Here is a 57671-nt window from a genome sequence, read left to right as displayed (position 1 = left end):
GGCATGGGATATCGATTGGTGCTATTTGCGTCATCCTCATCAGGAGAATTATACGCTTGGTGAAGATCGAATCACGCTCACAGGAACCAAGGTTACGCTTGATGAAGCAGATTCCCCTACGTTCATCGGGCTTCGGCAGAAGGACTTTAACGCCAACCTTTCCTGTGAAGTAGAGCTGACGCGCCGCGGTGAGGCTGGGATCACACTATATATGGACGAGCAGCAGCATTACGACTTGGCCATTCGCCAAGCGGAGGAACGATTCGAGGCCGTTCTGCGGCTGAACATTGGCGATATCAAGCATGAGCAGCAGGTTGTTCCGCTCGGAGCGAACCGGCAAGTGCAGCTACTTGTCGAAGCAAGCCATGAGCGCTACAGCTTCTCTCTTCAACTGGATGAACAAACCATTCCACTGGGTACGGCACAAACCAAATACCTCTCATCAGAGGTTGCCGGAGGATTTACGGGCGTTATCATCGGCTTGTACGCCGTTGGCGAAGGCGCTTCCGCACAGTTTTCGAAATTTGCTTGTGAATACGAATAGAAATGTTGATCGGCCTTGGGTCTTAGACTTGAGGCCGTTACTTTTGGGGCTGTCAAGGTTTCAACTCGATGCTATTCGTGAATACTAATAGCATAGTCGATAAAGCTTGGAGGGTGAGATTATAGACTACATCCATAACGGGGTATTTAAGGAAGCGTGGGCCAACCCTAAACTAAGGCAAAATATAAAAAACAAAGGTACGATGTTTCTATATTGTGATTATGCTGGGTTTGCCTCGCAAAATTTGTATGGGGCAGCATGTACTCTCGTGTATCATCACAACATTAAAGTAACCGCCAAGAAACTACCGATTGAGTGTGATCGAGGCTCGAACTACGGAGAGATGATGGCAATAATCCATAGTCTAGAAACACTCTCGGCCGCCTTAATGGAGCATCGACCGAAGTCCGTTGTCATTTATACGGACTGCAGCCGCATTACACATCTGTTGGTCCAAGAGCGCTTCTCCCATTCGCATGACGAGCAAGGAAGAAACCAATTAATAGACGTATTAGCCGTTCTCCGCCGCCGTTTCTCCGAGGTGAACATCCGAATTCAATATATGAGAAAACATAAGGACAACAATACGTTTCATCGGCTGGCTCACAATGCGGCTAGAGAAGCAGCTTTAAATGAAGCTATGGGCTTTATCACTCGCCTGCAATAGTCTGTATGGATAATCGTTAAACGTGTACGGGTTGAAGCATGGAGCTGATCCGTCATGCTCAACCCCTTGTAAAATATAATTCTGCAGCCAGAAGTATTTTGTTCTTATTCATATTGGAATTCGTTTTTCCTTAAACTGATTGTTTCTCTTATCGCTGCCAAATCCAACAGATGCTCTTTTTTAAGACGGATTTCTTAATAAGGGGATGTAATCTTCAACGCTCATAATGTGTATTGGCATCACTTTCAATCCAAACGAATACAATTCCGGAACATCAACTATCTTAAATAACCTACGACCTGATTTAGCTTCTCCACATCTAAGGGGCTTATTTTCAACGTCGTCTTCGGTACTCCTGTGCCGCCATAAATGTAAGGAAATCGATACAGCCCTCTATCCATTATGGACGGTAGATTCGGATTGATTAACGAGACGTCTCCAATCTTACAGCCCGTTACTTGCTCGACCTCCTGCGGTTTAGCCAATTTGATCTCTTTATGCTGCAGCAACTCTCTTAGTTCATCCAAATCAACCCGTCCATAATCACCCGAAAGAATGAGCGAATAATATCGATTGTTATCTGCTTTCAAGATCAATACCGGGGCTGTTTGTCCAAGTGCAATGCCGAGAAAGTCTGCCCCTTCCTGAGCGCTATGGATTTTATTCGTATGCTGAATAATTTCGTATTCTACCTGCTGCTGATTTAATAATGATCTTAACTGCTCCATGATCATCCTCCCGATTTAAAACGTCCTATGATGAACCAGATAAAGAGGCGGCCCAGAGAGTTAGTGATAACTAACAGACGGACCGGCCCCTTTATCATGTCTGCTCTTTGTGCAGCATTTCTTTGACTTATCTTTCACATTTGACTCTAGAGTGCACAAATTTGGCTTCGTTGCCGTTCGGCACGAGCTATTTACGCGAGAAGGCTGCACGACGTGCAGGCATACTTCAACTCACCCTTTACTGCTCTGCTTCTCCGCAATCGCATTGCCAGCTTTCGAAATTTCATTATAGGCTGCCTCAATCGATTTCTGGCCAAACATAACAGCATCGATCGTTTTCTTGTAATTATCTACCCACTCCGTCCAGCCTGCCGCAGCCGGGTAGAACGGCAGCGCTTTATCCTTCGCCGTATCGTACAATTTATTGCCGAGCTTATCCTTCGGTGCCAAGGTAGGCTCAAGCGCTTCATAAATATCATCGTAGATTGGAATCCCGAAGTTCATGCCATACGTTAATCCGGCTTCCTTCTCCGTAACGAACCATTTAATGAAAGCTTTCGCTTCTTCCTTATGCTTGGAATCGGTGCTGACGCTCAGGAAGATCGTCGGCTGTGCCCATCCGCCTCCTTCCGGTCCGACCGGAATGTTGACGACGTCCACTTTCCCCGGCATTAACTGCTCCAGCGCCCCTACCGAACCGACCGTTGCGCTTCGCGTCATCACTTTGCCGCTTGCCATTGGGTCCGCTTGCGGATCGTTCTCCTTGAAGGAACTGACCATGTCAGCAGGAGGTACGATTTTGGACTTGCGGAATTCATCGAAGATTCCATAAAACTTCATGAACAGCTCTTTGTCCAGATTAAATTTTTTGCCGTCGTCTTGAATGATCGGTCCTTTGCCGTACGACGTCTGATAGTACTGATAGAAATCCCACGTATCCGAGTCATTGATCGGATAGACGCCATCCGGCAGCTTGGCGCGCGCGTTTCTTGCAAAGTCGAAGTATTCGTCCCAAGTCCAGTCTTTCTTCGGCAGTTCAATGCCTGCGGCTTCAAGCGCCTCCTTATTGAACGCGATCCCTTGCGCATTGCGGCTGATTGGAATGCCATATAGTTTACCATCGATTTTTAAGTTTTCCAACGTCTTATCGTCGATCACACCGGTCAGATCGATATCCGATAAATCCTCCAGCGTGCCTCTTGTCGCATATTCGTGAATGTACGCTCCGTCCATATGAAGAACGTCCGGCAGCGAATGAGACGCGGCCAGTGTCGGAAGCTTCTTCCAATAATCGTCCCAAGCCATATATTCAGGGGAGAAGGTGATCGATGGATTCTTGCTCGTATACAGCTCCTGAGTTTTCAGCATCGCCTGGTGGCGGGTGTCCGGCCCTTGCCACATAATTTTCAGCTTCACCGACGCTTTGGAGTCACCGCCGCTGCCGCTGTCGGTCGACGTGTTCGAATCTGAGTCGCTCGATCCGCCGCTGCCGCAAGCGGTCAAGACCATCGTCGCAGCGAGCATCAGTAATGACAATCCTTTAACCCATCCTGTTTTCTGCTTCATTCTTTTATCCCCTTTACCTAATATTTATTAACTGGTACTGCAAAGCCATTATCCTTTTAAGCCTGTCGTGGCGATTCCCTCGACGAAATGCTTCTGCGCGAAGAAGAACAAAATCGTAGACGGCACAACCGAGAGCAAGGACATCGCGAGCAGCCTGCCCCATTGAATTTCAAACTGATCCACGTACATACGAAGCGCGAGACTGACCGTAAATTTGCTGACGGAATTCAAATACAGCACTTGCGCAAAAAAATCGTCCCAGCTCCATATGAATGTGAAGATCGCTACGGTCACCAATGCAGGCTTAATCAAGGGCAGAACAATCCGGTAAAAAATGCCGTATACAGATGCACCGTCGATCTTGGCGGCCTCGTCCAGCTCCCGCGGGATGCCTCTTATGAACTGCACCAGCAGGAAAATAAAAAATGCGCCGCCGCCGAAGAAATGGGGCAAAATTAAAGGGATGTAGCTGTCCATTAGCTGCAGCTTGTTGTAGAGAATATACTGCGGTACGATCGTCACTTGCCCTGGAAGCATCATCGTAAGCAATAGAATCGAAAATAATAGACCGCGGAACTTGAAGTTCAAGCGTGCGAAGCCATATGCGACGATCGCGCTTGTAATAACGCCGCCCAGCACGTTCCAGAACTCCATCGTGAGCGTATTGATGAAGAAATGACCAAACGTAAATTCCGGCGAGAACTGCCAGCCCTTCGTGAAGTTCTCCCACATCGGCTTAGAAGGCCAGATCGAGGGCGAGCTCATCTCAGCCGTCGTCTTGAGCGAAGCGCCAACCCACCAAATAACCGGATACAGCATCAAGAGGGAAAACACAATGAGCAGCAGATGGCTGGTGATCGGATTTTTCTTAACCGATTGGATCATCTTTGCTTCCCTCCATCCGTCTCGTAAAATACCCAATAACGCGATACGAAGAAGTTAATGGCGGTCATTAGCGCTACGATAACAAGAAGAATCCAAGCGAGCGCGGACGCATACCCCATCTGATAATGCTTGAATGCTTTCTCGTACAGGAACAAAGCGTACATATACGTCGAATTGATCGGGCCTCCCTGCGTGATGATGAAGGCAGAGGTGAACATTTGGAAGGAACCGATAATGCCGAGAACTAAGTTAAAAAACATGACCGGTGACAGCATCGGAAGCGTAATGTGGACGAACTTTCGCAGTCTCGAAGCGCCATCGACCGATGCCGATTCATAAAGCTCAGCCGGAATCTGCTTCAAGCCAGCAAGGAAGATGACCATCGTCGAACCAAACTGCCACGTATTGAGCAGAATTAATGTGCCTAGCGAGGTGTGTGGATTCGTGATCCAGCCGATGCCCTCGATGCCGAACCAGGCTAGCACTTGATTGAAGTAACCGTTCAGGTTGAACATATTGCGCCATAGCGCTGCAACAGCGATGCTCCCGCCAATAAGAGAAGGAAAGTAGATCGCCGTCCGATAAAAGTTGATGCCCTTCAAATTTTTATTCAGCAGCATAGCGACCATTAAGGAGAAGAACAGCTTGAGCGGGACAGAAAACAGTACGAACGTAAAGGTGACCTTGAGCGAGGTCCGAAAGTCAGAATCGTTAGTGAAAATGTTGACGTAGTTTTGCGTGCCGGTCCAGACCGGGGCTTCAAGCAGCGAATACTCCGTAAATGATAAATAAAACGACTGTATGATCGGCCAGGCCGTCAGCAGCAAAAAGCCGAGCAGCCAAGGTGAAATGAATAGATAACCAGCAAGATTGTTATCGTTCGTACCTTTGAGCTTCTTCTTCATGCGCTGCTTTACCGCCGGCTTAATTACTGCTTCAGCCTTCATCTCAAGTTCATCCCCCCACATGCCATCTAATAGGCTCATTTTATTGAAATCGCTTACACGTGTACATGCAGCAGATTTATGAATTGGTTTGTTTTTTTACACTCCCTCATCAAGGCGAGAGAGGTACTGTGCATTAGTTTGCATCCCGGAATCCGCTTGGCGACATGCCGACCTTCTTCTTAAAGATTTGACTGAAGTAACGAGGGTTTTGATAGCCCACTCGCTGGGCAACCTCATAGTTTTTCAGCTGGGTTTGCTTGAGCAGTTTTTTGGCGTTGGATATTCGTATGCGGGTCAGATGCTCGATAAATGTGACACCCATTTTCGATTTGAATAAGGAGCTTAAGTAAGCGGGAGTAATGAATACTTTCTCAGCAACGTAATGAAGCGATGCCCGATCATACTCTTCTTCCATTAATGCAACCGCTTTCCTAATAATGCTGCGATTGAAGCTGTCCGAGGCATGCGACGAGGCAGAGGCTGCCCTCCCCATTGCTGTAATCGCTGCGTATACCGCTTCTTCCATTTCCTTCAGAGAATGCAGCTGCATGAGCGTGGTAATAGCCGGCGTGCTGCATAGGTGAGGCTGGCCAAGTGCAGATTTGACCTGAAGCTGCAGGCGGATCAGAAGCTGCAGTGTCGCGTCGACGACCTGATTAACCGGAATCGGACCATGCTGAGTTAATGATACGTAGAACCCTTCTATCGCCCGCCGGATTGCTGACGATTCAACGGTTGAATTACTCGTCAACAGCTTCAAAATTTCCTCCTCCCGATCCTCGGGATATTCGAAATGGCTGGCGTACTCAGGAATGCTGCTAAAATATATTGGCTGTGAATGATCTAAGTAGAAACGATGCTTCAATGCGAGGAGAGCTTGCTCGTAGATGTGGTACAAATCCGATAGATGCGGATAAGGATTGCTAATACCAAGTGAAATCTGTTGAGGGTCGAAGCTGTACTCTTGATTGCAAATCCTGCTGTACAGCTCCGTTATACATTCGCGGTCATCCCAAGAGAAAAGCATTCCGATATGCCCTTGGTCATCCGGAAGTATTGCGATATGATCCGGCCCATGACGCTTGATGGCGGTATACAGCTCATCTGCAGCGTTTGCTCGCGACCATAAGTTTAACTCTGCAGTGCTTACGCTGAATAGAGCCAGTGCCGGATAAGCATAATGAGCATGAAGGCCGCTCTCTTCCAGATGCCTCTTAATCGTTCCGGCAGCTAAGCCTTTGCCGAGGAGCAGGTCGTTTATTGTACGGGCACGAGCCATTACCCCTTGCTTCATGATCGTACTCCTCTCTTTAAGAAGAGATGATAAGCCCTCGTGGCTCCATACTATTCCCCTGTGTAATTTTTATAAAAATCTAATCCCCTTACCAGCTTCGTTTCCGCAAGGTCGACGTCGCCGGATTTAATCATATCCAAAATTTCGGTATGAGAATCAGGTATGGAGTAGCCTTGATGATCCTGGTTCGTAATCGTAATAAAGCGCATAATTTTCGATTTGATGCTGTTCCAGATGTCGTACAACAGCGCATTCCCGCTCCGCAAATAAAAATAGCCATGAAAGAGCATATCCATCTCGACCAGCCGGTACGGGTCCTCCTTGTCAATCGCTTCCCGCATGCCGTCAATAATGCTTTCAAGGTAAGCGATATCCTTCTCTTCCAGCACCCTCATCGTTGCACGCAGCGCATGTCCTTCTACCATCTGGCGGAGCTCGTAAATATCTCGTATTTCCTGAGCCGTAATCTCGGAAACAGCTGAGCCTTTATTCATTTTGCCAACGATGAGACCTTCCTGCTTCAGCCTCTCCAGCGCTTCTCGGACAGGCGCTTGGCTGACGCTAAATTGCTTGGCAATATCTAGAACAATCATGCGGTGTCCGGGCAGCAGTTCACCCTTCATAATCTGCCTCTTTAAGGTGATATAAACATGCTCGCTAAGCGAGATCGGACTATTCGCTGAAGGGGCTGTTTCGATGGACACGGTCTCTCACCACCTTAACAATTGGAAAATTTTATGGATTATCGATAATCGATAATTTGATGCTAGCCGCTTCCAACAGGAATGTCAAGCTGAAAATTACGCTTTTGTTTTCAATCGTTTCTACCGCAAAAAATCAAACAAAATGATAATTTTACAGCGTCGCATTTCATTTCGAGCGCTCGGTAAGATGGTCATGTAACAGGAAACTATCTCCTCTATACACGGTATAAGAAAGACTCCTTTCAAATTTCGACGCAATCCGCTTCATGTCGAATAGTGGCATTTTTGAAGAAACCTCGTTTATAACGACCCTGTTTGATGTAAGCACCATTCCAACCCTATTATTTACGTACAGGAGCAATGCCCATGACTCCAGATGACAGCTATGAAAGCACGTTATCTTACGTCAACACCTGCTCTAAGCCTTCGGAGCTTCGCATTACCGACATCCGGTGTGTCGATATTGTTGGCGCTCCTATGCACTGCACGTTAATTAAAGTGTTCACGAACCAAGGCATCATTGGGTTTGGCGAAGTGCGCGATGGCGCTGACAAACGGTTTGCCCTCCAGCTCAAAAGCAGGCTGCTGGGCGAAAATCCGTGTAATATCGACAAGCTGTTCCGCAGAATTAAGCAATTCGGCGGACATTCCCGACAAGGCGGCGGCGTAAGCGGCATCGAGATTGCTCTATGGGACATTGCCGGCAAAGCTTACGGCATGCCGGTCTACCAAATGCTGGGTGGAAAATTCCGCGACCGTATCCGCATGTATTGCGACACAGCCGTCGACGGCAAAGATACGGGAACGGCAATGGGCTTAGCGCTGCAGCGAAGGATGGAGCTAGGCTTCACCTTCCTCAAGATGGATCTCGGCATTAATCAACTCGTTCACGAGCCTGGAACGCTAAGCGCTCCGCTCGGCTTTTTGGAAGAAATGAAAAAGCTATCCGAAGCCCGTTATTCCCGCAAGCAGTCGACCCTCACGGAGCAAGAGCTGCGGGACATACGTAACCGCCACTACGATCTGTATAACATCGCACATCCGTTCACGGGCATCCGTATTACCGACAAAGGTCTCGATATGCTGGAGCAGTATGTCGCCGACGTACGCGCCGTCATCGGCTATGAGGTCCCGCTCGCCGTCGACCATTTCGGCCATATCGGATTACAGGATTGTATCAAGCTGGGTCGCCGTATCGACAAATATAATCTTGCCTGGATGGAGGACATGATTCCGTGGCAGTATACGAGCCAATATGCCCGGCTCGCAAGCAGTGTGACGACTCCAATCTGTACCGGAGAAGATATTTACTTGAAGGTGAATTTCAAGCCGCTGCTCGAATCCGGAGGAGTGTCCGTCATTCATCCTGACGTGCTGACGACCGGAGGCATTCTGGAAACGAAGAAAATTGGCGACATGGCCCAGGAATACGGCGTCGCAATGGCCATCCACATGGCGGAAAGCCCGATTGCCTGTCTTGCCGCGGTGCATGCTGCAGCAGCTACAGAGAACTTTCTCGTGCTCGAATACCATTCCGTTGATGTCGAATGGTGGGACGATCTAATCATCAGCAAGCTGCCGAAACCTCTTGTCCAGAACGGCTTTATCCAAGTGCCTGATGCGCCGGGACTTGGCATCGAGGCGCTGAATGATGAGGTCATCGCGCAGCATGTGCATCCAGAAATTCCCGGACTATGGCTCCCTACCGAAGAATGGAACAGCTGCTGGTCCAACGACCGGCTTTGGAGTTGAGCCGTCATATTAAGAAAAACGAGGTGTCAGGTATGAAATTTAACCATGCCGAGGATACGATTCAACTGTCACCGCTGTGGCAAGGCGAGCGTTTCCCGGACGGCCGGCCCAAGGTACCGTCAAGCGTACTCGCCCGATTAAGCCGGATTACGCTGGAGGAAGCATGGGGACCGCTTTGGTCGCGAGGGTATCTCTATCAATTCGAGGGCGATCTCAAAATCATTCATCCGAACAAAGTGATGGTCGGCCGTGCCGTAACGGCTGTTATGGTGCCTAAGCGTCCGGATTTGCATGACACGCTGCTGCGTTACGGACATGAGCAAGAGGGACGCCAAGGCTTTTTTAACCAATGGGTTATCGATTCGCTGCAGGAAGAGGATGTCGTCGTCATCGACATGTTCGACAAGATTTATCAAGGCACTTACGTGGGCGGCAACCTGTCTACTGCAATTGCGGCTCGTACGAAGACCGGTGGGGCTGTCATTTGGGGCGGCATTCGAGATATTCAACAGATTACCCAGATCGAGGATATTAATGTTTACTATCGGGGCAGCGATCCGACGGCGATCGCCGACGTTACGATGGTCGGCATGAACGTTCCAGTCCGCATCGGCCGAGCGGTCTGCCTTCCAGGCGACGTCGTACTCGGTACACCGGCAGGCGTTATTTTTATCCCGGCCCACTTGGCAGAGCTGACGGCCACCCACGCGGAGAAATCCCAAATACGCGACTTGTTCGGCTTTACCCGTCTTAGCAGCAGCACCTATACAACTGCACAAATCGATGCCCCCTGGACGATAGAGATGTGGCATGACTTCCTGCAATGGTTCGCAACCGACCCTGCCGCCATCCCTTATCAGCATTTGACATGGGAGCAAGAGCTGGAGGAGGCTCGCAGCAATGAAAGCTGCGGCCCTTCCGGCAGCGTACGATTGTAAGGTGGAAACTGGTATAGTTGCCAGTCTATTATTCAAATGATATAAAGAACATAGATGTTATATATTGGATTATAGAAGGAGCTGCAGCGATGGATAAAGCGTTATTAGGCCGCACTGGATTAGAAGTTACGAAACTGAGCTACGGCGCCATGGAAATTCGGGGGCCGCGCGTATGGAGCGGAAGACCAATCGAGGACGCCGAGGCAGGACGCATTTTGAATGCGGTGCTGGATGCTGGGATTAATCTCATCGACACCTCTTACGATTATGGCCGCAGCGAGGAGCTGATCGGCCGCTTTATCAGCCACCGTCGGGACGAATTTATTCTGGCGACCAAATGCGGCTGCTGCGTTACCGACTGCGGTGACCATGACGAGACATCCCATATTTGGACACGAGATAATTTGCTTCATAATATCGATACAAGCCTGAAACGGATGAAAACGGACTATGTCGATGTGCTGCAGCTGCATGGTCCAACGCCTCAGCAAGCAGAAGAGGGCGAGCTAGTTGACGTGCTTAAAGAAATTCAAGCAAGCGGCAAAGCCCGTTACATTGGCGTATCCTCCTATCTCCCGAACCTTCCTCCTTTCGTGGATTGGGGAACGTTCGATACGTTCCAGCTGCCTTACTCCGCCCTAGAGCGCGAGCACGAGGAATGGATTACGAAAGCCGCGAGTACCGGAGCCGGTATAATCGTGCGCGGAGGCGTTGGCCAAGGCGAGCCAGGCATCGGACGCGGTTCAGAGGAGCGCTGGAGCGCCTGGGAGCAAGCGAAGCTGGATGATCTATTGGAGCATGGCGAGCAGCGGACCGGGTTTCTACTACGCTTCACCTTGTCCCACCCTTTCATGACGACGACAATCGTCGGCACCAAAAATCCCATTCACTTGGCGGAAAATATCCGTTACGCCGAGCGGGGGCAGCTTCCACAAGACGTATACGAGGAAGCGAAGAAGCGTCTGGACGCAATCGGCCGTTCGGCGCTTTCCATCTAATGCGGCGGCTGTGATGAAATCGGCGCCACTGCCAAAAAGCGTGAGACTACTTCGGCAAGAGCTGTCTCACGCTTTTCAAATTTCTACGCTGTTATAATATGACTCGATCAGTCTCCACCTTCATGCCACAATTCCAGCGGCAAGCCGACAAGCGATTTACCTACCCATTCCCGAGCGATATTGTTAGATGGTCCCATTGCGATTCCAGCGCGCGCATCGCGGAACAGTCTTTCGAATATTCCTTTCTTGTAGCCGTAACCGCCTGTGACATCGAGTGCTGCCTTCGTCGCTTTATTCGCAACCTCAGCGGCATGAATTTTGAATTCGACAAGCGGCATCAGCAGCTCCACCTGCGGACGTCCTTGCGCCTGCAAATCGTCCAGCTGCTTCGCCAGCGAAATTTGCCACGGCTTCAAGCTTTCGATCAGCACCTTCACCTCTGCAAGCTGCTGACGAATGATTTGATAATCTGCAAGCCGCTTGTTGAAATCCCGGTGAATCATATTTTTCACATATTGGACCGCCGCTTCGAGCGCCGCCTCTGCAACACCAAGCCATGTGGACCCTAGCCCGATCAAATAAACCGGCGACACGCCGCTCTCCAAAATTTCGCGGCCCTGCCCCTCGGTGCCGAGCTTATCCTTCGGCGCAACTCGAACGTTCTCATACGTAATCGGACCGCTATGATTGCCGCGCACACCAAGAGCATCCCATCTGCCAGGTGTAATGCCCGGAAGCTTCGAATCGACAATAAAAAAGCTGACGTCGGTCGGTGTCTGCGCCCCCGGTGAGCGCGTCTGGAACACGTAGAAATCCGCTTGCCCGGCGCTCGTCGTGAACGATTTTTCCGCATTCAGCAAGTAGTCCTCGCCATCACGCGAGGCCTCACTGAAGTTAAACCACCAGTGTCCGCCCGAAGCTTTCTCGCTAGTGGAATAGGTACCGATCAGCCCGGCGCGCACCGGCTTCAGCCAACGCTCCTTCTGATCCTCGTTGCCGTACAGAACGATCGTCTGAACGGCGCCGACGTGCATCACGTAGACAAGTGATGTCGATGGGCAGCCTTTGCCTACCTCTTCTGCAGCAATGGCGAACGCGACATGATCCAAGCCGCGGCCTCCGAAGCGCTCCGGGATGAGCACGCCGTTCCACCCGGTTTCGGCTAACACCTCTAAATTTTCTCTAGGAAACTTCCCTTCCCGATCTATAACCTCCGCCCGCGGCTTAATGTTATTGTCTACGATTTGGCGGATTTCAGCTCTTAGACTTTCATAGTCCAGCGTGGTGTTCACTTGGTTCACTTGTATACTCATCGATCTATCACTCCTTATACAATTAATTTGCTTATCATCCAATATGAACAAAGCGAATTAGGTTGCCGACGTGCCGAGCAGTCTCGCTTCTTTCTCTCTCACAAGCGGAATGACTTTCTCTCCGAATGCTTTAATGTCCTCATCATAATGAAGGAAGCCCGTCAGAATGAGGTCAACGCCTATTTTCTTCAGCTCGATGATTCGGTCCGCTACCTGCTCCGCTGTTCCAATCAATCCAGTCTTAAAGCCGTCATTGTACTGCACCAGATCGTCGAAATTCGAATTCGCCCACATGCCCTCCTGCTCCGGAGACGCTTTGCCAGCAAATTGTACTTGGCTGCGGAAGCCTTCGACCGCTTCCGGATCGGCATATGCGATAATGTCCCGAAGCACCTGACGCGCTTCCTCCTCCGTATCACGAACGATAACAAAAGCGTTGACACCGAAATTCAGCTTGCGGTTCTCAGCCGCTGCCAGCTTCGATACATCCTCAATCTGGGAACGGAATCCGTCGAGCGTATTGCCGTTCATGAAATACCAGTCCGACACTCGCGCTGCCATTTCGCGTGCAGCTGCAGAGTTACCTCCTTGGAACACCGGCGGAATAGTATGCGGCTTCGGCTTGTGCGGCGCTCCGTTGATACGGTAGAAATCGCCTCGGAAGCTTGTCTCCTCCTCCGTCCAAAGCTGCTTCAGCACTCGGATAAATTCCTCCGACCGCCGGTAACGCTCGTTATGGTCGAGCCACGGCTCACCCAGCCCGTGAAACTCGCCTTTGAACCAGCCGCTGACGATATTGATCGCCGCACGGCCATGACTGATTTGATCGAGCGTCGTAATGGCCTTCGCAATCGTTCCCGGATGCCACAATCCAGGCAGCACAGCCGCGATCAGCTTCAGCTTAGAAGTCACCGCCGCGAGCGCAGCTGCAAGCGTAATCGCCTCCAGTTGGTTCTCAGCGCCGTAACTTGCAATAAACCGCGTTTGGAGAAGAGCATAATCAAATCCGGCCTCCTCCGCCTGCTTGGCATAACGTGCGTTATCCTCGAATGACCAGCCGGTTTTTTGCGGAATTTTGGAAATAACCAAGCCGCCACTGACATTCGGTACCCAGTAAGCAAACTTTAACGTCACTGTGTTCACCTCTCCATGAGTTCAAGTTGTATATAGATAAGGGCAATGCCCTTGTCTATATAAAAGAAAAAACACCTGAACCTCTTGCTCGTTTCAGGTGCCTTTAGTTGACTAATCGGCAAATGATAAATTTCCAGCGCCTACTTCATTGGAGCATTTTCCAATTGAATTACTCGGCTTAATGTATATAATAGCAATTTGCCGTAATCTAGCAACAATCATTTTTTTCGAAAATGATGGTTAACAAACAAGACTTGGGAATTTGAGGTCGATTTAAGAAATAATCTACATTTTAACTGAAATTGAGGGGAGATGTAGAACCGTTGATAACGCTGGATTTTTGGAGAAATTCATCGGATGACTGCAATTTAGCTGTGTTGGATAACCAACAATTCTCCATTTATTGTTGAAGAAATGGATGTAAAAATTCGAAGGACAATCAAGGAACGTTAGTGCCGGATAGCTTGTTTCAGTATACAATGATAGTTATCACCTACAGAAATGAGAGGAAGACATCATGACCATTCAAATGCTGTATTACGAGACCCTGACAGAGCCCAACGGGTTAGAAGGTGTCTGGAGCTTACTCTGTCGTTATGACACCGACTTTATACCACCGCTTTCATCCCGTGAGAATACGTATCAAACGAATCTATCCGCACTGCCGTCCCAGAAGCAACAGCCGAAGCAATATTTTGAAACGTTAAAGGAGCAATCTTTCATACTGGCGTTAGATGGAGAAGTCGTTGTTGGATTCGTATCGTTCCGGCCACATTATCTCTCACAGGATATTGATGACGGGCTCCCAACATTATATGTGACGACGATTATTGTGGAAGAAACCTATCGTGGACAAGGAATCACGACACGCTTTTATGCGGAGCTAGCGAAAATTGCAAACCATTATAATCAGCCAATCATGACGCGAACCTGGTCTACGAATGATAAGCATATTCGAGTATTACATAAGATTGGGATGGAGGAAATCAAACGAATTCAGAATGGCCGAGGCCTTGGTCTGGATACGGTTTATTATCGACAACGTATGACGGAGGAATCGGCACGCTCATGAACAGCAAACGCTCCCTGTGGAATAAGCTGCAAGCTTACAAGCTTCACAACAATGTTTATGCAGTGTTAATGCTTGGGATAAGCGTAGTTGGTTGTTTTGTGATCTACGTATCCCCATTGCAGGAGATCCGTTTAGTGCCGGAGCTGTCGCTGGCCATCGCGACATCACTGCTAGCATCGATCTTCTCTATTATCGCTGACATTTATGTGAAATATAAAAGTCATGAGAACGATATGCTGCTGGAAGGCATCCACGAGTTCGGCATTAGCGATCTTCATTTCAACAAGAAGCAGCTGCTGGAGCAGCTGTTAAATTCGTGTGACAAGGAAGTCTGGATGTCCGGTTACCGGTTAATTATGACAAGCAACATCACCGCGAGCTTGCCGCGGCCTATTCATCAAGGGGCAAAAATAAAAATATTAATATCCCCTCCCTGGCTGGAAGGCTTCAAATTAGTTTATGGAGAAAATGATCGTGTCATCGACAATTACTGTAAAGTGTTCAACGCCATCTCGAAAGCGTGTATAGAAGCAGAGCTGTCGATCGAACAGGTTTGCGAGGTACGATTTACGAAGAAGCCGTTGTTCAGCGACACGTATAAGGTAGATTCCCATATTGTCACAGGGCCGTTCATGCATAATCGCGATGAAGACAATCATCGAATTACGGCTAACGACTTCTTCACCTACAACTTAATCAAACAAAGCCGATTGTATGAACTCGTTGAGAAGGAGTACTTAACGCTCTGGGAGGAGGCGGACTGCATTCTCGAATGGGATCGTTATCTGCCTGCCGCCGAGCAAATTCGGATAAACGATCTACGAGAAAGAGAAAAAATGGAGCTGCTTGCAAATAGCTGCAGTCCGCTGACCGAGCCGGAAGATTCGATCGACTAGAACCTCGAATAGATTCCCATTAATCTCGCTGCAGTCCGTCTCCAGCTGAAACGATTCAAGGCGTCCACTCTGGCACGCCTTGATAAGAGTCGGCGTAGCTTCGAATTTAGCGCGAGCTTGACGATTGGGGCAGCAAATGCAGAGGGCACATGGTATCTTTCAACAAGCAGACCATTTCTTCCATGCTGGACGATTTCAGGGATGCCGCCGTTCCTGGAAGCAATAACAGGCAGACCGCTTGCCATCGCTTCTACGTTGACCAATCCGAACGCTTCATGCTTTTGAGAGGGACATACGAAGCAGTCACCTGTTCGATAGAATGCCGGCATCCTCTTGCGAGATAAATTGCCCGTAAAAGTTACAGGGATGTTCAAAGCGTGTGCCATCCGCTTCAAATAAGCTGTATAGGCTGTCTTCCTTGTACCTCCAGCTACCGACAAGCTAATGAAGGGAGCAGACCTTCGGGCTATTCGAACCGCTTTAAGCAGCGTAGGCACTCCCTTTCTAGGTATAAGCCGCCCTGCAAAGAGGACGCGAAACCGATTAGAATTCGGCTTTATTCCAGGCCGAAATTTGTCCGTATCCACACCAAGATGGACGAATTTTATTTTATTGCTGTGAGCGGGAAAACGATTCTTCAAAGACTTTTGAAGCGATTTACTGTTACCAATTATTATGTCGACATGCTTCAAATCCTCCTTCGCGGTCTTAGTTGTCGTCATAGGGCTGGATACAAAAGTTAAGGAATGTAAGAAGATCGAGATCGGTGTATTCGGGAATGCTTGTCGAACGGCACGGGCGAATCGGGGGCGGTTATCTATTTGTATGAGATCATACGACCTTCCCTTTACCGCACGAAGCGCATTTGCTAAATAAACCCGCTTCGAGCCGCCGGGAACACGGAGAATGGTCAAATTGTTCATGGCCGATTTATGAGGCAGATGATTCCGCAGTACACTGACGATCGTAATCTGATGCTCGTTCGAAGCATGTTTGGCAATTTGATAAATACAATTCTCAACAGATCCGCTTACTGAAGGAGGGACAGCGATTTGCTCCGGAGCTATAATTAGCAGCTTCATTTCATTCCATGCTCCCCTTCAAATAATATCAAGTGGTACTCCAAACTATTCAATTTTGAACTATTGTTGCTAGGCAACGAGAAAAAAGCATTCCTCCCGCTGAAATAAAGTCTTTCCGCAGGATGGAATGCTTCATAGCTGTCCCTTATTGCTTCTATTGCTTCGCTCGGTGCTTCGCCGTAAATACTTCAAAGAATGGCGTTGTGTCGCGGTCTGCCATCGTAGATTTGGCTCCTTTCGTCCAGCCGATCTCCTCCCGCCAGCTGCCAAGGAGACCAGAACAGACAAGCTCCGCTTCATCTGCCGCAACCCGCTGCTCCGCATGCGGGTCTACATACAAGGCATCAACCGGGCAATACGCTTCGCACATGAAGCAGGTCTGGCAATCGTCCTGACGAGCAATTACCGCCAGCTCTCCTTCCATGTCGAGCACGTTAGTCGGGCAAACCTTCACGCATAAGCCGCAGCCAATGCATCGCTCCGCACTCACCAGTTCGATCATTACGCATGCACTCCTTTCAACGCCGCTTTCAATTCGTTGGCATGCGGTACAGCCTCGGTTCCTATATGAACGTTCCGAACACCGGATACAATCAGCCGGTGAGTCTGCTCAGGGTCTAGCTGCGGATATTCGGCCAGCGTATGAAGCCCCCGTGTTTCTTGACGGGCGAGCGCCGCCGTATAGATCCATCTGGCAACAGACAGCATTCCCGCCGTCTCCCGGCTTCCGACAATTCCTTGAACCGTTGCCTCAGGCCGCCCGGACACTTCAGGCAGCAGTGCATGCAGCCGATCGAGCGACTGACGAATGACCGGTTCGCTGCGGACAAAATTTATAGGCAGCGGCAGCACTTCCCGCTGAATCGCCTGATTGATATCCTGCGATACGATTGCTTTACCGTTCTCCGCTCCGTCTTCCGTCCCGAACGTTCCAGCTGGCTTCAGCTCTCGGCTTGCAGCGTCCCGACCACTGCTCAAGGCGTAACGGGCTGCGCCTTCGCCGGCCCATGTGCCACTGCAGATAGCCCAGGATGCGTTGTAAGCCCCGCCACCAGAAACTGCTCCGGTCACCTTCTCTCTTGTAGCCGCATCGCCAGCTGCATACAGTCCTGCAACCGTCGTACTGCAATCATCACCTGTAAGCCGCAGTCCGCCCGTTCCCCTCATCGTACCTTCATAGCGCAAAGTCAATTCGAAGAGGTCTGTAAAGGCATTGATGCCGGCCCGCTCAAGCGGCATGAAGAAGATCGGGTGCGCATTGCGCAAAAAGCTTTGTTTCTCCTCGGTATCAGCAAGGTCAAGTCTGGCAAATACTTTCCCTTTCATCAATAAGTTAGGCAGACTGCCAAACGTGCGGTCTCCTGAATGCAGCTTGTTGCCATGTTCATCATACAAGCTAGCCCATGCCAGCATTCTGCCCCTTGTCACACTGCCGAACGCCGCGCTTGGTGCGTATTGGCGGCTGAATTCCATACCCGACAGCTCTGCGCCGACTTCGGCCGACATCAATAAGCCTTCACCCGTTAGGACATTGCAGCCAAGACCTTTGCTCAGAAATGCGCAGCCTCCTGTGGCGATTACTACGGCGTTCGCCTTCACTTCCCAACGTTTGCCGTTAAGCCGATTTATGCCTCTAGCGCCGCCAACGCCGTATTCGTCCTGCAATAGCTCAAGTGCCGGCGATTGGTCGAAAATTTTGACGCCAGCCTTGCGCAATGCCTTTCTCATCAATGCCATATACTGCGGCCCATGCAAATGGGTGCGAAGCGGAGTACCGTCCGCATCCTTCGGAAACGGGTAACCCCACTGCTCAACGAGCTCCAGATTATGCTCTACCTGATCCAAGACCCGATGAATCCACCGGATTTCCGGCAAGTATCCGCCAGCCTTTAATCTTGACTGTGCCGCTTCGTCCCGCAGCTTGGCAACGGGCGGTACGACCAGCAAAGTCGTGCCGCCCGGAGCAGTCGCTCCGCTAGTGCCCAAATAACCTTTATCCGCCACAATGACCTTCGCGCCCTGCTTGGCGGCGCTCCATGCTGCCCATGCTCCTGCCGGCCCGCCGCCAAGCACAAGCACATCGGCTGTTGCCGAGATCTGTTGCTCTGTCTTCATCCGCCTTTGCTCCCTTCTAGTGGTCGTGTGTGCTATCTCCTATTCTCTGAAAGGAAAAGGCACCGGACAGGAATGCCCGTAGTGCCTTGTTGAAGTCAAGCACGTCCTAGCTTTTCATACAGAAAGCTACTCGTTATTCGCTTTTAGCCAACCAGTCTTCGATTTCAAAATCATTTTTGGCCAAGCCTTCCTCAACGAGAAAATCCTTCGTCCCCTTAATCCGCGCGAGCCCTGCTTCTGTGAACGGCTCCTCTTCGTTATGGCTGATCGGGCTTACCTTCTTCGCCAGGTCGACCGTCGTCTTGTTCAAATCTGCAATGAATTGATAATATTCGTCCTCATGCTGCTTCAGATCAGCAAGTGCCTTCTTCCTTGCTTCGTTCCACACCTTTGGAAAGTCTGGGAACTTCGCTAGAAAGCTCTCGGAGACAACCGTAGCGCCTGTACCAAGCAAATCTGGATGTTGAGACGATTCGTCAATCAACGTATATCCTTCGCTCAGCAGCTTCTGCGCTGTATATCCGGTATTGCCCATCGCATCCACATCACCGCGCGCCAGCGCTGCCTGACCGTCAGGAATAAGCATGTGCACGAACTTATAGTCCGTAATGCCGGCCTCCTTCAGCAGCCCTGCAATATAGCGGTGCATGAAGGAGCCCTTTTGGATTGCGATCGTTTTACCTTTCAACTCCTCAATCGTTGTCGGACCATTAGGAGCCGAAATCAAATAACCGACTGACGAAATACTATTTTGGTTCACAAGCTTCGTCTTGGCACCGGATGCACGGGCAATAATAGCAGGTGTATCGCCAAGGCCGCCAACATCGAGCCGACCGCTGATCAGCGATTCCGTCTGGTCGGGACCGTTCGGAAACCCGGTCACCTTCACTTCGTTAATTCCATATTTTTTTAATTCCTCTTGAATAATTCCTTTATAGAGACCCCAGCCCTCTGCGCCGCCCGGCAAATTCAATTCGTTGCTTCCGATATAGCCGTAGTTCAGTACAGACGGCACGCTGCTCTTCATACCAGATGCTCCGTCGGATGCGCCTGACGATTCTTTATCGTTCGAGCCGCAGGCAGCGAGCACAGACGTCAGCGCGATAAGCAACGTCAGCACACCAAGCAGTTTAACCTTTACGTTCATTTTCTTTTTCTCGCTCTGTTGATTTGTCATTGATCATGTACCCCTCTCATAAGTTGCAAAGATGCAAAAAAAGTATTTTATTCTTAACCCTTAAAACCGTCCCGCCAGCTTAACCAACGCGCCTCCAAAGCTTTCATCCCAGAATCGATCAGCTTACCGACAACGGCAAAGATGATAATACCGGCAAAAATAACGGTCGTTTCTGAGTTCTGCTTCGCCTCGTTAATGAGAAAACCGACGCCTGACGTAGAACCGATAAGCTCCGCGACTACTAGGCCGATCCAGGATACGGCAAGCGACAGGCGCACGCCGATCAGAATATCCGGGAGAGCGGCAGGCAGTACGAGCCGCAGCAGCCGTTTCAAAGGACTGAAACCTAGTACTCTCGCTACCTCGAACAGCTTATTCTCCACATTGCGAATGCCGAGAAACGTATTGATATACAACGGAAAGAAAGAGCCGCTTACAATAATGACAATCTTCGACGTTTCTCCAAACCCAAACCACAATATGATGAGCGGCGCGATGGCCAAATGCGGTACCAGCCGCAGCACTTGAATGCTCGGATCAAGCAAATACTGCGCTTTTCGGAGTAGGCCTGTAACAAAGCCGAATAGAAGCCCTGCTGCTCCACCGATTAGAAATCCAAGCCCCGCTCGCTTGATGCTGACCAACAAATGATGGAGCAGCTGCCCCTCTGTAGCGAGCGTTATGAATGAGCTTAGAATCGCCAGCGGCGACGGCATAAACATAGGCGACAGCCACCCGGCATAAGAAGCCACCTGCCAAGCAGCTAGCAGCACGATAGGAATAATGGCTCCTGCAGCGAAATCCTTTATCAAAGCTGTGGACAATCCCGAAAGCCCCTTAGCTTTCACTTTACCTGCCGGCTTGGAGAGGATTGCACCTGTCTCGCCAGCCTCCACTGGCTCCCGCTTCACATGCGGCTGGACGACTGTTTCCAAGGAATTGCTCATTGAAGTAACCTCCTCTCCTGTTTATCCGCTGTAGCGGTCTTTCCAACGGAGCATCCTTCGCTCAACCAGTGACAGCAAGGAATCCGTCAAAAGGCCCAGTATCGCAAATAAGAAAATGCCTACAAACACGACCGGCGTATCCGCAAATTGCCGCGCATCCGAAATCATATAACCGATCCCGGAGGTGGAAGCGATAAGCTCCGCGACAACCAGGCCTAGCCACGACAATCCGATAGACAGCCTTGCGCCCAGCATAATATTAGGTAGTGCTGCTGGTATAATAAGCCGGACAACCTGTTTGAACCGGCTGTAGCCAAGCACACGGGTAACCTCGAACAGCTTGTTATCTACATTGCGGATGCCGAGAAACGTATTAATATAGAGCGGAAAAAATGCGCCTTTCGCAATAATCAGTACCTTAGATTCTTCTCCGATGCCAAACCATAGAATAAATAATGGAACAATGGCCAGACTGGGAATCATCCGAATCATTTGAATGGTAGGGTCCAGCAGCTTCTCGGTCCGTTTAAACAACCCGACAATGATGCCGAACAACAATCCGAGCGAGCCTCCTAGCAGATAGCCCGATAAAGCGCGCCCTGTACTAACTCGAATGTTGTCCCATAACACGCCTGATGCCGCCAGATCGATTCCCGCTTGGGCTATCGTGTACGGAGTCGGGAACAGCATCTCCGATATGAGTCCGTAATGACCAAGAACCTGCCACAAAGCTAGAAACGTAACTGGCACAACTAGCGCCAATCCGGCAAGTGTCGCTTTCCCAGGAGCTTTGCCGCGCACGGCAGCCGAATTACTCATTGTCTATCACCGCTTTCGTCTGTTCAATGTAAAGGCCGCAGCTAACAAAAAAAGACAAACGGAGGCACTCACGATTAGAACCGATGAGATTGCCTCCGTTTGTACGGTAGACTGTATATTTAATTCCTTTGTATTCCTATTAAATAACTGTGTTATAAAGCAGTAAGAATCTATTATTTTGTCAATAAATAAAGATTAGATCCCTAAGCCGTCCGTGTAGGTCATCTCCTCCACCTGCTCGAACTGACTCAGCACTCGCAGCCGCAGCTCTTGGAACGCCGATGTCGTCTTCTTACGCGGGTATGGCAATTTAACGGGTACAACGGCACTTATTTCGCCTGGACGCGGCTTGAGAATTACGACACGGTTAGCCAAATATACCGCTTCGTCGATGTCATGGGTAACAAAGATCATCGTCGTCTTATTCGTCCGCCAAATCTCCAGCAGCGCCTCCTGCATATGTGCTCTCGTGAATGCATCCAAAGCGCCGAACGGTTCATCTAACAGCAGCACCTTCGGTTGTCGCAGCAGCGCTCTTGCTATTGCAACACGTTGCGCCATCCCTCCGGACAACTCTCGCGGATAAGATTTCTCGAAGCCCTTCAGCTTGACCAGTTCAATTAACTCGTCTACCTTGCGGCGCACTTCTTTATCGCCAAGCGACAGGTCGGAAGCAATATTTTTTTCCACGGTCAGCCACGGAAACAACCGATGCTCCTGAAAAATAAACCCCTTATCAATGCCCGGTCCTTTGATTTCGTTTCCGGCAAGCCGGACTGTACCTGAGTAATTCGTATCCAATCCTGCAATAATGCGAAGCAGCGTGCTCTTGCCGCAGCCGCTTGGACCGATCACCGTTATAAATTCACCTTCCGCGATGTCCAGATTGACATCATGAAGGGCCTGCACAACGCCTTTACCTGATTCAAACCGTTTATTCAGCCCGCTAATTTCTAGCAGCGTTGCCCCCATTCTCTCGTCCTCCAATCGCTGTCTGTATACAAAGAGTCAAAACCAACCATATTTACGGTAATGCTTCGCTTCTGTTATGTACAGTCAGCATGGCACTAAAAAAAGAGGGTAATTGCATAGTGCGTGACGCTTCTTTAATTCACACTTGTCCAATAGGAATTATTGTTTATAAATTAACACGAATCTATAATGCTGTCAATGACTGAATTCATAAAAAATGAATCAATCAGCGTAATTTAAAGTACTCTTGGATTGTTTTATATATCAAATTATGCTATATGTAACCAGAAGAGCACACCTTGAAGCCTATTAAGCTATCGATTCAACAGGCTGCTTTCATTGGAGGGAGAGAATGAGAAGGAATACAACAGCCATATTATTAATTCTACTATTCTTTATTGAACTGTTGGCTTTACATCTAGTAAATGGCTATTTGTATAACGGAGTAATAAAAATTTGGTTGTTCGATCTTATAATGATTCCGCTATTACTTGGGGTTGGGTTTATTAAGCGATTTGATAAACGTAAAACTACAGGCTTTGTTACGCTATTCGTTATAACTCTAATTTTATTTATCATGATTTTGCCATCTATAACTTATGAGAATGGAAAGGCTATAGTTCAGAAGGAAATGAACCGCGAAGCAGAAGCGGCAGCTTTTATTTCTACGGACTACCGTCTCATCCCGACGGCGTCTTCTAAATCTTGGTTTATTAAGGATTATTACTATCATTATGAAGTTGAAGCTTCTGGTGAACGATTGTTTTATGTCGTAAGCCCAGTTAACGGATCCTCATTCCAGCTGGAAGAAGACTTTTTTAGATATGACCGCTAACCCTTATGATAGCAAAGTAGAACCATCTGCTAATCGCCCAGTGGAAAAGGCCGGGATCACCGGCCTCTTCGCATTCGCAGCAAAAGTTATATCTCTCGAATAAATTCACCGCAAGATTCTCTGAAAATAAACGGCGTCTCGAACACGATCGCTTTCGCCTTGGTCGAGGGATCCAGAACTCGTCCCATTGCCAAGCGAATACATGCTGCGGCCATCTCCTCAACGGGAAGCTTAACCGTCGAAAGGGATGGAACGCTATATTTCTCTGCATCATGATCGCCGTAAGTCAAAATCTCCATCTCGTCCGGAATTTTGATATTGGCGCGATTAAACACGGGAAGCGCAGCGACAGCCATCGTTCCAAGCGGGAAGAACATCGCTGTCGGCAATTCTCCCCCTCCATCGACAATCTTCCTGGCCGCTGAATACCCGCCCTCCATCGTCATCGGCGCCGCTTGAATATGCCGTTCCTCCAGCTCGAGTCCATATCTTGCGCATGATTCAACGAATCCCTTAAAGCGCAAATTGTTCTCCGACCGCACCAGATGGTCTGGCACAATTGTGCCGACCTTCCTATGACCGCGCATTGCAAACAATTCAGCCGTTTTGCGGCCGATTTCGTAAGTATCGACATGGACACAGCTGTAGATGCTGCTGTAGCGATTAAACAATACAGCCGGTACGCTGAGAGGATGAGCTTCGAAAAAACGTTGATCCTCCGCGGATATCCCCGTTAGAATGACGCCATGGTACATTCCGCTATCGCATATTTCTTTTATTCTATGAATATTGTTTCTCTTGAACGGCTGGATTGTCATTTCGAATTCATACTCTTGCTCCAGAATCGGACTCTGGGCTCCCATAAAGAAACGGCCTAACAAGTCGGAGGAAAGGTCGGATGGCCAGAATGTAGCAATGATCGGAAGGCTTTGAACACCGGATTGTCTTAACCGTCTTGCCGACATATTAGGCACATAACCGAATCCTTGAGCGGCTTCGAGAATCCGCTGCTGCGTTTTTTTCGAGATCCGCATTTCGTCTCCTCGGCCGTTCAGCACAACGGAAACCGTCCCTACGGAAAGCTTCGTTTTCTCGGCAATTTCTTTAATCGTAGACATCCTGTCCGTACCCCCATTCGTGATACTCCATTAATACGGAAAAGTAACGGCAATGTCAATCCTATTCCCCCTAACCATTAGCTTGATAATCTGGGCATTATTTAGAAAGAACGTTTTAGCAAATCTCACCCATCAACTTTATCTATTGACATTTTTACCTAGTAACGATACGATTCACGCGTAAGCTTCTATTTGCTAAAACGAAATTGCAAATTCTTCATGAAAGGCTGTGATCGAATTAGGACACGAGCGACTCGGCATGGCGGAAATACGTACTCGCAATATACAATAAAGGAGGAGATTGTATTGATTAAGGGAAAGAATCGATTGTTTCAGCCCATTATAATGCTCTTAACGATTGTATCGTTGATACTCGCAGGTTTCTCCGGCCCAGAGCCCGGCGTTTCTGCAGCTGCCGCTAAAGACAAGCCAGCCTTTAAACAGAATGGCTCCATCGTATTGTCAGTTGGCGCGACCTATAAGCTAGAGATCGTCAACAAGCCTTCCGGTGCAAGCTATAGCTGGAGCAGCGACAAAAAAGCAGTGGCAGCGGTTGATCAGAACGGACTCGTTAAAGCTGCTTCAGCCGGCAATGCTAACATCACCTGCAAAATATCAGTTAACAATAAAACAACAGCTCTCACAGCGAAGGTCATCGTCAAGGAGGCAAATATGAATCCATCAGCGGAACCAGCCAAAGTCCCTGTCGATAAGAACGGTTTCGATTCAAACGGAAGAATGGTTGCATATTTCGGATCGCCTGTTATAGACGGCAATACAGATCCAATATGGAATAAAGCGCAAGCGGTTTCACCTTTACATGTATCAAGCAATATCGACACTTCCGCAACGTTCAAAGCATTGTGGGATGACCGTGCGCTGTACATTCTTGCAGAGGTCAAGGATTCGGACCTGTCTGTACAATCCGGAACTCCGTACATGCAGGATTCCGTAGAAGTATTTCTTGATGAGAACAACAACAAAACGCAGGAATACGGCCCCGATGATTTGCATTTCCGCGTCAATTACGAGAATCTGCTGACCGTGGACAACGGAACTGCCGAACGATATTACACCGCTGCAAGAAGAACGAAAGACGGCTATATCATCGAAGCAAGAATCGCTTTGAACACGAAGCCGGATAACGGAAAGGTGCTTGGCATCGAGCTGCAGGTGAACGCCGCACAAGGAACGGAGCGGATCGGGACCATTAACGTATTCGATTCGACCGGCACCGCCTGGAACGATACGACGAAGTTCGGCGAAGTACTGCTTACGGGCAAGAAGAAGGGCGATGTCAGTGGGCTGAACAGCTATGATCTCATCAATTTGATTAAGAGTACGCTGAAGCTTGACCTCAAGCTATACAAAAATGCCAATATCGTTACGGACGCGATTGCAAGCGCTTTCGCCGAAAATATTGTTACGGACCACAAGGTTACTCAAGAGCAAATCGATAAACAATATGCCGCCATCAAGGACGCGATCAGCAAGCTGGAGATGACCGAAGAAGCAGCGAATGAGAAATATTTCAAGCCAGTTCCAGATGAATATCGCGTAGAAAGCAGCAAGCCAGGAACAATTGAAACGTTAACGTATCAAGCCGATAACTTAACCGGTGGACTGGATGACAAGAAGCTGCATGTATATCTTCCATATGGATATGACCCGTCCAATTCTAATCAGAAGTATAATGTCCTTTATTTGATGCATGGCGGGGGCGAGAACGAGGATCTCCTCTTCGGGGGACCTGGTCAGAGCAGAGAGCTTAAAAAAATATTGGACAATATGATCGCTAACGGCGACATTGAGCCGCTCATTGTGGTAACCCCTACGTTCTACGGCGGCAAGGATGATGTAGCTCTTTTCCATGAGGAGCTTATCAATAAGGTTGTTCCTCTTGTAGAAACTAAATACAATACCTATGCCCAATCCGGAAGCTTGAGCGACTTGAAAGCATCAAGGGCGCATCGGGCATTCGGCGGGTTCTCGATGGGCTCCGTCACGACGTGGTATACGTTTATTCATGCTCTCGACTATTTCAAGTACTATATGCCGTTAAGCGGTGACAGTTGGATTCTTGAGCAGAGAGGCGGAGGCCTCCAGCCGAAGGAAACAGCGGAGTACCTTGCCAACGTAGTGAAGAAATCCGGGTATAAGCCGCAGGATTACTATATTTTCAGCGCTACAGGCACCCAGGATATTGCTTATCCGAACTTGAAGCCTCAGATCGACGCGATGAAGCAGTTAACCGATGTCTTTATTTATTCGTCGGATACGAAGAAAGGGAACTTCTACTTTATCGCAGCCGATGGCGGTACGCATGCTTGGAACTGGCAGAACCAATATATTTACGACATCCTGCCGGATTTATTTCGTGGCTAAGAGCTTCTAACCGCTGCCGTTCCTGACAGATCATAATGGCCGAGGAGCGAATTAACGCTCTCGGCCATTTTTAAGGTATTCATTGCTTCTTAAGCTCAATATGCTGCTGCTTCTCATACAAGCTGCGATACGGACCTTGATGACGGACTAAGCTCGCATGGTTTCCTTTGAAAGGAATAGAGAATCCTTCATTTAATAGGATGATTATGTTATATCCCCACCATTTTCAGGAGTGATTCTTAAATGAACGAGCTAACGATAAAGATTTGCACGGACGAGGATTTGCACTTCCTTGCCACGCTTAATAAGCAGCTTATTGAAGATGAACAGCATGATAATAAAATGGACATCGAACAACTAAGAGAAAGAATGAAAGCTTTTATCCATACGGACTATACAGCATATCAATTTATAGAAAATGGTCAAGTCGTTGGCTATGCTCTAATAAACCATACAAAGCAGCCCTTGTATTTAAGACAATTTTTTATATGTCGCAATTATGAAGAAACGGATATGGCAGAAAATCATTTATAAAGCTGCTCGAAACATTGGGCACGAAACATATAGATATCGAGGTCATGTATTGGAACCAAGCTGGGTATTCGTTTTGGAAATCACTCGGATTTAAAGAAAGAAGCATTTATATGAGATTGGAAGAATGAATAACGTAACCGGAATTTCATAAATCGATACCTACAAACCTAAAGGGTATAGGAGGCCCCATCAGCATCATAGAAAACTTCCTTCCAATGTCGAACCATGCGGGTTCCCCATTGGACGTTCGACTCCAGATACATTGGCAGCACGCCTAGAGCCTGCTTAACGGCATACGCCGGCAGATTAATCCCCGCTGCTGTACAATGTACGATCGTCCCCTGCATTCTAGGGTTAATCTCAACAATTTTCGGCTGGTAAGCTCGGTCTCTTCGGATCTGTATCCCAATATTTCCGTGTAACCCCAGACTCTCTACTACTTGAGCAGCATAGTCGATAATGTCTTGATCTTGACGAATAAGCCCTTTGGTCGAAATCCCGCCTGCAGTTGCTTCCCGCAGTCGAGGGACAGCAATCATCACTTTCCCATTGTCCGCTAACACATCTACGCTGTATTCCTCGTAAGGCAAATATTCCATCACCAGCACTTCCGGAAAGTCCTCTCTGCCTTGAATAATGCGAAGCAGCTCGGAATGGCTAACATAAACCGATGTTGGCTTGTGCTGAAACAACAGCTCGAAGCGGTCTACACGGTTGTCCACAATGTGGAAGCCACGGCTTCCATCCGAAATCGTTGGCTTAAAACAGACCGGCTGTTCCGGATACCCGAGTGCTTTTAACGCTTGTGTAAACTGCTGGGCAGAGGATGTGATCTGGAACGAAGGAACTGCAATCCCCAGCTTGTTCAGCTCAGTATATAGTAGACCTTTATTTATGACCGTTCGTAACTGAGAGGCAGGCGACAGATTCATTCTCGTCCCCAACCGGCTGAATACTTCTCGATGCTCCGAAAGCTTCACTAATTCGCCCGTAACGAGCGATAGCAGTACGTCAATTCGCTCTTTCCTGCAAAGCTCTTCGATGAAGGGAATGAACGCTTCCTCTGACGCTCTCGGACCTACATAATGCTGATCCGTCATATGGAATCCGGCCGAAAGCGGATTGCAGTCGACGCCAACAATAAAGCAATAATATTCTTCACTCTTTTTCAGCGATTGAATGACACCTGGAGCCGCAGGAGATCCGGCACCCGTTAGGAGAATACGGACGATTGGCTTCATCTCTCACACACCTACTCGCTTTATTACTAATATAGTCGTGGCCGGCATCGGCTGTCTCGGACGAGCACCTACCGATGCATAAATAGGTTCGAGCATAGGAATCGCTTCATTACCAGCCATAGACTATAACATGTTGACTCGGCGCGTCTATGTTATAAAGACGATAATTTCACCAGATGAAACTAAAATCTTTAAATATCAGATCATCATTGACCGATAAGGGGGGATAACTTGAACATCAAGCCAGCCGAGACCACATCGTCCAAATTTAAAGTCATTCACGCATCTGCTGCAGCACCTGGCGTTACCGTAATTACGAGCACCAACAAACCGCATTTCTTGAAGCATATGTTCGATAATTACCGCAGACAGGTGTGGCCGAATAAGGAATGGATCATTGTATTGAATACAGATAAAGCACCTCTCAAACGGTATCAAGCAATGGCCTCCAGGTTTAAAAATATTCGCGTGTTTCAGCATCCCGGCAGTCGGTCATTAGGACAGTGCTTAAATTTTGCTTCCGCACGAGCCAAGCATCCCTATATCGCCAGGATGGACGATGACGAATATTATGCACCATATTATTTGACCAGCATTATGCGTGCTTTCCGAGAATCTAAAGCAGCCATCGTCGGCAAACGTGCTTATTTCATCTACCTAAACGGTAGCAAGCTGCTGCTGCAGCGCTTTTATGCAGAGCAGCGTTATGTCCCTGTATTGGCCGGCGGAACGATATCATATAAGAAAAGCGTGTGGAGGAAAGTGAAATTCGCGAACCTATCGCTTGGGGAGGATGTGAGGTTTTGCAGGGACTGCCGACGGCTTGGCTTCAAGCTTTACGCAGGGGACAAATATAATTTCTGCGCATTGAGACGGAAGCAGTACAATACGCACACCTGGAAAGTGAGCGATCGGGAATTTATAAAGCACCCGTTCACGCGCATTGTACGGAGAAACTGTACTCACTATGAGCCTATTGTCAATCGCTCATTGAACCCCATGAAATAAGAACGAATGGGTAATCCAACAAGCTGAGGTGAATATGCTGATCCTTGAGCCGACGAGTACGCTCGAAGGTTATCTTTTTGATTCCTGAACTGGCTAGCGACCAAATTGATAACGAATGGGGTGCTGCATAAGAATCCGTTCCTTCTATTTCATAAAGTATGTCATATAGATTCATAGAATAAGAAGAAGGTGTCATTAAGAATGGGCATTGTTCACTACAGCTTGCAGCGTGTATTAATATTAGCCCCGCATGCGGATGATGAGACAATCGGCTGCGCTGGTGTCATCCAAAAATATGTTCATCAAGGCAGCTCGGTTCGAGTCATTATCTCCTCTTTAACATTAAGCGACTCGATACGGTACAGTAAGGAGGACAGCGGCTATGGAACCTATAGTGGAAGAACGAGAATATTAGAATTACAAGAAGCAATGAGTCTGCTCGGCGTAGAGGACTACCACATTCTGTATCCAGACCGTTCCGGCAAACAGCTGTACGATGGAAAGCTCGATCTGCTTCCACGAGCCGAGCTGGTTGCCAATATCGAACGCCATATCGAGCAGTTCCGTCCAACGGTGATATACATTCCATCCATCACCAAGCACCAAGACCACGAGGCGCTTCATCGAGCAGCAATAGCGGCGGCCCGCCCATACTTCTGGAATGGCTCTATCTTGGTCTATGAGACTGACGGTGAGCTATCCTTTCAGCCGAATCTATTTATATCGCTTACGAAGGAGGAAATGGAGCTCAAAATGAAAGCATTGGAGGCTTATCAAACTCAGCTTGGATCGATACGCCATCCTGTTCATCCGGAAAGCCTCTATCATAAAGCCAAATTCCGTGGCAATCAAATATACGAGGAATACGCGGAAGCATTTGAAGTCATTCGAATACAGGGGTAAGGTCAGGTTCAATGATAGGTTATCTCAATAAATTCGTGGAGCTTAGAGAGGAGATTATGATGACAAGGAATGCCGGCCCTTTAGTTGGCGTCTCCGTTATTACTTGCACGAATCGGCCGCTGTTCTTCAACCAATTAATCAACAATTTCCGAAGACAACGCTACCGCGCCAAAGAGCTGATCATCGTTCTGAATAAGGACAGCATGAGCTTGGCAGCTTACCGTCGGAGGGCACTACCTTTCTCAAATGTCAGAGTCTATAAAATTCCAGAAAAAATTTCTTTGGGCAGCTGTTTGAACTACGGGATCGGAAAAGCTAAGTATTCCATTATCGCCAAGTTTGATGATGATGACTATTATTCTCCTAACTATCTGAACGAGCAGGTAGATGCGCTTCATCGTACAAAGGCTGGAATCGTTGGAAAAGGAGCTCATTTGAAATATTTCGAAGGCAAACGCCTTCTCGTCATGATCTCCCCCTCCCAGCATAATAAATTCGTCAATAGTGTGGCCGGGGGAACATTGCTGTTCACGAAACGATTGCATCTACGGATACGTTTTGCTTCACGAACGCTCGGAGAAGATACCAACTTTATTCGCAGGACGCGTGCTAACGGGTATAAGGTGTACGCTACTTCTCCTTACAATTTCGTAGGCATTCGAAGAAGAAATAAACAGAGCCATACATGGAAATTAAGCGACAAAGCGGTGATGAGAGGAAGTTTATTAGTTGCAAAAACAACGAATTATCGCATATGGGCGGACCGACGGGTGAAATGACAATCACTCCATAGGTATCGCTATTTCTTTGGTTAGCTCCTAGCGGAAACTTGTTATAGAATAATTAGGAAGAGGCTTATGAAGAATCATTGTATCCTGCACTTCCTGATCATCCGACCTCGATCGAAACGGCTGTTATTGATCGAACGGTATCAAGCGGTGAAAAGCTTCCTTGGTGCGATGGGATAGAAATCATTCATACACCCGGCCATTTGCCAGGACATATCTCCTTGTACTTGCCTTCTAGCAAGACGCTTATTGCAGGTGATGCCTTAGTCATTGAGGATGGGAAGCACAACATCGCGAATCCGCAGCATACACTTGACCTGGAAGAAGCCATAACCTCTGTAGAGAAACTGCTTGAATATGATATCAAGCAGCTCATATGCTACCATGGGGGGTGTTTCAGGGAGATATTCAGGAGACACTGCAGCATCTCATTCATAGATATAAAGCTTAATAACCAAAACGAACAAAAGGTTGTGCAGAAAACAGCATCATTGTTTTCCGCACAACTTTTCTTGGGGCTTATTGAGCAGTCCCAGACATATTCAATGACCAAAATTATTTGGCTATATTCTTTCAAGGCTTAAAAGGCGCACTCATCAGTCGTATTCGTCAATTCTGACCATCTTGCGGATAATAACTTCGCATAGTCCAAAGAAGACAATCCATAATGCCCCAATGCATACCCGTCGTTCACCTCAATTAACAATGTCTCCCCTTTATCGGTTACGCCTATATCTACAGCATATCCTTTAGGTGCGGACTTGAATTGCTTGACGATATTATCAATGACTCGATAGTCGCAATGCAGCCTCCAGTCTCCCCTATACCTGCGAACATCTAGAATATTCCCGTATCTGACGAAGCATCTCCACTCCGCTACGAAATTAACTACATCCGAGCATAATATTTCAGGATCTTCACCATATATCCCGCATCCCATTAAATCCCTCGTGCCTCTAACCACAACTCCGGTAAACCTCTTATCCTCAACCGGCTTAATAAATACGTTCCAATTATCCGGGTTATTTGCGATCGTGCTCAGTCTTGACTTCCATACCTTTCTTCCTAAGAAAGAAGTTAATTCTTCTGGATAGTCCATCTCAGGTGCAACAATATCATATTTGCCAAGCATCGCTCTAACATCGTTAACATAACTAACAATAACGTCTTCCTTCTAATGATCAGACAATTCATTTACATCTTGAAAATAGCGTATTTCAAAACCCATTTGCTTGAATCCGTCATAAGCAGCATAAAAATTATGGTTCGCGATTTCATTATCAGCGCCTTATTTAGGTATATCTTCATCATAACTCACCGCGTCAAATTGTTGCGAGAATAACAGTTCTTTAAGAACACCTTTCATCGACCTTTACGGTATCATTATAGATAACAACAGAAGAATATCCCGACAACGACTCGGTATAGGAGCACACCGTTTCTTTGATGCTTCGGCCATTCTCATCTGTGAACAGGAGATAGACGCTGCTCTCACCGGATAGTTTGAGATCGGGCTTAATCGTTGCTGATGTCCCCGATTTAATGATCAAGTCTCGCTTATTAACCTGAGCCGCAGCAGAGCTCGAATTGGATTCGAGGCCAACCTCAACCGATACAATAGCCGCATCGGACTGATTGTCTATGGAGACAGAGAGAGGTAGAAACTGACGGACCGTGTTAGAGTTCAATATTTCCCTTCCTACAAAGACCAGCACAATGACAGCAACAGCCGAAGCCCCAAGCACCCACCACATATTTGATCTTCCTGTCATCAAAATTCACATCCCATTCTTACACATCTAATACTGACAAATCATATATACCACAATTTAATCCAGAATAAACAACCTTTTTCATTTTCAGAAAATATAATAAATCATTTAAGAATTTACATCAAAAATAATTTATAATATGATATGCTAGAAAGACTACCGTCGCTTATTGAACATATTAGTATTAATCTACGGCTCATTAAAAAAGGTGTTGATGCTCTTGTATCCCCTGCAAACCAATTATCCATTGCCTGGAGGAGACACAATTTACGAGCCTAGTGGCAATTAGAGACTACACTCCAGCCTGTTGAAATTGAATTGCTTTCAACCCCGCGGTTTCAAAGATTGCAGTTTCTCAATCACGGGGGTGCCACATTCATAAATACGCCTTTACAGTTCAACAGATTGCAGCATACACTGGGCGTATTCTCACTTATCGCTTATTTTGAACCGACGAATATTACACTCCGTGTTGCCGCATTATTACACGATATTGGCCACCTACCTTTCAGTCATCTACTTGAGCCCATTCTTGAGAGAAACCATCATGCAATAACAGAAGAGATCATTGAACAAGATCGGAATATTTCCTCGATTCTTAGAAAATACAGCATTCCAAAAGATGAAGTTATCAAATGTATTTCAGGCTTACAGCAAAGCTTGTTGCGTTCAACTTATCCTAATGTCCATCTTGATCACCTGGATTCATGGGTTCGTACAGCCTCAGCTTATGGGCAGATGCCAATATCTCCGAAATCCTTTATTTTATCTCATTCAACAAGCAATGGATTACTTCATTCCGACTTGAACAACGGACTACTCTTATTCGAGCTCATATGCTCCGAGGCCAAACTGCATGCTTCTGCCACTAATCTTGGTGTGAATGCTGTATTAAAAAATCTGATAGAACGTATATTGATGCGCGGCTTACTCAAACATGAAAGTCTCGTAACGATGACAGATATTGAGTTACTCCATCATTTACTCTCGCATGATTGTACTTCCCATGAATTAAAGAAGCTTCTGTATATGCCGCATCTATTGAGAGTGACCAAAGATATCTCACTGGTAAAAGTGGAGAACCCTTTAGTCACCGAGGTCAATAAACTCTATATCTCAATACCAATCGTCAATCAACGACAGATAACCGAGGAAAAACCAGAACTTCATGAGAGATTAAAAGCTTTAGATCATTTAAGGGGAACTTACTATGTTTATTGGTCAGAAGATGCCTGTTCCGAATAAGAGATTTTCAAACCTTAGTCGATTGCGCCGTCAGGCGCAAAAAAAAGACCGCTGTCGGCTAACGCCGACACGCGGTCATCAAAATTTAAACCGTGCAGCTTGACGCTGCATATCTTCTGCGAGTCGAGATAGATTTTGTACCGAATCCATCATCTCTTGCATAGCCAACAATTGCTCTTCAGATGCGGCAGAGCTTTCAAGAGATAATTGAAGTCCCTCTTCGGATATCGCGTTCACATGTTCAATTTTGACGGTGATTTGCTTACTGAAATCTTTAATTTCATCAACCGAAGCTGTAACTTCTCTCACTTGCCGGGTAACGTTAAGAATAGAGGCTGCTATATCCGCGAAAGCGTCCTTCGCCTCATGCGTGCTTGTTAATCCATCCGTGACAAGCTGGCCTTCCTTCTCCATATATTCAGCTGCCTCAGCAATGCCTTGTTGGATCAACGTAATCAATTCAATTACTTCTTCTGCAGAACGACGTGTTTCTTCTGCCAGCTTACGGATTTGATCAGCGACTACTGCAAAGCCTTTACCTTGTTCGCCTGCGCGCGCAGCTTCAATTGCCGCATTAAGAGCTAACAAATTGGTCTGCTGCGATATGGTTGTAATCAAGGAAACGACCGCACTAATATTATGGGAACGTTCCTCTAGTAGTCGAATGACCTGCGCTGTGCTTTCCGTAGTCAAGTTAATTTCGTTCATTTGTACGACTACGTTATTGATCAATGATACAGCCTTGTTCGTTGATTCTGTGGAATGCACTGTCGCTTCCAGCATCGCTTCACTCGATTGGGAGATTCGCTCGACTTCCGATACGATTTCCTCCACATTACCTGATGTTTCTTTAAATGATTCGAGCTGTCTCTCCGCTCCTGCCGCGCTTTGCTGTGAAATATGAACGACTCGTCCAGCAGTGGTTCGGCTTTGATCTGAGGATGCCGACAGCTGTTCCGCGGAGGCCGCGAGATATTCGCTCGATTCCGAGACGTTCGAAAGCATACCACCTAACTCCTGAACCATTCGATTCATCGAGTCCACCATGTCCCCGATTTCGTCTCTGTTCTTAATTTTTACCCGTTCAATCGAGAAATCTCCGTTTGCCAATCTGCCCATGACTGCCGAAACCTTCATAACAGGCTTAGAAATAAACCGGCTAATGAATAAACTGATCGCGATCCCCAATACAACCGCAATTACCGTCGCCCAAATGAGCATATTATGGATGAAATTAGTTTTTTGTGCAGCTTCAGCTTGATCTTTGGCCATTACAGTTGTAGCTGTATTTAATACACCGTCTATCTTCTCATTAAAGCTCGCTTCTGCTTCTTGGAACTCAGCCGACATCAATAATTCCACATCTTCGTCGCTGTTTAATTCATGAAGCTCGATGATCTTTTCGATCAATGCGTGATACGTTGCATATGCTGCATTGAGATCGTTAATTTGCTTTTTGGCCGCTTCATTAGGTGCGGTAACTTCAAACTGTTCGAATGACTCATTGTATATTTCCAGAGAGTCTGAATATTCTTTCCTAAATTTCCCGTCATTTGTTAACAATAGACCTTTAATCGCGTTCTCCTGTGCGATCGTTTCGGTTTTCAACTGCTTAACATTTTCGACGACAATTTCACGTCTTTTGAGCAAATTCGAATAAGATGAATCCACTTTGTCTACTTGTACTATAGAAATCCATGAAACAACAGCCAATAACACCAGTACTGCCATAAATCCACTAACGATCTTAGTTGCAATTGCAAGTCTAAACCTAGATGTCTTCATGATGTCTAGTAGGTCCTCCATTTAATCCAACTCGACCAAATGATACTTATGAAAGTCGAATGATCTTTCTGATTAAGGTTATATCGGTATAGGAGGTATGAAGGGATAATAGCATATTTGAATTATCATTTAATGTTCACAAAGTTGTAACAGGCATAATATCATTGCTCAGCCGTGCAGGATTCCACATTTACATGAAGCTTGATAGACATGACCGGCATGGCGTGAAACTGCTTGCAACGTTGCAGCTTGCGATTGCGAGCGAAATTCAGTGGTACCAGCTTCTAATCCTAGATGAGTGGGGTTATATTCCGTTTAACAAGGAAGGCCCACAATTGTAATTCTGCGTCATCGCTATGAAAGCCGCAGTCTTGCAATTACGACGAACCTTAAATTTTTAAACGGGGTTCTGTCTTTACAGACGATCAGGTGGCAGCAGCAATGTTTGATCGGCTAACACATGATGACATTTACATGTTTTTGATTTTGAAGGCAAAATCTACAGAATGAAGCACACATTAATGAAGGAACACTAAGAATCCAACTAACAATAATAGATGAAATTATGCTATAGTTCCAGTCACTAGCGTTGCATAAACACTGATCTACTTTCTGTCTGAAAATTATGATAACGTTTTTTGGTCAGAAACCCCAAAAAGGTCGAGCGCCTCTTAAAGGTAGCTCTATCCATTTGGTTGAATTATGTAAATGTGATCACATAAGTAAAATGATAGTTGCGCTAATCGATCAGTCGACAGTCGTTATTCGTCGTCTTCCTAGAGATACCCGACTTGGTTTCTGCTTCAACCGTTGAAGCCACTCGGCATAAGGCTACCATAATAATTTCGTCAACCAGCGACTCAGCTGTAACAAGCTATGGTTAACCTTTGTCTCTAGCTTAACAAGCAAGAGCAAGCAGAAAGCAATAAGCGCGATCCATATCTGATTATACACCGCGCGATCGCTTTGTCCATGAAAGTGCTTGATCCGAAGATGCTGTTTCATCCACTTGAAGAACGTTTCAATTGCCCTGCGACTGCGGTACATGTCACTGATCTCATCACAAGTCAGGTCGAATCGATTCGTTACTAAACTAGCATGTCAGCGTGGATGTTGCTGCCCTGAGGGATTTCGAATGCTTCCAGTGGTTCCACAAAAGAGCATTGCTTTTCAAACGCGTCACGAAGTAAATCTTGTTGTCGCAATAGCCATTGTATGCCGAGTAGTCGATATAACCACGGTCGAACACATACGTAACACCAGGTTCATCTACAAGTTCATCAAGCTGTGTGCGATCATTCTTCCTGGCATTCGTAATGGTTGCCTTGTCCGGAATGACGTCTTCTTCACCGACAAATGCTAGCCGCATGTGGAGCTTGATACCAGCTTTCGTCTTACGGAATGATGCCCACTTGTATTTCTGTAGGCATAACGCAACGGTTGTAGAGTCGATGAGCTTGATCTTGCTGCGATGAACCGGCGCACGATATGTTGTAAATATCCGTTTAACGAGCCGCTCGAACACCTGTTGGAGCAGTCCAGAATCCACCTGATTGTGTTTCCGACTAAGTTGCGCTGCTGAGATTGACGTGAGCCCAAGTTCACGTTGAAATGCAAAGCACATCGTCGGCGATATGCCGAAGTCCTTCTCTGCCTTGCAATTGCGCATGCAGAAACAACTTCAGGTACGCAGTAGTCGTCAGCTTCTTCAAGTATTTATCTTGTTGGGTTTCAGCAATCCGATCTGTGAACGTTCTCGTACATATTGGGGCTAACATTTACCAAACGAAGATAATAGAGTATGCTTGTCCATGCGGATAATCCTTTCAATGGATTATGGACAGGGCTACCTACCATATCTATTGTAAAGGATTTTTTATGCGTAAATTCATATATGACAGATAGTTATGAAGATTCTAAGAATATTAATGCAACGCTAGTGACTGTGTATATAATTGTTTTTAAATACCATTTATTTCAATTATTAATTATAAATTATCATTGCATAAATGAGTCAATTTCATAATTCAAAGAGCCTGGAAGTGCTGCGATAAAAATTCAATCGAAATCCCCTCATATGAGATAATAATATAAAAAGCCACTCCTCACGGAGCAGCCCTATTATCACTTCTTCGCCTTATAAAACTCATGATACAGCTTCATAAGAGCCCGCTTCTCGATCCTAGACACATAGCTCCGGCTAATCCCCAGCTCCTTCGCGATCTCCCGCTGCGTCCGCTCCTCACCTCCTTGCTCCAGTCCGAACCGGCCTACAACAACCTCTTTCTCGCGTTCATCTAATATATCAAGATTCCGATAAATCTTGCTTTTCTCGATTTTCAGCTGCACCTTCTCGACCACGTCATCAGCTTCCGAGCCGAGGATATCGATCAGCGTAATTTCGTTCCCTTCCTTGTCCGTCCCGATTGGGTCATGCAGCGACACGTCCTTGCGTGTCTTCTTCAACGAGCGCAAGTGCATGAGGATCTCGTTCTCGATGCAACGAGCAGCGAACGTCGCAAGCTTCGTCCCTTTGTTCGGCTGGAAGCTCTCGATCGCTTTGATTAGGCCAATCGTACCGATAGAGATCAAATCCTCGAGATCTTCTCCGGTATTGTCGAATTTTTTGACGATATGTGCGACCAACCGAAGGTTATGCTCGATCAGTAAATTGCGCGAATGCTGGTTACCTTCGGCCATCAGCTGCAAATGCTTCATCTCTTCTTCTTCTTGAAGCGGTTGTGGAAACGCATTATTTTTGACATAAGAGACAAGCAGCGACAGCTGCTTGATGAACAGCGCAACAGCAGCGAACAATCCCATGAACCGTACACCCCCAGGTTGGTCTGCCGGCGACGTGTAGTGAAGCAAGAGTACACCCACCTGACCGGCGCGCTTCGAAGTCCGTTCTACATTATATGTGGGCATAGGCCTATCTGTGCCTGTACGTTGGAATTGAACATGGTCATTACGATATCGATATCAAATATACATTCTTTACTTCATCAAAATATCCATATGTATAAAGGCCGTCACTTATTAATGTCCGCAGCAATAGAATAGATACTATAGACAGCCGATAAACACCGTTATTATGCGATAATTAAGGCTTGTTATAAAGTGAGTTCAGAAATCATAAAGGAGAGCATTCTATTGCAGACGTTTCCCAGCCATTCATTCGAGGCTATTCGTCATAACATTATCGGAATTGACCACATGATCTCGACTCCATATGGTCAACAACGTTTACTATATGCCGATTGGGCTGCAAGCGGCAGATTGTATCGACCCATTGAGGACAAGCTCACGAACGAATTCGGTCCCATGATTGCGAATCCGCACACGGAGCTAAGCGCTACTGGATTGGCAACGACTCGAGCTTACGAGGAAGCGAAGCACATTATCAAAAGCCATGTCGGAGCGACAGATGACGACGTGCTGCTCTTCAGCGGTCCAGGCATGACAAGTGCGGTATGTAAATTTCAACGGCTGCTCGGCTTGAAGCAGCAGACTCCGCCCCCCTCCCTAAAGCCGATTGTATTCGTCACCCATATGGAACACCACAGCAATCATACAACTTGGACGGAAACCAATGCCGATGTGGTGGTTATCCCGCCAGATGAGGACGGACGAGTAAGCTCTGCAATACTCGTTGCGTTACTGCATACTTATCGCGATCGACCTTTGAAGTATGGTGCGTTTACAGCGGCATCGAATGTTACTGGCGTCATCACGCCATACGGTGAGCTCGCTAAGGTGCTCCATAAGCATAACGGATATTGCTTTGTCGACTTTTCCGCTTGTGCACCTTATGTCGAAATCAATATGCATCCAGCAGACGAGGCAGAACGTCTGGATGCGATCTTCATGTCCCCGCATAAGTTTCTTGGCGGTCCCGGTTCCAGCGGCATCGTCATTTTTAACCGGGGATTATACCAACGATCACAGTCTGCCCCCGATCACCCTGGTGGAGGTACGGTCCTTTGGACCAATCCATGGGGTGAGAAACGATACATCGAGGACATAGAGCGCCGTGAAGACGGTGGAACACCTGGCTTTATGCAGGCCATCCGTACCGCTCTAGCGCTAAGGCTCAAAGAACAAATGGGCATTGATGCCATCTCTGCACAGGAGAAACGACTAACCGATACATTAATTCAACGCTTGAGCTCCATCCCAAACGTTCATATCCTTGATGGTCATTTAACGAATCGCATTGGCATTGTCTCCTTTTATATGAAGGAGATCAGTCACAACCTAGTTGTTCGATTATTGAATGATCGATATGGCATACAAGCACGCGGCGGATGCTCCTGTGCCGGTACGTATGGCCATTACCTCCTCGGCATTTCCAGATCCGCATCCAAAGCTATCACTGATCGTATTGACACAGGTGAATTAGGAGCCAAACCAGGCTGGATTCGCCTATCCCTTCATCCCACGATGACAATAGAAGAAATCCATTTTATCGCCGAAGCCGTTAGAAATATTGCAGCATACGCAAGCTCTTGGGCTAATGAATATGTATATGACAGAATAACGGGGATATATCGTCATCCTAATGAACCAAACATGGACATAGCCGCTCGTTTTGAATTATAAATGATCAAACAAGGGACTTCTCCCTTCCATTGACCCAGAAGGCCGAGGGAAGCGACAATGTGAATCTTTACCTTAAAACCAACGTAATTGAGCATGAAGATCAGCTAAATCTTCATGAACCCCCAGCCAATCCCATCTGTGTTCGCAACAACAGCTGCGAGGCGCTCCTCGAATTCGTCGAACAACTCGCCCGTTTCATCCTCATTGACTTGATCAACAATATCTGCATACATGGAAACTATACTATTATAGAAACGTTCATCGATATCCCCATAGGTTAAGGTGAAATCGACTCCATTCTCAACGTAGATCAATTTCAGTTCTGTACTGTATAGGAGACTTCCAGTTAACCTTTTGAATTCAGAGATAGCTCGTTGTGCATCTTGAAGTCTCAGCTTTCCTAAGCCGCGCTCAGGAAAAAACTCCTGCTCCACCTTCTTGCGATATTCTTGGAACAAGGCTTCTACCGCTTCATCGCCCAATATTTTTACAGCAAGAAATCTCTCCATATCTTTGCTGGCGCTATAACATGCCTTGACCAAATCGATCAACTGACCGTTGTCTAGCTGCTTCAAATGCTTATTCAGGGCTGACTTCGTCAGCTTCACAGGCTTTATATGTTCCGTTCGCTTATTTAGCGCCTTAGGGATCAGCTTGCCCTTCAGCCGTTGCAGCTTCATATTCACCTCATCGCAGGAGAAATGCTCGGGATCATAATCTTCACGAACCCAGCCTAAAAAATCGTCCCGCTCCGGATGATCGGGAGCAGACAAAACTTCTATCAGATGCTCATGCCCCCATATCCCTCCCACATCTTCAAGCGGACAGCTGTGAGCTCCATCCAGACACAAAGGAGCCGGATCGGAGGTCAATGAGTCGATTTCGATCAACGTAACCGTATGCTTCCAATCATCACCAAAGTCATTTATATATACGTGAAAACAGATTGTTCCTTCTCAATATAATCCTTAACGACTTCTCTTCGGGCATGGAGCAACGCACGATTCCCCATAAGCGGATCAGAAAGTCCAATAACATGCCCATTCACATGAAATTCGTACAAATGAGCATTTTCCCATCCCATAACGGTTTGGATAATTTTGTGCAGCTGATGAAAGGTAACTTCCGAATGAAATTGAAGCTCCCGCTAAATTGTTGGTTTGATATCATTCAATTCGATTCTGCATCTATAAACCATGATATTCTTTCTCCTATTAATTGTTCGAAGTATATAAGTAAACCCATTGTATCCCGGATGGAATGACAATGGGCTCAATATCTTCATTGAATCCTATTCAAATCTACACACACAATTATCCGAAAAATGCCCCCGGGTACACAAGCTCGCCCTGTATATCCCGAAGCGCTCCATCTCTTAGCTCCAACACCATGAACACGTCATCCGATACAGGGAACTGCTTCAGCTCCAGACCGTATGGCCTTGCCGGACGAAATCCGAATTTCGGGTAATACCAAGGATGGCCGATCAGCAGTACTAATGGAATATGAAGCGCCTTGCAGCGCTTAATCCCTTCCTCCATCAGCGCGCGCCCAATTCCTTGCTTCTGCAAATGCGGCGATACGGCGATCGGAGCCAGCACGATGACATCATGTCTCGTATCCCCATCTACAACATCCGCTTTGCTTAACAGCAAATAACCGACAATCCCCCCGTCCTGCTCGGCAATGATCGACAGCCCCGGAACGAACCGATCGGATTGACGGATTCGATTTACAAGCTCCGCTTCATCGTTCCGATTGCCGAACGCTTCAACATTAAGCTGATATACAAGCTCGTAATCTTGTTCTGTTTCCGTACGAATAATCAAACGACAATCCCCCAAATAAGTTATTCGGGCTGCTTCTTGTTAGGCAAAAACATCATGATCAAGGCGACCAGCATGATGATTCCTGCTGCTGAGAAAAAAATAATCTGCCACGTTTCCGTTACTCGGAATAAAAGATACACGCATGCTGCTATCGCAACGATTCGAGAAATTAATTTATAGGCAAACAATACCAACAACTCCTGATTGATTAGATTTAGGATGCTGACGCTGTCTTTCGATCATTACGCTTGTCCGAAGTGAATAAACAGCTTACAAAAGCAGCCAACCTCATCGTACCACATCTCCAATAGCTCGGTGAACTGGCTGCATCATTTTCTTGATGGTTTTGTCCTAATAATTAGTTATAATATACCAGTGAGATATTGTAAAACTCCTAATTCATTCCACAGAAAGCGGTGCAATTTTCATGCTTGGAATTGTTGGTATGTCCGTTGTATCCTTCGTATTCGTCACCTTACTTACTCCTATTCTCATCTGGACACTGCGCACATTGAAGCTGACACAGCCGATACGAGCCGAGCTCCCACCGGATCACCAAGCGAAGCGCGGCACACCACTTATGGCTGGTCTTATCCTGCTAATCGGCGCGGCAACCTCCTTCCTGTTCCATTCAAGCCTACTTATGAGTCTATTATGCGTTATTTTCTTATTGTTCAGCTCAATTGGATTCATGGACGATATGAAGAAGGCCGCGTGGCAGGACCCTTCCGGTATTTCAGGCAAAACAAAACTTGTGCTGCAGTTCACCTTCACAGGAGCATTGCTGTATGTACTATTTGATTCATTCGGTCTAACCAGCGATATAAGCTTGGTTAACGGGTACGCTTGGCATCTTCCCATCTATATCTATATAGCAGTTATGCTGCTCTTGATCGTCGGATCGGCGAACGCGATTAACTTCACGGACGGCTTGGATGGACTGCTTATTCATGTAGCAATCCCGACTTACCTGTTCTTTTTCGTCATTTCTGACCATCTGGAAGTACGTACATTCTCGCTCGTTATGATTGGCTGCTTGCTTGGCTTGTTACTCTATAACAAATATCCAGCCAAAGCTTTCATGGGCGACACAGGCTCACTCGCGATTGGCGGCTCGTTGTCGTTCTTAGCCGTAATCGAGAAGGTCGAAATCATCATGCCGCTGTTGTTCCTCGTCTACATGGTCGAGAAGCTGTCGGTCATCGCTCAGGTTGCTTATTACAAGCGGACGAAGAAACGGCTCTTCCGAATGACACCCATTCATTATCACTTCAGCCTTCATTACGGCTGGAGCGAGAACAAAATCGTCGCCGTGTTCGCCTCAGTATCTTGGCTAGCAGCTCTTGTATGCTGGCTGCTTACGGAGTACGTGCTGCAATGAACACCATAGCGCCGTCTGGAGGGAGTGCGGGCCGAGAGCGAATCCGCTTTAACGACACATTCTTGGGGCGTTAGTATTTAATGCCCCTGCATATGACCTATACCGGTCGAATATCCAATATAATTTTTTCATTGCTGTGATTGATGAAATACTTAACCGAATAGGCCGTTTGTTTATGCAGCTTTAATTTTCTATATAAATAGTAAGCTCCATCGTCATGGTCCGTATAGATTTGATAGGGCAGCACACTGTTACTTATTCTTGCACCATCAGAAAGAGTAAAGCTTGTAACTACGATCGTGTCTGCAATGATGGCGTTAGATTGATAAGTTTTATAATCTTCGTGAATTTGAATCGTGATCGAAATAGACGCTAGGCATAATAACACAATAATCGCGATCCTAGCGACACGTAAGCTATTCCTGACAGCCCACAATCGGAACGTTCTTCTCGTCTTATATTCTTTTATCTTTTCGTGGATAAGAAATATCGACAGAACTAGGAGCATGAATACGATTACAAAAGGAAATTGACAATACAAATAATAAAGATAATGAGCAAAATAACTATCCAAATTACTCCCGTTATAAAAGATAAGCAGGCTGCATTTGATCCCCAGCCAACCTATCAAAAGGACGAACTCAATGATTAATAGCCACAAGCAGCATCACCCCAAAAGATGATATCCGAGCGCCCTGCCCCATCACCTAAAAACAGCCAATCACTTGCGGATTGGCTGTTGCGATACATGGCTGCTCGCAGCCGTTAACATCTGAATATGTCTCATCACTTCATTCCAATCTGCGGCACGGTATACGAATGAATTAGGTTCGACATCCCGGTTGTAAGGCTGGTCGAACAGAATGATCGGCTTGCGCGCCTTTGCGAAAGGCTCAGCATATTGTGGACCGTCATCAATCAACAGATCGATGTTCGCCTCCATACAGTGCGCAAGCTTATACTCCGTACATACGACGTTGTCATGCACGAACCGATGCCGATTCAGCCAATCGATCGACACATCCCGGTAACGCTCCGGCCTTGCTGTAATAAACGATATTCGATGCTCCTCCGACAGCTTCCGTATACTATCCGCCGCCATCGGCAACGGCTGCGAATGCCAATGAATATCGTATCCGTACTTAAGGTACACCTCTTCCACCTGATCGATATCCCATCCGTAAGCTTCATAAATATAGTAGCTCTTCACATCTGCTGCCGTTAAAGAAAGACCGGACGCTCGATTATAGTACTCTAAGAATATAGCAGTCGCATCTAGTACGGTATTATCCAGATCGATTCCCGGGTGCACTGGCTATCCTGCGTGTCCTTCTTATAATAAAGGAATCAAGACTGACGGTATATACACAGAAAGCCACTCTGGCAGGAGTGGTTAATCTGAGAAATTTCAATTTATCAAGTATCTTGTATTGAGGCGCGGCGACAGCCCCCCAGTAATTAACACCACTGATAATGGTAACATGTCTGATGATTTCCGTAAACGATCCTATGAGAAAAAATATTCCAAATCCGTCAGTACCTTTTCAGTTAACGGCAATATAATTTCTTCTTCCATCGTAAAATGATTATGAAAAATTAGGCATGCCTGCACCAGATTAGCTGCTGCTTCCGGTGCGCAGGTGCGGCCAGAACGATCGCACGGACATTCGGCTATCGGGCAAAGCTCCTCGCGAAACGATTGAATGAAGGAGAGGCCAAGCTGATACTCCTTTTCCAGCACCCAGAACGAGGGCCGGATCGTCGGCGACAGATCGTGATGATAATAGGTGAGCAGCAGCGGGAACAGCACCTCCTGCTCCCATTGCGTATGACGCTCCAAGTCAGCAACGAACTGATCGAGCAGACCGTGAAGTTGTTCGGCGAGAACCCGACTGTTAGCCGGGTCCTCCATCCGCATCGCTTCCTTCGCATACATTTCTACCATTCGAAGCTGCTTCCGGAGCTGCTCGTGGTCTAGCCGCAGCTTTGCTTCGGCAAGCGACAACTCATCAGGATTCGACGAAGAAAGCTCGATATGCCGGCTAGTGGATATTGCTTCCATCCTTAGTTCCTCCTGCATTCATATGATAAGAAGCGCTCTTGATTCCCTGCTCAATTAACTGTCTTGCCCGGTGCACTTCTCTATCTGTTGGCACCGGACAATGCTCAAGCGGATAATCCTTACCGAGCTGCTGCCACTTGTAGACACCCATCCGGTGGTACGGAAGCAGCTCTAACTTGTTAACGTTCGTCAATGATCCGATGAACTCGCCAAGCATGCGCAGATCGGCAGCGTCATCCGTCCAGCCTGGAACTAACACGTGCCGAATCCAGACCGGAATATTCAAGTCGTCCAAAGTCTTTGCAAAGCGGAGCATCCGATCGTTCGGCTGGCTCGTCAACGCAATATGCTTTTGCGGATGGAGCTGCTTTAAGTCAAGCAGCACAAGATCGGTCACCTCTAGCAGCTGCTGTGCATGGCTCGGCTCGCAGAACCCGTTCGAATCGAGCGCCGTATGCAGTCCCCAGCGTCGCTTGCACTCCGTGAACAAGCTGGCGACGAAAGGAGCCTGCAGTGTCGGCTCCCCTCCCGTCACCGTAATGCCACCACCAGATCGGTGGTAATATTCCAGATAAGGCTCAATTTCTGCCAACACTTCTTCGACGTCCATCGCCTTCCCCGCTTGTGTATCCCAAGAATCCGGGTTATGGCAATATAGACATTGCAGCGCGCAGCCCTGCATGAACAGGACGAAGCGGATGCCCGGCCCGTCAACCGTGCCGAAGGTGTCGAAGGAATGGATACGTCCTTTCATCGGTCTGCACCTCTTTCGCTCGTCGTTACATCGTTCCGTGAAATGTCCGGTTAATGACGTCTAACTGCTGCTCGCGCGTCAGCTTAATGAAGTTAACCGCATAACCCGACACGCGGATCGTCAGCTGCGGATATTGCTCCGGATGCTCCATAGCATCCAGCAGCTGCGACCGGTCGAACACGTTAACGTTCAGATGATGGCCGCCGCTGGCCATATATCCGTCAAGCAAAGCGACGAGATTCGAAATTCGCGTCTCTTCCTCACGGCCAAGCGCCTTCGGCACAATGGAGAACGTGTTCGATATGCCATCCTGGCAGCTTTCGTACGGAATTTTCGCAACAGAAGCCAGCGAGGCTAGCGCGCCTTTGCGATCACGTCCGTGCATCGGATTGGCGCCAGGAGCGAACGGCTCGCCAGCTTTACGGCCGTCCGGCGTTGTGCCAGTCTTCTTGCCGTACACGACATTTGACGTAATGGTGAGCACCGACATCGTCGGTACCGAGTCGCGGTACGTTGTGTGCTTACTAATTTTGTTCATGAACGATTCCGTCACATGAACCGCTATAGAGTCAACACGTTCATCATTGTTACCATACTGCGGATAGTCACCCTCGATTGCGAAATCAATCGCGATTCCATGCTCGTTCCGAATCGGACGAACCTTCGCATACTTGATTGCACTAAGCGAATCAGCGACGACAGACAATCCCGCAATGCCGGTCGCCATCGTCCGGATAATGTCACGGTCATGCAGCGCCATCTCCAGCCGCTCGTAACAATATTTGTCGTGCATATAATGAATAACGTTCAGCGTATTAACATACAGCTTCGCGAGCCATTCCGTCACGATCTCGAACTTGCTCATCACCTCTTCGTAGTTCAGGACGTCATCTTTGATCGGGGCGATTGCTGGTCCAACCTGTATGCCAAGCTTCTCATCGACACCGCCGTTAATCGCGTAGAGAAGTGCCTTCGCCAAGTTCGCCCGCGCGCCGAAGAACTGCATCTGTTTGCCGATCCGCATCGCCGATACGCAGCATGCTATACCGTAATCATCACCGTGATAAGGCCTCATCAGATCGTCATTCTCATACTGGATCGAGCTGGTTTCCGCCGACACCTTCGCACAATACGCTTTGAACCCTTCTGGCAGCTGAGTCGACCACAATACGGTCAAGTTCGGCTCTGGCGCTGGACCAAGATTGTACAGCGTATGAAGGAACCGGAACGAGTTCTTCGTGACACGCGGTCTGCCATCGAGTCCGATGCCCCCAATCGACTCCGTCACCCAGGTTGGGTCGCCGCTGAACAGCTCGTTATAGTCTGGCGTACGCAGAAATTTCACGATCCGTAACTTCATGACCAGATGGTCGATCAGCTCCTGCGCCTCCTGCTCCGTCAGCGTTCCTTCCTGCATATCACGCTCGATATAAATATCAAGGAAGGTCGATACGCGTCCGAGGCTCATCGCCGCTCCATTCTGTTCTTTCACCGCCCCGAGATAAGCAAAATAAAGCCATTGCACTGCCTCCACTGCATTCGCAGCCGGCTCGCTAATATCGAAGCCATACGATGCAGCCATCTGCTTCAGCTCTTCGAGGCTGCGAATCTGCTCCGACAGCTCCTCGCGCAGCCGGATAACATCCTCCGTCATCGAATCGACCTCCAATTGAAGCAGATCGATTCGTTTCTCCTCGATAAGCCGATTTACGCCATACAGCGCAACCCGCCGATAGTCACCGATAATACGACCGCGGCCATATGCATCCGGCAGACCGGTAATGATCGCTGCCTTGCGCGCCGTGCGCATCTCCGTCGTATACGCATCGAACACGCCTTGGTTATGCGTCTTGCGGATCGACGTGAACAAGTCGACAAGCTCCTGCGGCAGCTTGTAGCCATATGCTTCGCAAGCGTCCTGCACCATCCGGATGCCGCCGAACGGCTGAACAGCCCGTTTCAGCGGCGCATCGGTCTGTACGCCAACAATTTTTTCTTTCGTTTGATCAATATAGCCAGGTGCATGCGACGTAATCGTGGATACCGTATTGACATCGACATCCAGCACGCCCCCGTTGTCTCGCTCCTGCTTCAACAATACGCTTAAGTTCTGCCACAGCTCCGTCGTCGCTTCGGTCGGACCGGCCAGAAACGAATGATCGCCTGTATACACCGTCATATTGCGGTCAATAAAATCTTTCACATCAATGCGCTTCGTCCACTTACCAGGCGCGAAGCCTCTCCATACGTTCGACTTCAATTCCTTTTGTTCAATTGCCATAACCTGCTGCACCTCCTAGTAGAATAGAAGCCAATACTACTCAAATCTTCCGTAAAAAGCGTTGCGGTACACCTCTGCCAACTCTTTGACAAGTGGCATACGCGGATTGGCAGTCGTGCACTGATCCTCGAACGCCCGGTCTGCCAAGTAATCCACCCGCGCCTCGAACTGTGCAGCAGAGAACCCAAGATCCTGGAACTTCTCTGGTATGCCAAGCGCCTTGTTCAGCTTCCTGACAGCCGCAATCAGGCTGTTCACGCCTTCCTCCGTCGTCTTTGCAGGCAGTCCCAGCATACGGGCAATTTCCGCATATCGCTGATCGGCGACGAAATGATCGTATTTCGGAAACGAAGTAAATTTCGTCGGCCGCTGCGCATTGTACCGGATGACGTGCGGCATTAGAATCGCGTTCGTCCGGCCGTGCGCTGTATGGTATTCGCCGCCCCACTTGTGCGCAAGCGAGTGATTGATGCCAAGGAAAGCGTTCGCGAATGCCATACCAGCGATCGTCGAAGCGTTATGCATTTTCTCACGCGCTACCGGATCGCCTGTCGTATACGACTTCTCCAGATTGTCGAACACAAGTTTAATCGCCTTCATCGCCAAACCGTCCGTATAGTCATTCGCCATGACCGAGACATACGCTTCAATGGCATGGGTGAGTACGTCCATGCCGGTGTCAGCGACCGCCGTTGGCGGCAGGCTGAACACATAATCCGGGTCAATGATCGCCACGTCCGGCGTCAGCTCGTAATCTGCGAGCGGATATTTCGTATTGCCCTTCAGCTTATCGGTAATTACGGCGAACGACGTCACCTCCGAGCCGGTGCCCGACGTCGTCGGAATTGCAACGAACTTAGCCTTGCGTCCCAGACGAGGATATTTGTACACCCGCTTGCGAATGTCCATAAACTTCTGCTTCAAAGCGTCGAAGCTTGTATCCGGGTATTCATAGAACAGCCACATCGCCTTAGCCGCATCCATCGGCGACCCGCCGCCCAATGCAATAATACAGTCGGGCTTGAAACCAGCCATCTGGGCACGCCCGCGTTCAACTGTATCGACCGACGGATCCGGCTCGACGTCAGCGAACACTTCGATCGCAACTGGCTGCTGCCGCTTGCGAAGATAATACTCGACCCGATCAACATAGCCGAGCTGAACCATCATCGGGTCCGTGACGATCATGACACGCGTAATGTCCGGCATTTTCTCAAGATACTGCGTTGCACCTCTCTCGAAATAAATTTTTGGTGGAATTTTAAACCATTGCATATTGACCGTCCGATAGGCGACCCGCTTCAGGTTAAGCAGGTTCACCGCGCTGACGTTGGAAGTCGTCGAGTTCTGTCCGTACGATCCGCAGCCAAGCGTCAGCGAAGGCAAATTCGTGTTATAGATATCGCCAATTGCGCCGTGCGTCGAAGGCGAGTTCACAATAACGCGTCCTGTCTGCAGCCGGCGTGCGAATTGCTCGATGACATCATCATTCTGCGAATGGATAACCGACGAATGGCCCATGCCGCCGTATTTGACGACCTCTACCGCCCGGCTGATGCCCTGCTCTGCATTTTTCACCTTATAACAAGCAAGCACCGGACTGAGCTTCTCCGCCGAGAGCGGGTAGTCATCGCCGACTCCCGTCAGCTCCGCAACGAGGATCTTCGTGTCCGCCGGAACGGTAATGCCAGCCATCTGGGCAATGGAAATCGCCGATTGACCGACAATGACAGCATTGACTGCACATTTCTCCGGATTAATAATGAGTTTCGATAAGGCTTCCGTCTCTTCTTGGTTCAAGAAGTAACAGCCCTGCTCCGCCATTAAACGCTTCACCTCGGCATAAACCGGCTCGTCAATAATGACAGACTGCTCAGAAGCGCAAATCATCCCGTTATCGAATGTCTTAGACATGATCAAATCATTAACCGCCTGCGGTACGTTCGCAGTCCGTTCTATGAAGCAAGGTACGTTGCCGGGACCGACGCCAAGCGCTGGTTTGCCGGTGCTGTACGCTGCTTTCACCATCGAGGAGCCGCCTGTAGCCAGCACGAGCGCAACGTCCGGATGATTCATCAAGAGCTGCGTTGCTTCAACTGATGGATGCTCGATCCATTGAATGCAGCCGTCTGGAGCGCCCGCCTCGACCGCAGCAGCAAGGAGAGTTGAAGCTGCCGCCGCACTCGATTGCTGCGCGGAAGGATGGAAAGCGAATATAATGGGATTGCGTGTTTTCGCCGCGATAAGCGCTTTGAACATCGTCGTGGACGTCGGGTTCGTCACTGGCGTTACCCCAGCAATAATACCGACGGGCTCAGCTACTAGCTGATAGTTCTCATATTGATTTTCTTCTATAATGCCGACCGTCTTGATACTCTTGATGCTGTGGTATACATATTCGGTAGCAAACAAGTTTTTCGTAATCTTATCCTCATAGACGCCTCTTCCCGTTTCCTCAACTGCCAGCTTCGCCAGCTGCATATGCCGATCGATACCTGCAAGCGCCATCGCCTGCACGATCCGATCCACCTGTGCCTGATCAAGCTTTAAATACTGCTGCTGTGCCTGCTTTGCTTTTGCTACAAGCGCCGCTACCTCATCCTGAACCGTTAGCTGCACGACAGCCTCTTCTTCTCTCATCGCCATGCTACATCCACTCCCTGACATGAAAATGTTGCCGCGTATGTGAGTTATCATCTACAATTAGCTTAAGTCCTCAGCAGATGACGCCACTATGATATAAATCACAGAAGAGGGCGTTATAAAATGAACGATTTGTGAATCGTTTCACAATAGGTGTGATATATATCACATTCAGCAGTTAGTAAATACACTACAATAGTAGTAAGTCGGATGAATTGGAGTGGTTATACGAATGAGCGCCAAACCACAAGCTGCAGAGATCAATGTCCGGAATACGGAATGCTTCTCGGCTGACAGCTTATCGAAGCTGAAGCAAATTATGTATGAATCGAAAGCGTCCAGCGGTACTTTCCTATTTCGTGAAGGTGAGAAAGCCGACAAGCTGTACTATATTCACAGCGGCAGAATCAAAATTACGAAGTCGTCAGACGAAGGCCGGCAGTTTATTTTATACATGTATCAAGAAGGCGATATGTTCGGACAGGTAGATCCGTTCCGCCAATCCACACAAGTGTTCAACGCAGAAGTAATTGAGGACAGCATCATCGGAGTGATCCGGCAGAAGGATCTGGAGGTGCTGCTATGGCAAAATGGCGATCTGGCGGTCGAGTTCATGAAGTGGATGGGGCTCGTACACCGGATGACACAGACGAAATTCCGGGACCTGATGATGTTCGGCAAGCACGGCGCGCTGTGCTCCCTGCTCATTCGACTCGGCAATACGTATGGTATGGAGCATAACGGCCATATCGTCATCACCAAGACGCACACGAACACCGAGCTGGCCGATATGATCGGTGCAACGAGAGAAAGCGTCAACCGAATGCTGAGCGAGTTACGCAAAATCGACGCCATCTCGATCGAGCAGAGCCGTATTGTTATTAAGGATCTGCAATATCTTCGAGATATTTGCCACTGCGAAGGCTGTCCAAAGGACATATGCCGGATGTAAAACAAGGGCGGTCCAGAAGGTCAGTGAATACTGACCTATCTGAACCGCCCTTTCTTCTTCAACTTATAACGAGCCTCTTATGCGGAATGTCCGCATGCCTTGCATTCTTTCTTCCACTCAGCTTCGCATTTAGGCTGCATTACTGAAAGGAGTGCAAAAACTAGGCCTGCTTCTCTCGGTATGCAGCAAGCAAGTTCTCCACTGGAATGCCGTCGATCGTCATACCTTTCACATCACATCCCTCAATACGGACACCCGTCAGCCGGCTGTCCCGAATGAGAGCTCCTGACAGGTCACAGCGCTCGAATGTCATCGGCTGCCGACTCGCACCAAGATGCGTATCATGAATTAGAACCCCGTCCATTGCGACAAACCCAATCTCGCTGCCGCTCAGCCTAAGATCGGCAAGCAGCGTGTGCGTCATATTCAGATTCGTCCATTTCGTCCCGCTGAAATTGCAGTCCGTCCACTTGCTGTCCTGCAGCGTGCAGCTCATATAGAAGCTTCGCCCCAAGTTAACGTTATAAAATTCCACATCCGACATCCTGCAGCCCGCCACCACTGTTCCAGACAACGAACCAGAGATCGGGATTCGTTCGTCCTGCTGCTGCCTAGACAATCCTAATGTCTTCTCATAGCCGTATTCCGTTTCCGATTCATAGGTTCTCATATAGCCCGCTTTTTCATAGAAGTGATGGTTGCGCTGCTGTCGGCTCGAAGTTTCTAGCTTCCACACAGTAACGCTTGGGAACTGATTCTCCACAAAAGCAAGCGCCTGCGACCCGAACCCTCTCCCTTGAAAGTCCGGGTCTATGAACAACTTATCAATTCGGCCATGTATACCCGACACATTCACGCTTATCGCACCGACTACCTTGCCTGCATACTCCATTACATAATAAGGCCATTCTTGAATCACATATCGATGCATCGCTGTCGAATCATACCCTGGAGGACGCAAATTCGCATCTGGCTGCTCATCCTCCTGAAGCCAAATCCGCTGCTCACGATTGAATGCCTTCACCATGATTTCTTTCAGCGTCTCCGCATCTTCCAGTTGTGCCCGACGGAAACGCAGCCGATCATCGTACAGCTCGAAATAGTCGTACTGCTCGCCATCAGACAACACAACCTGCTCGATCCTCTCGAATCCCGCTCGATATAAGACGTCAAGTGATGCCCGATTGAATGGCTTTACAATCGCAGAGATACGCCTAAGCTCCGTATGCTCGAACATATATGCACAGATCGCTTTGACCGCCTTCGTCATATAACCGCGTCCGCGATAGTCTTTGGATAAGGCGTATGCTACTTCTCTCTCTTCGGGCTTCAGCATATCGTTCGGGAATATACCGCACCAGCCGATCAGTTTGCTGTCCTCTATATGTTCGAGAGCTAACAGCACTCTAACATCTGCCGGATCGAACTGGTCATAGCTGCCAATGACGAAGCTGAGGAACGAGTCCAGCTGCTCCTTCGTCATATTCCAATCCGGCAGCAGATCGGTAATCTCGGTCTGTCTTGTCAGCTCGTATAATGCTTCATAATCTTCTTTAGTAAAATTCCGCAATCGGATCGATTCAACTTCAATATTAAAATGATGACTCATACGTAGAGCACCTCTATCGCATAGATTTGGAGTGGAATAAGAAACGGAGTGCCTCTATGGAGACACTCCGCAGTCAATTCAACCTTTAGCGCACTGCTGCAATGGTTCCTAAGGACACATTCCGGATGTTATTCGATTCATCTAGCGACAAGTGCCCTTCATCCATTAGTTGTGATCTGGCATAAAGGTTAAATTCCCCTTCCCCTTCAAATCTGCCATCATTATATGAAATTAATACCAAAAAGTAAAGCTGAATATATTAGAATCTGAGCCCCGCTTCAATGCAAGCAGCTGCTCGTTCGGAATATCTGTGCTCAGCTCATAATATTTCAAAAATTTCCGATTAGATAACTTACGATGAAAATCAACGTATAATCCAACCAATATTTTGTCATTTTAATATATTCATTCCCTATATTTTTTTGCCGATATACAGCCAATGATAAGAGGTTCCGAGTACAGCTGGATCACTGGCCATTGAAATGATAAACTGCACCAGCCGGTCATACTCCCCGCGTTCAATCCAATACTGCTTCTGCTCATTCGTCAGCAAAGCGCCAATGCTTGATGAACCGATCAGCTCAACCGTCTCAAAGCCGCCTCGTTCCATAAACGGCTTAATCTCATGGATGCTATAATAATATGCGCCAGTAAATCGACCTTTCTCCTGATGATTGAATATACCCGTCTCCATCAGACGCTCGATCCCATCCATCGTATCGTTAGGCCTCCAATTATTCGCATGCATCAAGAAGGTCATGGCCATACGAACACGGCTTTGGAAAGCGACGAATACAATCCCGTCTTGCTTTGTCACTCGGTGCAGCTACCGCACCGCCGCGATTCGCTCTTCCACCTTCTGCAAATGATAGAGGGGACCCAACATGAGGGATGCATCATAATGCTCATCTGGCAGTCCATCAAGCTGTGTTGCATTGAGCGTATGAAATCCGTCGAAGTTCTCAGCTAACCGCAGCTCTTCCGCCTTCTGCCGCGCTATATCGACCAATCTAGGTGTCAAGTCCGTTAGCGTCATTCGATATCCAAGATTTGCCAAATCCATTGCATATTTTCCTGGACCCGCTCCATTATCAAGCACCACGCCAGACTTTAGAAGATGCTACTTGATAAAATGAATATTTACTGCGTACTCAATAGGCTCCCGGTCCAGCCTTCCCCATTCATCGAATTTGGAATAATACTCTATAATGTTTTCCATCGTCGGTCCCTCTCTTTCTAGCTTTTTGTTTGCAATTGAATAAAACTGCCGCCTCCAAGAGGCGACAGGAGGCTAATTCTACGCGGTACCACACTTCTTGATCGTTGTGCATGCACATGCAAGAACGACGATCCCTAGAACCCGTTACCGAGGGTTAATCGTCACAGCTACTTAATTCGACTATGCCACTCATAGGCGACTTCAGGATGCCTGAATACCATCTTGCACCAACCGTTGGCTCTCCGAACTTTGATTATTCATATTGTAGATTTATGTCTTTCTACCTGCACAGCCTTATCCCCGAACTCTCTTAAATAATCAATATAGCTCCCCTGCTCGTCTTCATAATTGCCGAGCCGATTCGCCATCCGAACGACCACAAGCTCAAGCTCTGGCACAACGAGCACAAGCGGACCGTATATCCCGACAATGCCGTATGACTGATCAGGAACGCCGCGACCGATGAGACATTGATCCGCTAAAGCATTCTTCACAAGCCACAAGCAGCCGTTTCGTGGATAAGCAGTCGACAGACGAGAAGGGGATTGAATCGAAATTGCATGTCGAATGACGGTCTCCGGCACAATAGACCTTCCGTTAACACGTCCCAGCTTTAAATGCAAATATCCCCAATAGGCCAGCTCTCGTGCCGATACGAACAAATTCCCTTCACTTCCATCCGCGTTCGAATCCAGCGGCCACGTAAGTCCCCCCTCTTCGACTACGGGCACAAGCTGATCCGTTCGAGCTGTTCTCCATCCTGTCTCCCGCATCTCTAAAGGCCGAAGCACAAGCTCGTCAACCAGCTCTGCTATCGTCCGTCCTGTGGCCTGTTCAATCACATTCGCCAATATTGGAATCCCCTCATTATTATAATCCCAAGCCGTACCCGGCTCGAACCTACGAACAAGCTGTCCAGCTTCTCGCTTCAGACCATGCGTATGAGTGAGCAAATGGCGGATGGTTATACCATCGAGCGCTTCGGCGTTCTCGCTGATTGGCGTTACATAACGAACTACCAGATCGTCGAAGGAGGAAATCGCCCCGCTTGTCAGAGCCCAAGCAGCAGCAAACCCCATATAGCTTTTACGCACAGAGGCGACATTGAATTGCGATTGCGCGCTCGTCGGCCGCCCTGCATGCTCTCCGCTATAATACTCGGCAACAATTCGGTCTTGATGAATGACGAACAGCGAGCAAGCCGTGACGCGGTTCAATCGGTTTATACGTTCGACGTAAGCCATCAAGTCATCGTAGTCTGACGTTAAGCACCTTTCCAGCATGATGAAACTGCCTCCTCCATTTATTCAGAGCTTTCTCACTAGTCATAATTTTCGCACAACTATAGTATCATGTAGTAAAGCTTTGAATTGATCATTTTGTAATTATAGGATAGATTTATGTTTAAGACTAGCAATACTTCCAGTTTATATGAGGGAGAGTTCTATTGACGGCGTTCAATTGGCTCTCGTCACTATAACGATATAGGAGGTGTACAAGATGGAGCATACACCTAACAATCGAATCGTCAAAAGAACATTTGTCTATGTACCACCCGAACCATCGGCCGTTCCCACGTCAACGATGCTGTATATTAACAATGAATACAGACGATACAGTACGTCGGATATTATAAAGACGATCGCTGCAGCCTTGAACGTGGATGTAAAGCGCTGGTATGCAGAAATGGAAGCATTAGATCGTGTCAATGAATGCTGATGATGAACAATAGGGGGTTGTCTCTTGCAAGCTGTACATTACAGTTTGTGAGAGACAGCCCCCTATTGTTGTTAATCCCTAGTTTGCGGGAACTGCAGTTCGTACAGCTCACGATATCGACCCTGCTTATCGAGTAATTCGACATGCGTACCGCTCTCAACAATCCGTCCGTACTCCAATACGTGAATTTGATCGGCCTGTTGTATGGTTGACAGACGATGTGCGATAACAAGACAGGTTTTACCCCGCAGTAGCTTACCCAGTGCCTCTTGAATCAAATGCTCCGACTCCGTATCAAGCGATGCGGTTGCTTCGTCTAGAATTATAAGCTGCGGATTTTTTAGAATGACCCTTGCAATAGAGATACGCTGTTTTTGCCCGCCGGACAGCTTAACGCCCCGTTCACCAATTTGCGTGTTGTAGCCATCTGGAAAGCTCTCAATGAAGGCATGAGCA

The 57671-nt window shown here is 47.8% G+C and carries 56 protein-coding genes and 1 pseudogene (2 of these 57 running past the window's edge); 20 read left to right on the top strand and 37 right to left on the bottom strand.

Going from position 1 to position 57671, the window contains the following annotated elements:
- Positions 1-544: the end of a glycoside hydrolase family 43 protein gene (locus PXY01_RS11525; protein ID WP_127569985.1), read on the top strand. The gene continues 950 nt to the left of window position 1, outside the view; only the last 544 of its 1494 coding nucleotides appear in the window; the start codon falls outside the window, past its left edge; it ends in the stop codon at positions 542-544.
- Between the two features lie 202 nt (positions 545-746).
- The gene (locus tag PXY01_RS11520) at positions 747-1211 is read left to right on the top strand and encodes an RNase H family protein (protein WP_246027889.1); all 465 of its coding nucleotides are present in this window, start codon (positions 747-749) and stop codon (positions 1209-1211) included.
- A 278-nt stretch (positions 1212-1489) separates the two neighbouring features.
- On the opposite strand, the gene PXY01_RS11515 is transcribed toward PXY01_RS11520, so the two are convergent.
- From PXY01_RS11515 to PXY01_RS11490, 6 genes are all read right to left on the bottom strand, one after another.
- Positions 1490-1939: an aminoacyl-tRNA deacylase gene (locus PXY01_RS11515; protein ID WP_127569983.1), complete on the bottom strand. Its 450-nt coding sequence runs from the start codon at positions 1937-1939 to the stop codon at positions 1490-1492.
- Between the two features lie 231 nt (positions 1940-2170).
- Entirely contained in the window at positions 2171-3505 is a 1335-nt protein-coding gene (locus PXY01_RS11510; protein WP_127569981.1) for an ABC transporter substrate-binding protein, read from the bottom strand.
- 48 nt (positions 3506-3553) lie between these two features.
- Positions 3554-4390, bottom strand: coding sequence for a carbohydrate ABC transporter permease (locus PXY01_RS11505; protein WP_127569980.1), 837 nt, complete (start codon positions 4388-4390; stop codon positions 3554-3556).
- Positions 4387-5337, bottom strand: a complete 951-nt coding sequence (locus PXY01_RS11500; protein WP_127569979.1) for a carbohydrate ABC transporter permease — start codon at positions 5335-5337, stop codon at positions 4387-4389. Before PXY01_RS11500 ends, PXY01_RS11505 begins: the two co-directional genes overlap by 4 nt.
- Positions 5338-5470: 133 nt before the next feature.
- Complete coding sequence (locus PXY01_RS11495) at positions 5471-6631, bottom strand: helix-turn-helix domain-containing protein (protein ID WP_127569978.1); 1161 nt, start codon at positions 6629-6631, stop codon at positions 5471-5473.
- Positions 6632-6681: 50 nt separating this feature from the next.
- The gene (locus PXY01_RS11490; protein ID WP_127569977.1) at positions 6682-7335 is read right to left on the bottom strand and encodes a GntR family transcriptional regulator; all 654 of its coding nucleotides are present in this window, start codon (positions 7333-7335) and stop codon (positions 6682-6684) included.
- A gap of 366 nt (positions 7336-7701) precedes the next feature.
- Here PXY01_RS11490 and PXY01_RS11485 point away from each other — a divergent pair, with 366 nt between their 5' ends.
- The 3 genes from PXY01_RS11485 to PXY01_RS11475 all read left to right on the top strand — a co-directional run bounded on the left by PXY01_RS11485 (position 7702) and on the right by PXY01_RS11475 (position 11023).
- A complete protein-coding gene (locus PXY01_RS11485; RefSeq protein WP_127569976.1) occupies positions 7702-9087 on the top strand; it encodes a mandelate racemase/muconate lactonizing enzyme family protein in 1386 nt (461 codons plus the stop codon).
- Between the two features lie 32 nt (positions 9088-9119).
- Positions 9120-10025, top strand: coding sequence for an RraA family protein (locus PXY01_RS11480; RefSeq protein ID WP_127569975.1), 906 nt, complete (start codon positions 9120-9122; stop codon positions 10023-10025).
- An 89-nt stretch (positions 10026-10114) separates the two neighbouring features.
- Complete coding sequence (locus PXY01_RS11475) at positions 10115-11023, top strand: aldo/keto reductase (protein ID WP_127569974.1); 909 nt, start codon at positions 10115-10117, stop codon at positions 11021-11023.
- 107 nt (positions 11024-11130) lie between these two features.
- On the opposite strand, the gene PXY01_RS11470 is transcribed toward PXY01_RS11475, so the two are convergent.
- Together PXY01_RS11470 and sfnG are read right to left on the bottom strand one after the other, a co-directional pair.
- Entirely contained in the window at positions 11131-12336 is a 1206-nt protein-coding gene (locus PXY01_RS11470; RefSeq protein ID WP_127569973.1) for an acyl-CoA dehydrogenase family protein, read from the bottom strand.
- 57 nt (positions 12337-12393) lie between these two features.
- A complete protein-coding gene (sfnG, locus tag PXY01_RS11465) occupies positions 12394-13470 on the bottom strand; it encodes a dimethylsulfone monooxygenase SfnG (RefSeq protein ID WP_127569972.1) in 1077 nt (358 codons plus the stop codon).
- Between the two features lie 517 nt (positions 13471-13987).
- Between sfnG and PXY01_RS11460 the strand changes: the two genes are divergently transcribed.
- Together PXY01_RS11460 and PXY01_RS11455 are read left to right on the top strand one after the other, a co-directional pair.
- Positions 13988-14542 (top strand): GNAT family N-acetyltransferase, encoded by a 555-nt coding sequence (locus tag PXY01_RS11460; protein ID WP_127569971.1) that lies wholly within the window; start codon positions 13988-13990, stop codon positions 14540-14542.
- Positions 14539-15438, top strand: coding sequence for a hypothetical protein (locus PXY01_RS11455; RefSeq protein ID WP_127569970.1), 900 nt, complete (start codon positions 14539-14541; stop codon positions 15436-15438). The genes PXY01_RS11460 and PXY01_RS11455 overlap by 4 nt, the downstream gene beginning before the upstream one ends.
- Here the strand turns inward: PXY01_RS11455 and PXY01_RS11450 are convergent.
- The 7 genes from PXY01_RS11450 to PXY01_RS11420 form a co-directional block, all read right to left on the bottom strand.
- Positions 15435-16520, bottom strand: a complete 1086-nt coding sequence (locus PXY01_RS11450; protein ID WP_127569969.1) for a glycosyltransferase family 4 protein — start codon at positions 16518-16520, stop codon at positions 15435-15437. The two genes, PXY01_RS11455 and PXY01_RS11450, sit on opposite strands and share 4 nt — an antisense overlap.
- Positions 16521-16674: 154 nt before the next feature.
- Positions 16675-17022 (bottom strand): 4Fe-4S binding protein, encoded by a 348-nt coding sequence (locus tag PXY01_RS11445; RefSeq protein ID WP_127569968.1) that lies wholly within the window; start codon positions 17020-17022, stop codon positions 16675-16677.
- The gene (locus tag PXY01_RS11440) at positions 17022-18635 is read right to left on the bottom strand and encodes an FAD-dependent oxidoreductase (protein WP_127569967.1); all 1614 of its coding nucleotides are present in this window, start codon (positions 18633-18635) and stop codon (positions 17022-17024) included. The genes PXY01_RS11445 and PXY01_RS11440 overlap by 1 nt, the downstream gene beginning before the upstream one ends.
- Before the next feature lie 133 nt (positions 18636-18768).
- Positions 18769-19812 (bottom strand): ABC transporter substrate-binding protein, encoded by a 1044-nt coding sequence (locus tag PXY01_RS11435; protein WP_246027888.1) that lies wholly within the window; start codon positions 19810-19812, stop codon positions 18769-18771.
- Between the two features lie 53 nt (positions 19813-19865).
- The gene (locus PXY01_RS11430) at positions 19866-20759 is read right to left on the bottom strand and encodes an ABC transporter permease (protein WP_127569966.1); all 894 of its coding nucleotides are present in this window, start codon (positions 20757-20759) and stop codon (positions 19866-19868) included.
- Positions 20760-20780: 21 nt separating this feature from the next.
- Positions 20781-21578 (bottom strand): ABC transporter permease, encoded by a 798-nt coding sequence (locus PXY01_RS11425; protein WP_127569965.1) that lies wholly within the window; start codon positions 21576-21578, stop codon positions 20781-20783.
- A gap of 195 nt (positions 21579-21773) precedes the next feature.
- A complete protein-coding gene (locus tag PXY01_RS11420; RefSeq protein WP_127569964.1) occupies positions 21774-22550 on the bottom strand; it encodes an ABC transporter ATP-binding protein in 777 nt (258 codons plus the stop codon).
- Positions 22551-22902: 352 nt separating this feature from the next.
- Here PXY01_RS11420 and PXY01_RS11415 point away from each other — a divergent pair, with 352 nt between their 5' ends.
- Positions 22903-23385: a hypothetical protein gene (locus PXY01_RS11415; protein ID WP_127569963.1), complete on the top strand. Its 483-nt coding sequence runs from the start codon at positions 22903-22905 to the stop codon at positions 23383-23385.
- Positions 23386-23471: 86 nt separating this feature from the next.
- Here PXY01_RS11415 and PXY01_RS11410 read toward each other — a convergent pair whose 3' ends face one another.
- A complete protein-coding gene (locus PXY01_RS11410; RefSeq protein WP_127569962.1) occupies positions 23472-24503 on the bottom strand; it encodes a LacI family DNA-binding transcriptional regulator in 1032 nt (343 codons plus the stop codon).
- Positions 24504-24809: 306 nt separating this feature from the next.
- Here PXY01_RS11410 and PXY01_RS11405 point away from each other — a divergent pair, with 306 nt between their 5' ends.
- Together PXY01_RS11405 and PXY01_RS11400 are read left to right on the top strand one after the other, a co-directional pair.
- Positions 24810-26888, top strand: a complete 2079-nt coding sequence (locus tag PXY01_RS11405) for a sugar-binding protein (protein WP_218028221.1) — start codon at positions 24810-24812, stop codon at positions 26886-26888.
- 243 nt (positions 26889-27131) lie between these two features.
- On the top strand, positions 27132-27422 hold the full coding sequence (locus tag PXY01_RS11400; protein ID WP_127569961.1) for a hypothetical protein: 291 nt from the start codon (positions 27132-27134) through the stop codon (positions 27420-27422).
- A gap of 167 nt (positions 27423-27589) precedes the next feature.
- Here the strand turns inward: PXY01_RS11400 and PXY01_RS11395 are convergent, their stop codons facing one another.
- Positions 27590-28663 (bottom strand): ATP-grasp domain-containing protein, encoded by a 1074-nt coding sequence (locus tag PXY01_RS11395; protein ID WP_127569960.1) that lies wholly within the window; start codon positions 28661-28663, stop codon positions 27590-27592.
- A 231-nt stretch (positions 28664-28894) separates the two neighbouring features.
- Between PXY01_RS11395 and PXY01_RS11390 the strand changes: the two genes are divergently transcribed.
- The 4 genes and pseudogenes from PXY01_RS11390 to PXY01_RS11375 form a co-directional block, all read left to right on the top strand.
- The gene (locus PXY01_RS11390; protein WP_127569959.1) at positions 28895-29671 is read left to right on the top strand and encodes a glycosyltransferase family 2 protein; all 777 of its coding nucleotides are present in this window, start codon (positions 28895-28897) and stop codon (positions 29669-29671) included.
- Between the two features lie 201 nt (positions 29672-29872).
- The gene (locus PXY01_RS11385; protein WP_127569958.1) at positions 29873-30574 is read left to right on the top strand and encodes a PIG-L deacetylase family protein; all 702 of its coding nucleotides are present in this window, start codon (positions 29873-29875) and stop codon (positions 30572-30574) included.
- 56 nt (positions 30575-30630) lie between these two features.
- Complete coding sequence (locus tag PXY01_RS11380) at positions 30631-31353, top strand: glycosyltransferase family 2 protein (protein WP_246027887.1); 723 nt, start codon at positions 30631-30633, stop codon at positions 31351-31353.
- 119 nt (positions 31354-31472) lie between these two features.
- A pseudogene (locus PXY01_RS11375) lies at positions 31473-31813 on the top strand (MBL fold metallo-hydrolase); the annotation flags it as partial.
- Between the two features lie 129 nt (positions 31814-31942).
- Here the strand turns inward: PXY01_RS11375 and PXY01_RS11370 are convergent.
- Positions 31943-32494, bottom strand: coding sequence for an ATP-grasp domain-containing protein (locus tag PXY01_RS11370; protein ID WP_246027885.1), 552 nt, complete (start codon positions 32492-32494; stop codon positions 31943-31945).
- Between the two features lie 217 nt (positions 32495-32711).
- Positions 32712-33134: a hypothetical protein gene (locus PXY01_RS11365; protein WP_127569957.1), complete on the bottom strand. Its 423-nt coding sequence runs from the start codon at positions 33132-33134 to the stop codon at positions 32712-32714.
- 405 nt (positions 33135-33539) lie between these two features.
- On the opposite strand from PXY01_RS11365, the gene PXY01_RS11360 reads away from it, so the two are divergent.
- Entirely contained in the window at positions 33540-34379 is an 840-nt protein-coding gene (locus tag PXY01_RS11360) for an HD domain-containing protein (RefSeq protein WP_164744387.1), read from the top strand.
- Between the two features lie 78 nt (positions 34380-34457).
- Here PXY01_RS11360 and PXY01_RS11355 read toward each other — a convergent pair whose 3' ends face one another.
- Positions 34458-36164 (bottom strand): methyl-accepting chemotaxis protein, encoded by a 1707-nt coding sequence (locus PXY01_RS11355; RefSeq protein WP_164744386.1) that lies wholly within the window; start codon positions 36162-36164, stop codon positions 34458-34460.
- Positions 36165-36358: 194 nt separating this feature from the next.
- Here PXY01_RS11355 and PXY01_RS22345 point away from each other — a divergent pair, with 194 nt between their 5' ends.
- A complete protein-coding gene (locus tag PXY01_RS22345; protein ID WP_164744385.1) occupies positions 36359-36505 on the top strand; it encodes a hypothetical protein in 147 nt (48 codons plus the stop codon).
- Between the two features lie 490 nt (positions 36506-36995).
- Here the strand turns inward: PXY01_RS22345 and PXY01_RS23060 are convergent, their stop codons facing one another.
- From PXY01_RS23060 to sigK, 4 genes are all read right to left on the bottom strand, one after another.
- Positions 36996-37211, bottom strand: coding sequence for a transposase (locus PXY01_RS23060; protein WP_262385123.1), 216 nt, complete (start codon positions 37209-37211; stop codon positions 36996-36998).
- A 46-nt stretch (positions 37212-37257) separates the two neighbouring features.
- Positions 37258-37833 (bottom strand): transposase, encoded by a 576-nt coding sequence (locus PXY01_RS11350; protein ID WP_281277877.1) that lies wholly within the window; start codon positions 37831-37833, stop codon positions 37258-37260.
- Positions 37766-37942 carry a DUF4372 domain-containing protein gene (locus PXY01_RS22805; protein ID WP_246027884.1) on the bottom strand — a complete coding sequence of 59 codons (177 nt, stop codon included), beginning with the start codon at positions 37940-37942 and terminating at the stop codon, positions 37766-37768. The genes PXY01_RS11350 and PXY01_RS22805 overlap by 68 nt, the downstream gene beginning before the upstream one ends.
- A gap of 346 nt (positions 37943-38288) precedes the next feature.
- The gene (gene sigK / locus PXY01_RS11345) at positions 38289-38987 is read right to left on the bottom strand and encodes an RNA polymerase sporulation sigma factor SigK (RefSeq protein ID WP_127570024.1); all 699 of its coding nucleotides are present in this window, start codon (positions 38985-38987) and stop codon (positions 38289-38291) included.
- 330 nt (positions 38988-39317) lie between these two features.
- Between sigK and PXY01_RS11340 the strand changes: the two genes are divergently transcribed.
- A complete protein-coding gene (locus tag PXY01_RS11340) occupies positions 39318-40766 on the top strand; it encodes an aminotransferase class V-fold PLP-dependent enzyme (RefSeq protein ID WP_246027883.1) in 1449 nt (482 codons plus the stop codon).
- Between the two features lie 104 nt (positions 40767-40870).
- Here the strand turns inward: PXY01_RS11340 and PXY01_RS22800 are convergent, their stop codons facing one another.
- The 3 genes from PXY01_RS22800 to PXY01_RS11330 all read right to left on the bottom strand — a co-directional run bounded on the left by PXY01_RS22800 (position 40871) and on the right by PXY01_RS11330 (position 42595).
- Complete coding sequence (locus tag PXY01_RS22800; RefSeq protein WP_262385125.1) at positions 40871-41656, bottom strand: DUF6155 family protein; 786 nt, start codon at positions 41654-41656, stop codon at positions 40871-40873.
- 35 nt (positions 41657-41691) lie between these two features.
- Positions 41692-41862, bottom strand: coding sequence for an IS1096 element passenger TnpR family protein (locus PXY01_RS23055; protein ID WP_307719378.1), 171 nt, complete (start codon positions 41860-41862; stop codon positions 41692-41694).
- 217 nt (positions 41863-42079) lie between these two features.
- Entirely contained in the window at positions 42080-42595 is a 516-nt protein-coding gene (locus tag PXY01_RS11330) for a GNAT family N-acetyltransferase (protein WP_127569954.1), read from the bottom strand.
- A 427-nt stretch (positions 42596-43022) separates the two neighbouring features.
- Here PXY01_RS11330 and mraY point away from each other — a divergent pair, with 427 nt between their 5' ends.
- On the top strand, positions 43023-43976 hold the full coding sequence (gene mraY / locus PXY01_RS11325; protein ID WP_127569953.1) for a phospho-N-acetylmuramoyl-pentapeptide-transferase: 954 nt from the start codon (positions 43023-43025) through the stop codon (positions 43974-43976).
- A 721-nt stretch (positions 43977-44697) separates the two neighbouring features.
- Here the strand turns inward: mraY and PXY01_RS11320 are convergent.
- From PXY01_RS11320 to adhE, 5 genes are all read right to left on the bottom strand, one after another.
- Positions 44698-45288 (bottom strand): 5' nucleotidase, NT5C type, encoded by a 591-nt coding sequence (locus PXY01_RS11320; protein WP_127569952.1) that lies wholly within the window; start codon positions 45286-45288, stop codon positions 44698-44700.
- A 195-nt stretch (positions 45289-45483) separates the two neighbouring features.
- Entirely contained in the window at positions 45484-46038 is a 555-nt protein-coding gene (locus tag PXY01_RS11315; protein ID WP_164744384.1) for a hemerythrin domain-containing protein, read from the bottom strand.
- Positions 46019-46792, bottom strand: coding sequence for a pyruvate formate-lyase-activating protein (gene pflA / locus PXY01_RS11310; protein ID WP_127569950.1), 774 nt, complete (start codon positions 46790-46792; stop codon positions 46019-46021). Before pflA ends, PXY01_RS11315 begins: the two co-directional genes overlap by 20 nt.
- A 25-nt stretch (positions 46793-46817) precedes the next feature.
- Entirely contained in the window at positions 46818-49073 is a 2256-nt protein-coding gene (gene pflB / locus PXY01_RS11305; RefSeq protein ID WP_127569949.1) for a formate C-acetyltransferase, read from the bottom strand.
- 36 nt (positions 49074-49109) lie between these two features.
- Positions 49110-51719, bottom strand: a complete 2610-nt coding sequence (adhE, locus tag PXY01_RS11300; protein ID WP_127569948.1) for a bifunctional acetaldehyde-CoA/alcohol dehydrogenase — start codon at positions 51717-51719, stop codon at positions 49110-49112.
- A gap of 229 nt (positions 51720-51948) precedes the next feature.
- On the opposite strand from adhE, the gene PXY01_RS11295 reads away from it, so the two are divergent.
- Entirely contained in the window at positions 51949-52668 is a 720-nt protein-coding gene (locus PXY01_RS11295) for a Crp/Fnr family transcriptional regulator (RefSeq protein ID WP_127569947.1), read from the top strand.
- A 160-nt stretch (positions 52669-52828) separates the two neighbouring features.
- Here the strand turns inward: PXY01_RS11295 and PXY01_RS11290 are convergent, their stop codons facing one another.
- The 4 genes from PXY01_RS11290 to PXY01_RS11280 form a co-directional block, all read right to left on the bottom strand.
- Positions 52829-54277, bottom strand: a complete 1449-nt coding sequence (locus PXY01_RS11290; RefSeq protein ID WP_127569946.1) for a GNAT family N-acetyltransferase — start codon at positions 54275-54277, stop codon at positions 52829-52831.
- A 412-nt stretch (positions 54278-54689) separates the two neighbouring features.
- A complete protein-coding gene (locus tag PXY01_RS23155) occupies positions 54690-55094 on the bottom strand; it encodes a hypothetical protein (protein ID WP_307719377.1) in 405 nt (134 codons plus the stop codon).
- Between the two features lie 9 nt (positions 55095-55103).
- Positions 55104-55376, bottom strand: coding sequence for a class I SAM-dependent methyltransferase (locus PXY01_RS23150; protein ID WP_307719376.1), 273 nt, complete (start codon positions 55374-55376; stop codon positions 55104-55106).
- A 377-nt stretch (positions 55377-55753) separates the two neighbouring features.
- Positions 55754-56779, bottom strand: a complete 1026-nt coding sequence (locus PXY01_RS11280; protein WP_127569945.1) for a serine hydrolase domain-containing protein — start codon at positions 56777-56779, stop codon at positions 55754-55756.
- Between the two features lie 217 nt (positions 56780-56996).
- On the opposite strand from PXY01_RS11280, the gene PXY01_RS11275 reads away from it, so the two are divergent.
- A complete protein-coding gene (locus tag PXY01_RS11275) occupies positions 56997-57215 on the top strand; it encodes a hypothetical protein (protein ID WP_127569944.1) in 219 nt (72 codons plus the stop codon).
- 71 nt (positions 57216-57286) lie between these two features.
- Here PXY01_RS11275 and PXY01_RS11270 read toward each other — a convergent pair whose 3' ends face one another.
- On the bottom strand, positions 57287-57671 hold the 3' portion of the coding sequence (locus tag PXY01_RS11270; protein WP_127569943.1) for an ABC transporter ATP-binding protein. 1439 nt of this gene lie beyond the right edge of the window; only the last 385 of its 1824 coding nucleotides appear in the window; its start codon lies beyond the right edge, outside the window; the stop codon is at positions 57287-57289.

Source organism: Paenibacillus xylaniclasticus, from assembly GCF_004001065.1.
GTDB lineage: Bacteria > Bacillota > Bacilli > Paenibacillales > Paenibacillaceae > Paenibacillus_T > Paenibacillus_T xylaniclasticus.
This window is presented reverse-complemented; position numbering and strand designations above follow the sequence as displayed.

What these genes read in the sequence shown, in the direction of transcription:
- PXY01_RS11515 (WP_127569983.1), bottom strand. Translation starts at nt 1,939, where the DNA reads ATGGAGCAGTTAAGATCATTATTAAATCAGCAGCAGGTAGAATACGAA.
- PXY01_RS11505 (WP_127569980.1), bottom strand. Translation starts at nt 4,390, where the DNA reads ATGATCCAATCGGTTAAGAAAAATCCGATCACCAGCCATCTGCTGCTC.
- PXY01_RS11400 (WP_127569961.1), top strand. Translation starts at nt 27,132, where the DNA reads ATGAACGAGCTAACGATAAAGATTTGCACGGACGAGGATTTGCACTTC.
- mraY (WP_127569953.1), top strand. Translation starts at nt 43,023, where the DNA reads ATGCTTGGAATTGTTGGTATGTCCGTTGTATCCTTCGTATTCGTCACC.
- PXY01_RS11365 (WP_127569957.1), bottom strand. Translation starts at nt 33,134, where the DNA reads ATGACAGGAAGATCAAATATGTGGTGGGTGCTTGGGGCTTCGGCTGTT.
- PXY01_RS11520 (WP_246027889.1), top strand. Translation starts at nt 747, where the DNA reads ATGTTTCTATATTGTGATTATGCTGGGTTTGCCTCGCAAAATTTGTAT.
- PXY01_RS11415 (WP_127569963.1), top strand. Translation starts at nt 22,903, where the DNA reads ATGAGAAGGAATACAACAGCCATATTATTAATTCTACTATTCTTTATT.
- PXY01_RS11380 (WP_246027887.1), top strand. Translation starts at nt 30,631, where the DNA reads ATGATGACAAGGAATGCCGGCCCTTTAGTTGGCGTCTCCGTTATTACT.
- PXY01_RS11295 (WP_127569947.1), top strand. Translation starts at nt 51,949, where the DNA reads ATGAGCGCCAAACCACAAGCTGCAGAGATCAATGTCCGGAATACGGAA.
- sigK (WP_127570024.1), bottom strand. Translation starts at nt 38,987, where the DNA reads ATGGGATTGTTCGCTGCTGTTGCGCTGTTCATCAAGCAGCTGTCGCTG.
- PXY01_RS11450 (WP_127569969.1), bottom strand. Translation starts at nt 16,520, where the DNA reads ATGAAGCTGCTAATTATAGCTCCGGAGCAAATCGCTGTCCCTCCTTCA.
- PXY01_RS11445 (WP_127569968.1), bottom strand. Translation starts at nt 17,022, where the DNA reads ATGATCGAACTGGTGAGTGCGGAGCGATGCATTGGCTGCGGCTTATGC.
- PXY01_RS11315 (WP_164744384.1), bottom strand. Translation starts at nt 46,038, where the DNA reads ATGGAAGCAATATCCACTAGCCGGCATATCGAGCTTTCTTCGTCGAAT.
- PXY01_RS11510 (WP_127569981.1), bottom strand. Translation starts at nt 3,505, where the DNA reads ATGAAGCAGAAAACAGGATGGGTTAAAGGATTGTCATTACTGATGCTC.
- adhE (WP_127569948.1), bottom strand. Translation starts at nt 51,719, where the DNA reads ATGGCGATGAGAGAAGAAGAGGCTGTCGTGCAGCTAACGGTTCAGGAT.
- PXY01_RS11355 (WP_164744386.1), bottom strand. Translation starts at nt 36,164, where the DNA reads ATGAAGACATCTAGGTTTAGACTTGCAATTGCAACTAAGATCGTTAGT.
- PXY01_RS22345 (WP_164744385.1), top strand. Translation starts at nt 36,359, where the DNA reads ATGAAGCTTGATAGACATGACCGGCATGGCGTGAAACTGCTTGCAACG.
- PXY01_RS11460 (WP_127569971.1), top strand. Translation starts at nt 13,988, where the DNA reads ATGACCATTCAAATGCTGTATTACGAGACCCTGACAGAGCCCAACGGG.
- PXY01_RS23060 (WP_262385123.1), bottom strand. Translation starts at nt 37,211, where the DNA reads ATGTACCGCAGTCGCAGGGCAATTGAAACGTTCTTCAAGTGGATGAAA.
- PXY01_RS11410 (WP_127569962.1), bottom strand. Translation starts at nt 24,503, where the DNA reads ATGTCTACGATTAAAGAAATTGCCGAGAAAACGAAGCTTTCCGTAGGG.
- PXY01_RS22805 (WP_246027884.1), bottom strand. Translation starts at nt 37,942, where the DNA reads ATGTTAGCCCCAATATGTACGAGAACGTTCACAGATCGGATTGCTGAA.
- PXY01_RS11470 (WP_127569973.1), bottom strand. Translation starts at nt 12,336, where the DNA reads ATGAGTATACAAGTGAACCAAGTGAACACCACGCTGGACTATGAAAGT.
- PXY01_RS11425 (WP_127569965.1), bottom strand. Translation starts at nt 21,578, where the DNA reads ATGAGTAATTCGGCTGCCGTGCGCGGCAAAGCTCCTGGGAAAGCGACA.
- PXY01_RS11485 (WP_127569976.1), top strand. Translation starts at nt 7,702, where the DNA reads ATGACTCCAGATGACAGCTATGAAAGCACGTTATCTTACGTCAACACC.
- PXY01_RS11385 (WP_127569958.1), top strand. Translation starts at nt 29,873, where the DNA reads ATGGGCATTGTTCACTACAGCTTGCAGCGTGTATTAATATTAGCCCCG.
- PXY01_RS11475 (WP_127569974.1), top strand. Translation starts at nt 10,115, where the DNA reads ATGGATAAAGCGTTATTAGGCCGCACTGGATTAGAAGTTACGAAACTG.
- PXY01_RS11480 (WP_127569975.1), top strand. Translation starts at nt 9,120, where the DNA reads ATGAAATTTAACCATGCCGAGGATACGATTCAACTGTCACCGCTGTGG.
- PXY01_RS11495 (WP_127569978.1), bottom strand. Translation starts at nt 6,631, where the DNA reads ATGAAGCAAGGGGTAATGGCTCGTGCCCGTACAATAAACGACCTGCTC.
- PXY01_RS11430 (WP_127569966.1), bottom strand. Translation starts at nt 20,759, where the DNA reads ATGAGCAATTCCTTGGAAACAGTCGTCCAGCCGCATGTGAAGCGGGAG.
- pflA (WP_127569950.1), bottom strand. Translation starts at nt 46,792, where the DNA reads ATGAAAGGACGTATCCATTCCTTCGACACCTTCGGCACGGTTGACGGG.
- PXY01_RS11395 (WP_127569960.1), bottom strand. Translation starts at nt 28,663, where the DNA reads ATGAAGCCAATCGTCCGTATTCTCCTAACGGGTGCCGGATCTCCTGCG.
- PXY01_RS11500 (WP_127569979.1), bottom strand. Translation starts at nt 5,337, where the DNA reads ATGAAGGCTGAAGCAGTAATTAAGCCGGCGGTAAAGCAGCGCATGAAG.
- PXY01_RS11370 (WP_246027885.1), bottom strand. Translation starts at nt 32,494, where the DNA reads ATGCTTGGCAAATATGATATTGTTGCACCTGAGATGGACTATCCAGAA.
- PXY01_RS11280 (WP_127569945.1), bottom strand. Translation starts at nt 56,779, where the DNA reads ATGCTGGAAAGGTGCTTAACGTCAGACTACGATGACTTGATGGCTTAC.
- pflB (WP_127569949.1), bottom strand. Translation starts at nt 49,073, where the DNA reads ATGGCAATTGAACAAAAGGAATTGAAGTCGAACGTATGGAGAGGCTTC.
- PXY01_RS11420 (WP_127569964.1), bottom strand. Translation starts at nt 22,550, where the DNA reads ATGGGGGCAACGCTGCTAGAAATTAGCGGGCTGAATAAACGGTTTGAA.
- PXY01_RS11435 (WP_246027888.1), bottom strand. Translation starts at nt 19,812, where the DNA reads ATGACAAATCAACAGAGCGAGAAAAAGAAAATGAACGTAAAGGTTAAA.
- PXY01_RS11350 (WP_281277877.1), bottom strand. Translation starts at nt 37,833, where the DNA reads ATGCGCAATTGCAAGGCAGAGAAGGACTTCGGCATATCGCCGACGATG.
- PXY01_RS11275 (WP_127569944.1), top strand. Translation starts at nt 56,997, where the DNA reads ATGGAGCATACACCTAACAATCGAATCGTCAAAAGAACATTTGTCTAT.
- PXY01_RS11440 (WP_127569967.1), bottom strand. Translation starts at nt 18,635, where the DNA reads ATGAAGACAGAGCAACAGATCTCGGCAACAGCCGATGTGCTTGTGCTT.
- PXY01_RS11455 (WP_127569970.1), top strand. Translation starts at nt 14,539, where the DNA reads ATGAACAGCAAACGCTCCCTGTGGAATAAGCTGCAAGCTTACAAGCTT.
- PXY01_RS11290 (WP_127569946.1), bottom strand. Translation starts at nt 54,277, where the DNA reads ATGAGTCATCATTTTAATATTGAAGTTGAATCGATCCGATTGCGGAAT.